The organism is Arthrobacter sedimenti (assembly GCF_042652025.1).
GTDB lineage: Bacteria > Actinomycetota > Actinomycetes > Actinomycetales > Micrococcaceae > Arthrobacter > Arthrobacter sedimenti.
On sequence record NZ_JBHSDQ010000006.1, the window covers coordinates 1 to 54,184 of the forward strand.

At 66.3% G+C, this 54,184-nt stretch carries 60 protein-coding genes and 1 tRNA gene (1 of these 61 cut by a window edge); 20 read left to right on the forward strand and 41 right to left on the reverse strand.

Annotated features, from left to right (window positions below; translation table 11 throughout):
- The 7 genes from ACFO0G_RS14040 to ACFO0G_RS14070 all read right to left on the reverse strand — a co-directional run.
- Window positions 1-577, reverse strand: a 577-nt coding sequence (locus tag ACFO0G_RS14040) for an enolase-like domain-containing protein (protein WP_465251111.1), incomplete at its 3' end; no start/stop codon positions are given.
- A 55-nt stretch (window positions 578-632) separates the two neighbouring features.
- Complete coding sequence (locus ACFO0G_RS14045; RefSeq protein WP_376978339.1) at window positions 633-1,655, reverse strand: sugar kinase; 1,023 nt, start codon at window positions 1,653-1,655, stop codon at window positions 633-635.
- Entirely contained in the window at window positions 1,652-2,329 is a 678-nt protein-coding gene (locus ACFO0G_RS14050) for a bifunctional 4-hydroxy-2-oxoglutarate aldolase/2-dehydro-3-deoxy-phosphogluconate aldolase (protein ID WP_376978341.1), read from the reverse strand. The genes ACFO0G_RS14045 and ACFO0G_RS14050 overlap by 4 nt, the downstream gene beginning before the upstream one ends.
- A 5-nt stretch (window positions 2,330-2,334) precedes the next feature.
- Window positions 2,335-3,483 carry a galactonate dehydratase gene (gene dgoD / locus ACFO0G_RS14055; RefSeq protein ID WP_286401092.1) on the reverse strand — a complete coding sequence of 383 codons (1,149 nt, stop codon included), beginning with the start codon at window positions 3,481-3,483 and terminating at the stop codon, window positions 2,335-2,337.
- A 9-nt stretch (window positions 3,484-3,492) separates the two neighbouring features.
- Window positions 3,493-4,371 (reverse strand): carbohydrate ABC transporter permease, encoded by an 879-nt coding sequence (locus ACFO0G_RS14060; protein WP_286401090.1) that lies wholly within the window; start codon window positions 4,369-4,371, stop codon window positions 3,493-3,495.
- Window positions 4,368-5,321, reverse strand: a complete 954-nt coding sequence (locus ACFO0G_RS14065; protein ID WP_235009338.1) for a carbohydrate ABC transporter permease — start codon at window positions 5,319-5,321, stop codon at window positions 4,368-4,370. The genes ACFO0G_RS14060 and ACFO0G_RS14065 overlap by 4 nt, the downstream gene beginning before the upstream one ends.
- A gap of 96 nt (window positions 5,322-5,417) precedes the next feature.
- Entirely contained in the window at window positions 5,418-6,716 is a 1,299-nt protein-coding gene (locus ACFO0G_RS14070) for an ABC transporter substrate-binding protein (RefSeq protein WP_286401085.1), read from the reverse strand.
- A gap of 138 nt (window positions 6,717-6,854) precedes the next feature.
- On the opposite strand from ACFO0G_RS14070, the gene ACFO0G_RS14075 reads away from it, so the two are divergent.
- Both ACFO0G_RS14075 and ACFO0G_RS14080 read left to right on the forward strand, forming a co-directional pair.
- A complete protein-coding gene (locus ACFO0G_RS14075; protein ID WP_286401083.1) occupies window positions 6,855-7,583 on the forward strand; it encodes a FadR/GntR family transcriptional regulator in 729 nt (242 codons plus the stop codon).
- Window positions 7,584-7,763: 180 nt separating this feature from the next.
- Window positions 7,764-8,522 (forward strand): SDR family NAD(P)-dependent oxidoreductase, encoded by a 759-nt coding sequence (locus tag ACFO0G_RS14080; protein ID WP_376978344.1) that lies wholly within the window; start codon window positions 7,764-7,766, stop codon window positions 8,520-8,522.
- A 62-nt stretch (window positions 8,523-8,584) separates the two neighbouring features.
- Here ACFO0G_RS14080 and ACFO0G_RS14085 read toward each other — a convergent pair whose 3' ends face one another.
- The 3 genes from ACFO0G_RS14085 to ACFO0G_RS14095 all read right to left on the reverse strand — a co-directional run bounded on the left by ACFO0G_RS14085 (window position 8,585) and on the right by ACFO0G_RS14095 (window position 10,185).
- Window positions 8,585-9,022, reverse strand: coding sequence for a universal stress protein (locus ACFO0G_RS14085; protein WP_376978346.1), 438 nt, complete (start codon window positions 9,020-9,022; stop codon window positions 8,585-8,587).
- Window positions 9,023-9,058: 36 nt separating this feature from the next.
- Window positions 9,059-9,343, reverse strand: coding sequence for a hypothetical protein (locus ACFO0G_RS14090; RefSeq protein ID WP_286401078.1), 285 nt, complete (start codon window positions 9,341-9,343; stop codon window positions 9,059-9,061).
- Between the two features lie 119 nt (window positions 9,344-9,462).
- On the reverse strand, window positions 9,463-10,185 hold the full coding sequence (locus ACFO0G_RS14095; protein WP_286401077.1) for an AAA family ATPase: 723 nt from the start codon (window positions 10,183-10,185) through the stop codon (window positions 9,463-9,465).
- Window positions 10,186-10,287: 102 nt separating this feature from the next.
- Here ACFO0G_RS14095 and ACFO0G_RS14100 point away from each other — a divergent pair, with 102 nt between their 5' ends.
- Complete coding sequence (locus ACFO0G_RS14100; protein ID WP_286401076.1) at window positions 10,288-10,608, forward strand: hypothetical protein; 321 nt, start codon at window positions 10,288-10,290, stop codon at window positions 10,606-10,608.
- Here ACFO0G_RS14100 and ACFO0G_RS14105 read toward each other — a convergent pair.
- Entirely contained in the window at window positions 10,593-11,393 is an 801-nt protein-coding gene (locus ACFO0G_RS14105; RefSeq protein ID WP_286401074.1) for a GAF and ANTAR domain-containing protein, read from the reverse strand. The two genes, ACFO0G_RS14100 and ACFO0G_RS14105, sit on opposite strands and share 16 nt — an antisense overlap.
- Before the next feature lie 51 nt (window positions 11,394-11,444).
- Here ACFO0G_RS14105 and ACFO0G_RS14110 point away from each other — a divergent pair, with 51 nt between their 5' ends.
- Window positions 11,445-13,016 carry a carboxylesterase/lipase family protein gene (locus tag ACFO0G_RS14110; RefSeq protein ID WP_286401072.1) on the forward strand — a complete coding sequence of 524 codons (1,572 nt, stop codon included), beginning with the start codon at window positions 11,445-11,447 and terminating at the stop codon, window positions 13,014-13,016.
- On the opposite strand, the gene ACFO0G_RS14115 is transcribed toward ACFO0G_RS14110, so the two are convergent.
- From ACFO0G_RS14115 to ACFO0G_RS14140, 6 genes are all read right to left on the reverse strand, one after another.
- The gene (locus ACFO0G_RS14115; protein WP_286401070.1) at window positions 13,000-13,440 is read right to left on the reverse strand and encodes an SRPBCC family protein; all 441 of its coding nucleotides are present in this window, start codon (window positions 13,438-13,440) and stop codon (window positions 13,000-13,002) included. The genes ACFO0G_RS14110 and ACFO0G_RS14115 overlap by 17 nt on opposite strands.
- Window positions 13,437-13,709, reverse strand: coding sequence for a hypothetical protein (locus ACFO0G_RS14120; protein ID WP_376978350.1), 273 nt, complete (start codon window positions 13,707-13,709; stop codon window positions 13,437-13,439). Before ACFO0G_RS14120 ends, ACFO0G_RS14115 begins: the two co-directional genes overlap by 4 nt.
- A 23-nt stretch (window positions 13,710-13,732) precedes the next feature.
- Entirely contained in the window at window positions 13,733-14,224 is a 492-nt protein-coding gene (locus tag ACFO0G_RS14125) for an RpiB/LacA/LacB family sugar-phosphate isomerase (protein WP_376978352.1), read from the reverse strand.
- Entirely contained in the window at window positions 14,224-15,972 is a 1,749-nt protein-coding gene (locus tag ACFO0G_RS14130; RefSeq protein WP_376978354.1) for a dihydroxyacetone kinase family protein, read from the reverse strand. The genes ACFO0G_RS14125 and ACFO0G_RS14130 overlap by 1 nt, the downstream gene beginning before the upstream one ends.
- A gap of 37 nt (window positions 15,973-16,009) precedes the next feature.
- Complete coding sequence (locus tag ACFO0G_RS14135) at window positions 16,010-16,783, reverse strand: SDR family NAD(P)-dependent oxidoreductase (RefSeq protein WP_376978356.1); 774 nt, start codon at window positions 16,781-16,783, stop codon at window positions 16,010-16,012.
- Between the two features lie 98 nt (window positions 16,784-16,881).
- Entirely contained in the window at window positions 16,882-17,706 is an 825-nt protein-coding gene (locus tag ACFO0G_RS14140; protein WP_376978358.1) for a sugar phosphate isomerase/epimerase family protein, read from the reverse strand.
- 186 nt (window positions 17,707-17,892) lie between these two features.
- Here ACFO0G_RS14140 and ACFO0G_RS14145 point away from each other — a divergent pair, with 186 nt between their 5' ends.
- The 5 genes from ACFO0G_RS14145 to ACFO0G_RS14165 all read left to right on the forward strand — a co-directional run bounded on the left by ACFO0G_RS14145 (window position 17,893) and on the right by ACFO0G_RS14165 (window position 22,527).
- Window positions 17,893-19,230, forward strand: coding sequence for an MFS transporter (locus ACFO0G_RS14145; protein WP_376978360.1), 1,338 nt, complete (start codon window positions 17,893-17,895; stop codon window positions 19,228-19,230).
- A 36-nt stretch (window positions 19,231-19,266) separates the two neighbouring features.
- Window positions 19,267-20,178, forward strand: a complete 912-nt coding sequence (locus ACFO0G_RS14150) for a transketolase (protein WP_376978362.1) — start codon at window positions 19,267-19,269, stop codon at window positions 20,176-20,178.
- Entirely contained in the window at window positions 20,175-21,206 is a 1,032-nt protein-coding gene (locus ACFO0G_RS14155) for a transketolase family protein (protein ID WP_376978364.1), read from the forward strand. The genes ACFO0G_RS14150 and ACFO0G_RS14155 overlap by 4 nt, the downstream gene beginning before the upstream one ends.
- 118 nt (window positions 21,207-21,324) lie before the next feature.
- On the forward strand, window positions 21,325-21,984 hold the full coding sequence (locus ACFO0G_RS14160; RefSeq protein WP_376978694.1) for a GntR family transcriptional regulator: 660 nt from the start codon (window positions 21,325-21,327) through the stop codon (window positions 21,982-21,984).
- A gap of 93 nt (window positions 21,985-22,077) precedes the next feature.
- Window positions 22,078-22,527: a transferase gene (locus tag ACFO0G_RS14165; protein WP_286401068.1), complete on the forward strand. Its 450-nt coding sequence runs from the start codon at window positions 22,078-22,080 to the stop codon at window positions 22,525-22,527.
- A 3-nt stretch (window positions 22,528-22,530) separates the two neighbouring features.
- Here the strand turns inward: ACFO0G_RS14165 and ACFO0G_RS14170 are convergent, their stop codons facing one another.
- Entirely contained in the window at window positions 22,531-23,580 is a 1,050-nt protein-coding gene (locus ACFO0G_RS14170; protein ID WP_376978367.1) for a LacI family DNA-binding transcriptional regulator, read from the reverse strand.
- A 165-nt stretch (window positions 23,581-23,745) separates the two neighbouring features.
- Here ACFO0G_RS14170 and ACFO0G_RS14175 point away from each other — a divergent pair, with 165 nt between their 5' ends.
- Window positions 23,746-25,677 (forward strand): adenylyl cyclase, encoded by a 1,932-nt coding sequence (locus ACFO0G_RS14175; protein ID WP_376978369.1) that lies wholly within the window; start codon window positions 23,746-23,748, stop codon window positions 25,675-25,677.
- A gap of 55 nt (window positions 25,678-25,732) precedes the next feature.
- Here the strand turns inward: ACFO0G_RS14175 and ACFO0G_RS14180 are convergent, their stop codons facing one another.
- The 12 genes from ACFO0G_RS14180 to arfA all read right to left on the reverse strand — a co-directional run bounded on the left by ACFO0G_RS14180 (window position 25,733) and on the right by arfA (window position 36,041).
- Window positions 25,733-26,785 carry a HoxN/HupN/NixA family nickel/cobalt transporter gene (locus tag ACFO0G_RS14180; RefSeq protein ID WP_376978371.1) on the reverse strand — a complete coding sequence of 351 codons (1,053 nt, stop codon included), beginning with the start codon at window positions 26,783-26,785 and terminating at the stop codon, window positions 25,733-25,735.
- Complete coding sequence (locus tag ACFO0G_RS14185; protein ID WP_286401062.1) at window positions 26,785-27,615, reverse strand: urease accessory protein UreD; 831 nt, start codon at window positions 27,613-27,615, stop codon at window positions 26,785-26,787. The genes ACFO0G_RS14180 and ACFO0G_RS14185 overlap by 1 nt, the downstream gene beginning before the upstream one ends.
- Window positions 27,616-27,746: 131 nt before the next feature.
- Window positions 27,747-28,361 carry an urease accessory protein UreG gene (gene ureG, locus ACFO0G_RS14190; RefSeq protein WP_286401060.1) on the reverse strand — a complete coding sequence of 205 codons (615 nt, stop codon included), beginning with the start codon at window positions 28,359-28,361 and terminating at the stop codon, window positions 27,747-27,749.
- 30 nt (window positions 28,362-28,391) lie between these two features.
- The gene (locus ACFO0G_RS14195) at window positions 28,392-29,060 is read right to left on the reverse strand and encodes an urease accessory protein UreF (RefSeq protein WP_286401058.1); all 669 of its coding nucleotides are present in this window, start codon (window positions 29,058-29,060) and stop codon (window positions 28,392-28,394) included.
- A 150-nt stretch (window positions 29,061-29,210) separates the two neighbouring features.
- A complete protein-coding gene (ureE, locus tag ACFO0G_RS14200; RefSeq protein ID WP_376978374.1) occupies window positions 29,211-29,696 on the reverse strand; it encodes an urease accessory protein UreE in 486 nt (161 codons plus the stop codon).
- Between the two features lie 21 nt (window positions 29,697-29,717).
- Complete coding sequence (gene ureC, locus ACFO0G_RS14205) at window positions 29,718-31,448, reverse strand: urease subunit alpha (RefSeq protein WP_376978376.1); 1,731 nt, start codon at window positions 31,446-31,448, stop codon at window positions 29,718-29,720.
- The gene (locus ACFO0G_RS14210) at window positions 31,445-31,798 is read right to left on the reverse strand and encodes an urease subunit beta (RefSeq protein WP_286401054.1); all 354 of its coding nucleotides are present in this window, start codon (window positions 31,796-31,798) and stop codon (window positions 31,445-31,447) included. The genes ureC and ACFO0G_RS14210 overlap by 4 nt, the downstream gene beginning before the upstream one ends.
- 10 nt (window positions 31,799-31,808) lie before the next feature.
- Window positions 31,809-32,111, reverse strand: coding sequence for an urease subunit gamma (locus ACFO0G_RS14215; protein WP_142131519.1), 303 nt, complete (start codon window positions 32,109-32,111; stop codon window positions 31,809-31,811).
- Between the two features lie 94 nt (window positions 32,112-32,205).
- Window positions 32,206-32,763 (reverse strand): cysteine hydrolase family protein, encoded by a 558-nt coding sequence (locus ACFO0G_RS14220; protein ID WP_376978379.1) that lies wholly within the window; start codon window positions 32,761-32,763, stop codon window positions 32,206-32,208.
- Between the two features lie 100 nt (window positions 32,764-32,863).
- A complete protein-coding gene (locus tag ACFO0G_RS14225; RefSeq protein WP_376978381.1) occupies window positions 32,864-33,868 on the reverse strand; it encodes a LacI family DNA-binding transcriptional regulator in 1,005 nt (334 codons plus the stop codon).
- Window positions 33,868-34,455: an HhH-GPD-type base excision DNA repair protein gene (locus ACFO0G_RS14230; protein ID WP_376978383.1), complete on the reverse strand. Its 588-nt coding sequence runs from the start codon at window positions 34,453-34,455 to the stop codon at window positions 33,868-33,870. Before ACFO0G_RS14230 ends, ACFO0G_RS14225 begins: the two co-directional genes overlap by 1 nt.
- A gap of 59 nt (window positions 34,456-34,514) precedes the next feature.
- Complete coding sequence (gene arfA, locus ACFO0G_RS14235; protein WP_376978385.1) at window positions 34,515-36,041, reverse strand: arabinosylfuranosidase ArfA; 1,527 nt, start codon at window positions 36,039-36,041, stop codon at window positions 34,515-34,517.
- Between the two features lie 492 nt (window positions 36,042-36,533).
- Between arfA and ACFO0G_RS14240 the strand changes: the two genes are divergently transcribed.
- Window positions 36,534-37,298: an ANTAR domain-containing response regulator gene (locus ACFO0G_RS14240; protein ID WP_376978387.1), complete on the forward strand. Its 765-nt coding sequence runs from the start codon at window positions 36,534-36,536 to the stop codon at window positions 37,296-37,298.
- 106 nt (window positions 37,299-37,404) lie between these two features.
- Window positions 37,405-37,881: a hypothetical protein gene (locus ACFO0G_RS14245; RefSeq protein WP_376978389.1), complete on the forward strand. Its 477-nt coding sequence runs from the start codon at window positions 37,405-37,407 to the stop codon at window positions 37,879-37,881.
- Here ACFO0G_RS14245 and ACFO0G_RS14250 read toward each other — a convergent pair.
- The 5 genes from ACFO0G_RS14250 to ACFO0G_RS14270 form a co-directional block, all read right to left on the reverse strand.
- Window positions 37,871-38,665: an anti-sigma factor domain-containing protein gene (locus tag ACFO0G_RS14250; protein ID WP_376978391.1), complete on the reverse strand. Its 795-nt coding sequence runs from the start codon at window positions 38,663-38,665 to the stop codon at window positions 37,871-37,873. The genes ACFO0G_RS14245 and ACFO0G_RS14250 overlap by 11 nt on opposite strands.
- The gene (locus ACFO0G_RS14255) at window positions 38,652-39,230 is read right to left on the reverse strand and encodes an RNA polymerase sigma factor (RefSeq protein WP_286401040.1); all 579 of its coding nucleotides are present in this window, start codon (window positions 39,228-39,230) and stop codon (window positions 38,652-38,654) included. Before ACFO0G_RS14255 ends, ACFO0G_RS14250 begins: the two co-directional genes overlap by 14 nt.
- Window positions 39,231-39,295: 65 nt before the next feature.
- Window positions 39,296-40,036, reverse strand: a complete 741-nt coding sequence (locus ACFO0G_RS14260) for a class F sortase (protein WP_376978393.1) — start codon at window positions 40,034-40,036, stop codon at window positions 39,296-39,298.
- A 112-nt stretch (window positions 40,037-40,148) separates the two neighbouring features.
- Window positions 40,149-40,985 carry a DUF4397 domain-containing protein gene (locus tag ACFO0G_RS14265; protein WP_286401036.1) on the reverse strand — a complete coding sequence of 279 codons (837 nt, stop codon included), beginning with the start codon at window positions 40,983-40,985 and terminating at the stop codon, window positions 40,149-40,151.
- Window positions 40,986-41,095: 110 nt separating this feature from the next.
- Window positions 41,096-42,115, reverse strand: coding sequence for a LacI family DNA-binding transcriptional regulator (locus tag ACFO0G_RS14270; protein WP_286401034.1), 1,020 nt, complete (start codon window positions 42,113-42,115; stop codon window positions 41,096-41,098).
- Between the two features lie 148 nt (window positions 42,116-42,263).
- Between ACFO0G_RS14270 and ACFO0G_RS14275 the strand changes: the two genes are divergently transcribed.
- Window positions 42,264-42,605, forward strand: coding sequence for a YciI family protein (locus tag ACFO0G_RS14275; RefSeq protein ID WP_286401032.1), 342 nt, complete (start codon window positions 42,264-42,266; stop codon window positions 42,603-42,605).
- 34 nt (window positions 42,606-42,639) lie between these two features.
- Entirely contained in the window at window positions 42,640-43,239 is a 600-nt protein-coding gene (locus tag ACFO0G_RS14280) for a M23 family metallopeptidase (protein WP_376978396.1), read from the forward strand.
- An 84-nt stretch (window positions 43,240-43,323) separates the two neighbouring features.
- Here the strand turns inward: ACFO0G_RS14280 and ACFO0G_RS14285 are convergent.
- A tRNA-Lys gene (locus tag ACFO0G_RS14285) sits at window positions 43,324-43,399 on the reverse strand.
- A gap of 210 nt (window positions 43,400-43,609) precedes the next feature.
- On the opposite strand from ACFO0G_RS14285, the gene ACFO0G_RS14290 reads away from it, so the two are divergent.
- The 4 genes from ACFO0G_RS14290 to ACFO0G_RS14305 all read left to right on the forward strand — a co-directional run bounded on the left by ACFO0G_RS14290 (window position 43,610) and on the right by ACFO0G_RS14305 (window position 46,811).
- Window positions 43,610-44,269: a hypothetical protein gene (locus tag ACFO0G_RS14290; RefSeq protein WP_142131545.1), complete on the forward strand. Its 660-nt coding sequence runs from the start codon at window positions 43,610-43,612 to the stop codon at window positions 44,267-44,269.
- 324 nt (window positions 44,270-44,593) lie between these two features.
- Window positions 44,594-45,211, forward strand: a complete 618-nt coding sequence (locus ACFO0G_RS14295; RefSeq protein ID WP_142131547.1) for a DUF47 domain-containing protein — start codon at window positions 44,594-44,596, stop codon at window positions 45,209-45,211.
- A gap of 1 nt (window position 45,212) precedes the next feature.
- Window positions 45,213-46,223, forward strand: a complete 1,011-nt coding sequence (locus ACFO0G_RS14300; protein WP_376978399.1) for an inorganic phosphate transporter — start codon at window positions 45,213-45,215, stop codon at window positions 46,221-46,223.
- A gap of 180 nt (window positions 46,224-46,403) precedes the next feature.
- A complete protein-coding gene (locus tag ACFO0G_RS14305) occupies window positions 46,404-46,811 on the forward strand; it encodes a hypothetical protein (RefSeq protein ID WP_286401025.1) in 408 nt (135 codons plus the stop codon).
- A gap of 119 nt (window positions 46,812-46,930) precedes the next feature.
- On the opposite strand, the gene ACFO0G_RS14310 is transcribed toward ACFO0G_RS14305, so the two are convergent.
- The 5 genes from ACFO0G_RS14310 to pstS form a co-directional block, all read right to left on the reverse strand.
- Window positions 46,931-47,362 (reverse strand): hypothetical protein, encoded by a 432-nt coding sequence (locus ACFO0G_RS14310; protein WP_286401023.1) that lies wholly within the window; start codon window positions 47,360-47,362, stop codon window positions 46,931-46,933.
- Between the two features lie 91 nt (window positions 47,363-47,453).
- A complete protein-coding gene (gene pstB / locus ACFO0G_RS14315; protein WP_018763202.1) occupies window positions 47,454-48,233 on the reverse strand; it encodes a phosphate ABC transporter ATP-binding protein PstB in 780 nt (259 codons plus the stop codon).
- Between the two features lie 76 nt (window positions 48,234-48,309).
- Complete coding sequence (pstA, locus tag ACFO0G_RS14320; protein WP_376978402.1) at window positions 48,310-49,422, reverse strand: phosphate ABC transporter permease PstA; 1,113 nt, start codon at window positions 49,420-49,422, stop codon at window positions 48,310-48,312.
- Window positions 49,423-50,355 carry a phosphate ABC transporter permease subunit PstC gene (pstC, locus tag ACFO0G_RS14325; protein WP_286401020.1) on the reverse strand — a complete coding sequence of 311 codons (933 nt, stop codon included), beginning with the start codon at window positions 50,353-50,355 and terminating at the stop codon, window positions 49,423-49,425.
- A 103-nt stretch (window positions 50,356-50,458) separates the two neighbouring features.
- A complete protein-coding gene (gene pstS, locus ACFO0G_RS14330) occupies window positions 50,459-51,580 on the reverse strand; it encodes a phosphate ABC transporter substrate-binding protein PstS (RefSeq protein WP_376978404.1) in 1,122 nt (373 codons plus the stop codon).
- Window positions 51,581-51,828: 248 nt separating this feature from the next.
- On the opposite strand from pstS, the gene ACFO0G_RS14335 reads away from it, so the two are divergent.
- Together ACFO0G_RS14335 and radA are read left to right on the forward strand one after the other, a co-directional pair.
- On the forward strand, window positions 51,829-52,956 hold the full coding sequence (locus tag ACFO0G_RS14335; protein WP_286401016.1) for an FUSC family protein: 1,128 nt from the start codon (window positions 51,829-51,831) through the stop codon (window positions 52,954-52,956).
- Between the two features lie 29 nt (window positions 52,957-52,985).
- A protein-coding gene (radA, locus tag ACFO0G_RS14340; protein ID WP_376978407.1) for a DNA repair protein RadA crosses the window boundary here: on the forward strand, window positions 52,986-54,184 show its 5' portion. The gene runs 175 nt beyond the window's last position; 1,199 of the gene's 1,374 nt are visible here — the first part of the coding sequence; it begins with the start codon at window positions 52,986-52,988; the stop codon falls past the right edge of the window.

A 54,184-nucleotide genomic window follows, 5' to 3' on the forward strand; every position in this document is an offset into this window, starting at 1 on the left:
ACGCCCGGGTGTCCCAGTCCTCCTCCACCGGGAACGCACCACGACCCGCAGGCTCATAGTCATACCGCTCCCCCGACGCCTGCGCCTGCGCCGCCACCCCATACAGGGCCTTGATCCCCGGCACCGCGGTCTGGATCCGGATCGACTTGTACCCCAGCTCCAGATGCTCCCGCACCGAATCAAACAACGACTCGATATCCGCACCCGAGGCATGCCCGTACGCCCGCAACCCGTTCCGCGACGCCCCACCGAGGAGCTGGTACACCGGCAAACCGGCCACCTTGCCCTTGATATCCCACAACGCCATATCCACCGCCGCGATCGCCGCCATCGTCACCGGACCCCGCCGCCAATACGAAGACCGGTACAGGAACTGCCACGTATCCTCAATCCGGTGCGCATCCTTGCCGATCAACAACTGCGCCACATGCTCCTTCAAATACGCCGCAACAGCCAGTTCACGCCCGTTCAGCGTGGCGTCACCAATCCCGGTCACACCATCCTCGGTAGTGATCCGGAGGGTGACAAAGTTCCGTGAGGGACTGGTCACAAACACATCGGCGGCAATGATTTTCATGGCTGGCTTTCGGGTTGGAGTTGGCAGGACCTGGGAAATATGTGCCTGGCGGGGGTCAGCGCTGGGTGCTGCCCCTGGCGGCATCGAGCAGGGCAAGTTCTTCGGGACGGGGCAGCCCTTCCCAGTCGCCGCGGGTGCTGACTGCGAAGGCGCCGGCAAGGATGCCGCGGTGCAGGCGTTCGGGAACTTTTGCACCGCCGAGCAGAGCCGAAAGGTAGCCGGCGGTGAATGCGTCGCCGGCCCCGACGGTGTCCAGGCAGGTCACGGCGAGGGCGGGCGCTTCGAGAAGGCCTTCGGCTGTATAGACGGCGGCGCCGGCGGCGCCCCGCTTTACCACCACTTCCCGGACCCCGGCCTCCAGCAGCCGCCTGGCTGCACAAGCCTCGACGTCGGCAGTGGCTTCGTCGCTGGCGCCGGTATTGCCCGGACGCCCTGCCGCCCCGCTCCCCGCCTGGGGTGGGGCAATCAGGTCCAGTTCGTCGTCGGACGCTATGACGATGGTGGCGTGCCGCGCCAGGAGGCCGAGCACGGCCCTCGCCTGGTCCCGGGACCACAGCTTGCTGCGGTAGTTCACGTCGAAGGAAACGACAATGCCTTCGCCGGCAGCCCGCTCGGCGGCATACTCCACCGCGTCACGAGCCTCGGCGCTGAGTGCCGGCGTGATGCCGGTGAGGTGCAGAATCCGGGCACCTCCGTCCAGCGCGGCAGCGACATGGTCCCGTGAGATGGTGGCGCCCGCAGAACCTGCGCGGTAGTAGAAGGCCCTGCTGAGGTCTGCGGTGCGCTGTTCCAGGAACATCACGCCCGTGCTGCGGTCCGGATGCACGCTGTGGTGCAGGTGGACGCCCTCGCCCCGGAGCTGCGTCACGATGAACTCGCCATGCGGGTCCGCCCCCACGGCCCCTGCCCAGGCGGACGTGTGGCCCAGGCGTGCCACGCCGATGGCAACGTTGGATTCGGCCCCAGCCACCTGCATGTTCAGCGTTCCGCCGTTCGCCAGGGGGCCGGTGGACCGGAGCGAAACCATGGACTCGCCGAAAGTCAGCAGGCCCACCGGGTCCAGTGCCGGAGCAGTCATGAAGACGTCCCGGTCCGCGCGGCGAATTCGGCGGCGAGGCCCAGGAAGCTGCGGGCGCGGTCCCGCATCTCCGTCAGATCACCGCCTGACGCCGCCTTGCCGAAGAGCGGACCACCCAGGCCGACGGCGATGGCCCCGGCCTCCCAGTACCCGGTGGCTTCATCCAGGCCCACACCGCCGACGGCGATGAACGGGATGTCAGGGAAGGGATCCCGGACGGCCTTCAGGTAGCCGGGGCCGCCGATGGACGCCGGGAACAGCTTGATGGCGGTGGCGCCGCGTTCCATCGCCTCGTAGGCCTCGCTGGGAGTCAGCGCACCGGCCAGGACGGGGATGCCGGCACTGGCAGCCTCGCTGATGGAGGGGGCCAGGGACGGGGTGACAATGAACTGGCCACCGGCTGCCAGGACACGTCCGACGTCGGCCTGGCTGAGGACGGTGCCGGCGCCCACCAGGCAGCCGGCCGGGGCAGCCGCACGGACTTCCCGGATGGCCTCCAGCGCGTTGGGCGTGGTGAGGGCGATCTCCACGTACTGGAAACCCTCCTCCATGGCCGCCAGCGCAGCCTTGGCGGCAGCACCGCCGTCGTTCCCGCGGACAATGCCAATAAGGCGCGTCTGGCGGATACCCGCCAGGAGGCTGGCGGGGGTAACAGCTTCATTGTGGGATGTCATGTGGTTCACCATTCTGCGAAGGATCCGTCGGGATGGCGCCACACGGGGCCGCGCCAGGCATGGCCGCGCTTGTCCGCCGCCCGCACCACGGCCTCATCAATCTCGACGCCGAGTCCGGGCCCGGTGAGCCGCTCGATGTGGCCGTTCACGAACTTGAACGGTGTCTTGTCCACCACATAGTCAAGGACTTCCGCGCCCTGGTTGTAGTGGATGCCGATGCTTTGTTCCTGGATGAGGAAGTTGGGCGTGGCGAAGCCAACCTGCAAACAGGCCGCGAGCGCCAGGGGTCCCAGCGGGCAGTGCGGCGCCAGCTGGACTTCGTACACCTCGGCCAGCGCGGCGATCTTGCGGACCTCCGTGATGCCGCCCGCGTGCGACAGGTCCGGCTGCGCCACGGCGATGCCTGCCTGCAGCGCGGGCAGGAATTCCTGCCGGCTGTAGAGCCGCTCCCCCGTGGAAACCGGGGTGGTGGTGGATGAGGTGAATTCGCGCAGCAGGTGGGTGTTCTCCGGAACCACCGGCTCTTCGAGGAAGAAAGGCCGGAACGGCTCCAGCAGCGGCGCCACCCGTTTCGCGTTCGCCAGGCTGAAGCGGCCGTGAAAGTCGACGGCCACATCCCGGTGGTCGCCCAGGACCTGGCGCGCCGCGGCGACACGGCGGATGACGCCGTCGATCTCCGCGACGGACGCCACCGGGCTCATCCGGCCGCTGGCGTTCATCTTCACGGCGGTCAGCCCCACTTCAAGCTGGGCGCTGATCTGGTCCGCCACCTCGTTGGGTTCGTCGCCGCCCACCCACCCGTACATCCGGATCCGGTCGCGGACATGGCCGCCCAGGAGCTGGTGCACGGGGGTGTTGAAGTGCTTGCCGGCGATGTCCCACAGGGCCTGGTCCAGGCCGGAGACGGCGCTGGCCAGGATGGGGCCGCCGCGGTAGAAGGACCCCTTGGTCATCACCTGCCAGTGGTCTTCGATCCGGAGGGCGTCCCTGCCGATGAGCAGTTCCGAGAGTTGTTCGACGGCGGCGCGCACCGTTTCGCTGCGGCCCTCGCAGGTGGCCTCGCCCCACCCCACGATTCCGCTGTCGGTCTCGATCCGGACAAAGAGCCAGCGGGGCGGGACGAGGAATGTTTCGATCCGGCTGATGACGGTCACAGGGCGGTCCTAACCCTTGGTGGCGCCGGCGGTCAGGCCGGAGACGATGTACTTCTGCGTGAAGAGCGCAATGATCATGATGGGGATGGTCACCACCGTGGCCGCTGCCATCAGCCCGCCCCAATCGATGCTGGCGTAGGAGACGAAGTCGAAGATCGCCACCGGCAGCGTCTTGGTCTTGGCACCGGAGAGCACCAGCGCGAACATGAAGTTGTTCCACGAGAAGATGAAGGACAGGATGCCCGCGGTGGCGATGCCGGACACCGCCAGCGGAAGCGTGATCAGCCGGAACGCCCCGATCGGCGTGAGCCCGTCCACCTCGGCAGACTCCTCCAGTTCCAGCGGCAGGGAGTCGAAGTAGCTCATCATGATGTACACGATCAGCGGCAGGGCCACGAACATGTGGCTGAGGATCAGTACCTCGAACTTGCCCACCATGCGCAGGTTGGAGAAAACGTAGTACCAGGGCACCAGGAGTGAGACGCCCGGGATGACGCGCGCCATAAGGACCACCAGCGCGGAGCGGTGCATGGTGAACCGGCTCATCGCGTAGGCAGCGGGGACGCCCAGGACGATGGACAGCGCGGTGGAGACAAACGCCACCCAGAAGCTGTTGACGACGAACACGAAGTAGTTGTTGCGCTGCAGCACGTTGGCGTAGTTCTCGAAGGTGGGCGAGAAGATGAAGGCCTTGGCGGTGTCGTAGATGTCCACGTTGGTCTTCAGCGACGCCAGGAGCATCCAGAACAGCGGCGCGAGCAGGAACAGCACCACCACGATCAGTGCCACCACACGGAACACTTTGTACGCGCGGGTGCCCAGGGGCTTGCGGCGGCGCCGGGGCGTGTTGTCCGCGGACGGGGCGGCGGAGTCTGTCATGACGGTCATTTGCTTACCGCTTTCTTGCGCATGGTGAGCAGCCACATGGAACCGATGATGATCATGAAGAACAGGATCAGCACCGCCGAGGAGAGCCCGTACTGGTTGTAGTCGAAGCTCAGTCCGTAGGCGTAGACGTTCAGCGTCTCCACTTCATGGAACGAGCCGCCGCCCTTGCCCTTGGTGGCGTAGAGGATGTCGAAGGTCTTCAAGGCGTCGATGCCGCGCAGCAGGATGGCCACGATCACGGTGGGCATCATAAGGGGCAGGGTAATGAAGAAGAACCGCTGGAAGGCGTTGGCGCCGTCCACGCGGGCGGCCTCGTCCGGTTCGTCGGACAGCGAGGTCAGGCCGGCCAGCAGGATGAGGACCACCATGGGGGTCCACTGCCAGACGTCCATGAAGATGGTGGTGCCCAGGGCGGTGTCCTGGCCGGACAGCCACGGCTGGGGCGGGATGCCCACCATGCCCAGGAGCTGGTTGACGAAGCCGATGTTGGGATCGAAGATCAGCCGCCACATCATGCCGACGGCCACGGGGGTTGCCACCAGCGGCAGCAGGATGGCCACGCGGACCCACTTTTCCCCGCGGAACGGCCGCCACAGGAGCAGCGCGATGCCCATTCCCAGCACTACTTCGAAGGCCAGCGCGACGCCGGTGAAGGCAAGGGTGCGGCCTACTGCGGGCCAGAAGCGCTCGGTGTCACTGAGGACCGTGAGGTAGTTCTGGAGCCCGATGAACTCCGTGGCGGCCCGGACGGAGCCCTGGGAGTCGGTGAGGCTGAGGTACAGGGTCCAGGCAAGTGGGAAGACGATCAGGACACCGACGAAGATCATGGCCGGTGCCGCGAACAACCACTTGCGGTGCCGGTTGGCCCAGGCGGAAAAGCTCCCCCTGGCTCCGGAGGGGCCGCCGGCCCGGCGGGTGCGGGCACTGCGGGGAGGGTTCAATACAGACATGGTTCACCTAAGGAGTTCGGGGGTGAAGCGGGCCGCGCCGGGACGGCCCTGGGGCCGTCCCGGCGGGATGGGTTGGCGCGGTACGCGCCTGACGTCCTACTTCTTTTCGCTGTCCAGGAAGGTCTGGAAGGCAGTCTGGGCGTCGTTGGCCGCGGCGGCGGAGTCAGCGCCGGTGATGGTGGCAACGATCGGAGCGCCCACGATTTCGCGGGCCTTGCCCACGGTGACTACCTCGGGACGGTCATGGCCCACGCCGCTCTTGGCGCTGGCGGCAATCGCGTCGGCGAGGTCCTTGGGGTAGGTGGAGGTTCCGTCAGGGTTGGCCCAGACGGAGGTGCGGGGTCCGGGGACGCCGGCCTTCTGGGCTTCCAGCGTGCGCTCCTTGCTGGTGGCCCACTGGATGAACTTCCAGGCGTTCTCCTGGTTGCTGGAGTTCTGGTTCACACCAAGGGCCCAGGAGGGGATGTTGTAGGGCTTGGAGCCGGCGGGGCCAGCCGGCAGCGGGGCGAAGCCAACCTTGTCCGCAACCTTGGACTTGGCGGGGTCGGTGGCGTTCTTGTAGAGCGAATCAGCTTCGGTGTAGAAGGCAGCGCCGCCCTGGGTGAAGATGGCCATCGCCTCAGGCCAGCTCATGTCCGTGCTGACGTTGGCGGGGCCGTAGTTCTTGATCAGGCCACCGTAGAAGGAGTAGGCCTTCTTGGCGGCATCGGTGTTGACGGAGGCCTTGCCGCTGGAGTCGACGAAGTCGCCGCCGAAGCTGTACAGGAAGCTGGAGAACTGGGTGACGGCGGCGGACTTGCCGGTGCGGGCTACGAAGCCAGCGGTGTTCGGGGAGGATGCCTTGATGGCCTTGGCCGCGGCTTCCAGTTCATCCATGGTCTTGGGCACCTGGAGCCCGGCAGCCTGCAGCAGGTCCTTGCGGTAGTACAGGACTTCACGCTCGGTGATGATCGGGACACCAACCACCTTGCCGTCAACGGTGGTGGCCTTGACCGGGCCTTCCTGGTAGTCCTTCCAGTCCCAGTTCGAGTCGGAGGAGACGTTCTTGGTCAGGTCGGCCAGGTAGCCGTTCTTGGCGAATGCCTTGCCTTCCTGGAGCGGGCGGTACATCATGACGTCGATCTCGTCGCTGCCTGCGTTGAGCTTGACGTTGTACTGGTCAGAGAGCTGGTCTTCGCCCAACTGGGTGAGCTCGACCTTGAGTCCGCTGGACTTCTCGAACTCGGGAATGGCTGCCTTGATGCCATCGGTCCAGACGTGGTTGGCGAGGGTGACGCGGACCGTTCCGGACTGCTTGGCCTGGTCGCTGCCGCCTCCACCGCCGCTGCAGGCTGTCAGCCCCAGCGACATCACTGCGGCAACTGCCGCGTACTTCACAATTGAACGCCGCTTCATTACGACTTCCTTTGCCTTCAGGGCCCGCAGCTCCGCGGACCGGTTACAAACGCCTCTTTACGTCTGCTGTGTTCAGCGAGCATAAACAAATAAGGCAGACATATACAAGAGCTTGCTGTGTCCCCATATGATTTATTCATGACCATCCCAAAGGCGGCGTTGTCCCCCGACCTGCATTCATCGCTGGTCGAGAACCTGGGGCTCGCCATCGCTGAGGGAACGCTGGCGCCGAACTCGATCCTGCGGCTGGATGAGTTGGAGGCGCAGCACAAGGTGTCCCGCTCCGTGATTCGGGAGGCTACCCGCGTCCTGTCCTCCATGGGAATGCTTGAGTCCCGGCGTCGGCTGGGGACGGTGGTCCAGCCGGAGGCAAGCTGGAACCTCTACGACCCTCAAGTGATCCGGTGGCGGCTGGCATCGGCCAAGCGGCTTGAACAGCTGCAGGCGTTGAACGAACTGCGCGGTGCCATCGAGCCGCAGGCTGCCCGCCTGGCTGCCGAGCGGGCCTCCCTTGATGCGGCCAGCGATCTGGTTTCCATGGCGGCGCGGCTGTGGGCCGCCGGGCAACGGGGCGACCAGGACGAATTCCTGCGCCTGGACATCGAATTCCACGCCGCGGTCCTCAACGCTTCCGGCAACCTGATGTTTTCGCAGCTTCACAAGCTCGTGGCTGAAGTGCTGTCAGGGCGCACCCAGCACGGCCTGATGCCCCATCTTCCGGATCATGAGGCGCTGCAGATGCACGTGGACGTAGCCAGCGCCATCCAACACCGCGACGCCGGTGCCGCACACGCCGCCATGAGCAGGATTGTGGAGCAGTCCACGGAAGAGATGGGCGATATCTGGTCCAGCAGCCACCCGGGCTGAGAACCTGCCGGGAAGAAGTGAGCCGCTCTTCGGCGCGGCCCTGCCCCGGCCTGCCCTCCCGTTAGGCATGCCTCCGGCGCGGGTACGTGGAGAGCGACCCCTCAGGGAATTTTGAAGGGGCCAGTTGGCAGGCACTAGCGAGTCCGGCCGAACCGCCGGACCAGGATCGAGGATGCAGGCATGGCACAGTTCACGGACAGGGTCGCACTGGTTACCGGCGGCGGGTCGGGGATCGGTGAGGCCACCTCAAAGGAGTTGGCGGCCAAGGGCGCAAAAGTCGTTGTGCTGGACCTCGATCTGCACGCCGCGCAGCGGGTGGCCGATGAGATCACCCAGGGCGGCGGGACCGCCAGTGCCCTGCAGGGCAACACCGCAGCCAAGGAAGACAACGAAAAGGCGGTCCAGTTCGCCATAGAGACCTACGGCAAATTGAATTACGCGGTGAACAACGCGGGAATCGGCGGCAAGCAGGCACCGGCCGGGGAGCTGGACCTGGATGATTGGGACAAGGTCATCGGCATCAACCTCAACGGTGTGCTGTACGGCATGCGGTACCAGATTCCGGCAATGCTCGACGCCGGCGCAAAGGAAAGTGCCATCGTCAACATGGCCTCCATCCACGGTTCAGTGGCAGCGCCGATGAGCAGCGCATACACCGCAGCGAAGCACGGCGTGGTGGGCGTGACCAAGAACGCCGCCGCCGAATACGGTGCCCAGGGCCTGCGCATCAACTCCGTCGGCCCCGGCTACATCGCCACCCCGCTGCTGGACAAGAACCTGAACGAGGAAGCCCGAAAAGCCCTGACCGCCAAGCATCCGCTGGGCCGCCTGGGTACCGCGGAGGAAGTCGCCCACATGGTGTGCTTCCTGCTTTCGGATGAGGCATCGTTCGCCACTGGCGGTTATTACCTTGTGGACGGCGGCTACACCAGCGTCTGAGAGTCGGTTCCCTGCCTGCCCACCGGACTTCCCGGCGTCCTGGACACCACAGGTGCAGGGGTCTACTCAGGTGATGGTTCCCGGATCACCAGCACCGGACAGTGTGCGTGGTGGATGGTCTGGTGGGACACGGAGCCAAGGAGCATTCCGGTGAACCCGCCGTGGCCGCGCGAACCGACGGCAATGAGATCAGCGTCGCGGGAGGCATCGATGAGCGCCGACGCCGGGTTCCCTTCCATGAGCCGCCCGGAAACCGTCACACCCCGGTCCTTGACGCGTTCGAGTTCCGCTTCAAGAATGGCCTGCGCGTCCTTCTCGAAGATGTCGTAGTCCCAGGCCGTGCCCATGGCGTCGCTGACGTAAGGAAAGCTCCAGGCCGTCAACGCCTGGACCTCACCCTTGCGCAGCCTGGACTCCTCAATTGCCCAGTCCATCGCCGCCTTGGACTGCTCGGAGCCGTCAACCCCCACTACGATCCTGAAACTTCCGTTGCCGGCCACGACTCCCCTTTTCCTGTTGTACTGGCGCCGGCGGGACTAACCCTGGTCCGCCGTCGCGCCCTGTGCCGGGACAGCCACCGTGGAGTGCTCCGTCTTGGCGGCCTGGTGTGGATTTCCTGCTTCCCTGGCGCAGTGGAGGCAGCAATAAATGCCGGCTTCGCTTTCAACGGGATGGCCCAAAATCCGGCAGCCGCAGTGCTCGCAGGCCGGCGCCATCATATGGATGGCGCATTCGAAGCTGTCGAACGTGCCGGTTTGGTTTCCCATGCTGACGGTGAACATCCGGCCCTCGCTGCTGCCGCAGACATCACATGCGCCCATGGTCCATGCCTCCTGTTGTAGTCACCTGCTCCAGACACTCAAGTTGACTGCTTTCCCGGGTGCCTGCCTAGGGGCAAAAGTCCTTGCACAGGGACGTGATGCACCCGGGGCGAAGGCCGCTAAATGTGCCTGAGGTAGCGCTCGGGCGAGCCCAGGAAGTTCCGCCAGTTGGCCACGAGCTCCAGCTCCTCCCAGCGCCGCCGCCGCAGGCCCCAGGGTCCCACTTCGAGGATGGTGGCGCCGGTAAAAGCCGCCAGCAGAGGGGAGTGGGTGGACATCACCACTTGGGATTTACCGTCGGCCATCAATTCCTTCAGGACTGACAACAGGCTGAGGCAACCGGAAAAGGACAGGGCGGATTCCGGCTCGTCCAGGAGCCACAGGCCCGGGCCATGGAACCTGTCAGCGGCCAACTGCAGGAAGGACTCGCCATGCGACATGTCATGGAACGGGATGTCAGGAAGGAAAGTGCTGGGGTTCTTTTCCAGGTAGGTGTAGAACCCATGCATGGTTTCCGCGCGGAGGAAGTAGCCGCGGCGCGTCGCACCGGCGTTGCGGACCAGCTGGAGGTGGTTCCCCAGGACTGATTCGGTGGGCCGGGTAACATGCCGGGCACCAGTTGAGCCGCCTTCAGGAGACAAACCGTAGGCGAGCGCTATGGCCTCCACCAGCGTGGATTTACCCGAACCGTTTTCGCCCACCAGGACGGTGGCAGGTCCCAGGTCCAGCCCCTGTTCAAGGACCTGGGCCACCGGCGGCAGGTCGGCCGGCCAGCGTGAGCGGTCAAGGACGTTTCCAGGATCCTCTGCCAGCCGCCGGATCGGGTAGGTGCGCAGAGGCATGGAGCCATTCTTGCAGCAAATTCTTTCTGAACCTTCCCCATCCGCCGGCCGGGCCGTTCCGAATTCCGAGCGTAGTAGTGCAAGCAAAGCTAGGACGGGACGATGGATGCCGTGGACCAGCAGGCCCTGACCGGTGCCGTTATCAAGGAGCACCAGTTGGATTTGGCGCAACTGTGGCTGGAATTCGTTGGATTGGGCGGGGATGCCTCCGAACAGCTCATCCGGGATTACTGCGCCGGCGAAGCCACCCTTTCACCGAAGGAGCGCGACGCTCTGGCGCAGGCAGTCAACGAGCATTGTTCTGCCGAGGGCCTGCCGCTGCGGGCTCCCTTGAGCATCTCACCGCTTTCCCTTCCTCAGCCGGACCGGAGGGACCCGGAGCGGCATGACCCGGATCGGAAAGACCCCTACTCGTCGAAGTAGGTGAAGGTGTCCGCCACCCCGGCCACCGACGCGACCACAGCGGCCGCAACCTCGCGGAGCTTCATGTTCCGGGTGTTGGATGCATCCTTCAGCAGCTTGAAGGCAGCGGCCTGGCTGCACCTGTTCTGCGCCATGATGGCGCCCGTGGCCAGGTCGATGACCGTGCGGGTCTGCATGGCGGCGCTCATGCCGTCCCTGGTTTCCTCCAGCTTCAGCATACGCAGGGCGAGTGTGAGCCCCTTGGACGCCTGCCGCACAAAGGTCTCGGCAACGTGGATTTCGTCCGTTATGTCAACAGGCGCTGTGCAGTAGAACGTCATCATGCCCCGGGCATCCCCTTCCAGCGCTGCGGGGATACTTAGCACCGAAAGGAAACCGTGCCTCCGCACTGCCCGGACGTACTCCGGCCAACGCTGCTCCCGCCGCAGGTCCGCCACCAGAACGGTACTGCCGGTCCGCATCGCCAGCAGGCCCGGGCCGTCACCATGGTCGGACTCCAACGGGCTCAGCAGCGCTCCATCGGCCCTGCTTCCGGCAGTTGCTGCGGGTTTCTTGGGCCGCAGCACCGTAATTTCACAGCAGCATTCATGGTTCAGCGGAGCCAGCCTGGACGCGGCGTACTCGGCCAGGTCCCGAAGGAATGCCTCAACCTCAGGGTTCTGCAGGAACGACTCCTGAAGATGCAGGGCAACGTCTGCGAAGTCCTCGCCTTCAGGGACGCCGGCCTTGAGCACGGGGCATACCTCCGGGACAGTAGTTAAAAGCCACACGATGTGGGCGCCCACTGCCGAACGGTGATGACAGCCTACCCGTGGTGAGGCCGTAATCTGGCATCCATGACGCGTCTTTCCACCCCGAGCGGATCCGTCCGCGGCAGCCGCCTGGAGACTGACGGGACCACCGTGCAGCGGTTCCTGGGCATCCCGTACGCAGCGCCGCCGTCGGGCGCCAACCGCTTCCGGCCGCCGGTCCCGGTGGTGCCGTGGAAGGAAGTGCTGGACCGCACCGTTCCTGGCCCCGCCGCGCCCCAGAACCCTGAACTGCCTGCGCCCCCGGGCGCCACGCCGCGCAGCTGGAGCGAGGACGGGTGCCTCAACCTGAACATCTGGACGCCGGGGACTGACGGTCCGGCCAGGCCGGTGATGGTTTGGATCCATGGCGGCGCGTACCTTTCGGGCGCCAACAGTGACGGGATGTACGACGGCGGCAGGCTCGCCGCTGCGTCGGGCGCGGTGCTGGTGTCCATCAACTACCGCCTGGGTGCCCTGGGCTTCCTGCACCTGGCGGAGCTGCTGGGTCCCGGCTACGAGGACTCCTCCAACCTGGCCCTGCTGGACCAACTGGAGGCCCTGCGCTGGATCCGCCGCAACATCAGCGCCTTCGGGGGCAACCCTGACAACGTCACCATCTTCGGCGAGTCCGCAGGCGCTGCAGCGATCGGCACCTTGCTGGGCATGCCGGCGTCCGAAGGACTGTTCCGCCGGGCCATCATGCAAAGCGGGACTGCGGAACGGTACCGGCAGCCGGAGGAATCGGCGCACATCAGTGCCGCATTCCTTGAACTCTGCGGCCTGGACCGCGGCTCAGCCATGGAGTTGCTGAGCCTCCCGGTGGAGCGGCTTCTCGAGGCCCAGGCCGCCCTGGAACGGCGCATTGCCGCGGAGTCCTATGCCGTTCCGCTGCCGTTCCAGCCCACTGTGGGCACACCGTCGCTGCCGGCCCCGCCACTTGAAAGCGTGCGCAGCGGGGTCAACGCCGAGGTAGACCTGCTGATCGGGACCAACCTCAACGAGGGCTCCTTCGCGGTGGAGATGCGTCCGCCTTCCGCCGGTGACCCGGCCTACCCCGAGCGCGCGGCCGCAGTGCTCGCAGGGGAAGGGATCCCCGCCATCGAAGCACCCGGCTACGCCTGTGCGCTTGCAGAGGTGCTCAACCGGGAGCCGTCCGGAAAGGAACTGCTCGAGGCCGCCATCGGGGATTCCATGTACCGCCAGCCCAGCAACCGGCTGCTTGACGCGAGGCTGCTGGGTGTCGCCCACTCGGCCGCCGCCGCGACCTCCGCCAATACCGGGAAGAACTTCGCCTACCTGTTCACGTGGCGGAGTCCCGCCATGGGCGGGAAACTCGGCGCCTGCCACGCCCTGGACGTCCCCTTCGTCTTCCGGCACCTGGACATCCCCGAGGCCGCCTTCCTTACCCGCCGTAAGGCGCCGCAGTCCCTCAGCGACGCCATGAGCGGCGCCTGGGCTGCCTTCGCGCGCCACGGCGCGCCGGAGATGGCCGAACGTGAGTGGCCGGAGTACGGGCAGGAGCGCAGCACCATGGTGCTCGACGCCGAGCCCCGCCTGGAAGCCGACCCCCGGCGGGAGATCAGGAAATTTTTCGAAACGGTCACTCCGCTGCCATAGCGTTGAGGGTGTCCCGGATCCCGTTGAGCGCGGGGTCCCGCAGGGAATTGAAGGCAGGCCTCAGGAGCGGCTGGATGATCTTGGCCGGGCCGTTGATGCTGAACTCGGCCGTGTACGTCACCACGGAGCCGGTGCCGCTGGGGCCGACGTCCACCGAGTCGAAGGCCGTGACGGTCTTATTCTCGCCGCGCAGCTTGATGTGGTTTTCCGTCAGCTCAATGACCTCGTAAACCAGGGTCTGGCGCTTTCCCCTGAACTCGGATTCGGCATGGTACTTGTGCCCCACAGCCACTGGCCCGGGGGTGAGCTTGTCCATGACAGGGGTGTTGGGGTCCCACTTGCTGGTGTTCTCGAACTCACTCATGAAGGCAAAGGCCTTCTCCGCGGACAGGTTGGTTTCCACACTTCCGGTGACTGTGATCATCGTCCAAGTGTAGGAGCACCATGCAACTGGTCGGCAGTCATCTTGTAGCAGAGCTTCCCGCCCAGCGCCTGTGGCCTGATCCATGCCTCATAGCCTTCGGCGGCGGTGAACAGGGCCCGGCCACCGGACGCGTCGGCGGCGAGCCATAAGGCGGCCGGGACCGGCATGGCATCTTCCACCACGCCGGTCCGGACCACCTCGGAGTCCTTCCGGATCTCCACGGGGAGGCCGACCAGCCGGTTCCAGGCGTGATGGGGGTAGGGCTTCATGGCGGTTCCCCTGGCGCTTCCGGCTAGCAGGACTCGAAGTCGGTGAGGACCTTGACCTTGCCCGCGGAGGCCGAGGCCGGGTCGAATGTGTACCCGATCCATTCCTTGGCCAGGCGGCGGGCGAGTTCGATGCCCACCACGCGCTGTCCCATGGTGAGGACCTGGCAGTCGTTGGACAAAATGGACCGCTCCACGGAGAACGAGTCGTGCGCCGCGGTGGCGCGGATGCCCTCCACCTTGTTCGCGGCGATGGCCACCCCGATTCCCGTCCCGCAGAACAGGATGGCGCGGTCCGCTTTGCCGTCCCGGATCATTTCGCCGGCAGCAATGCCGACGTAGGGGTAGGGCCTGGTGAAGTCATCCGGCGCATCGGTGCGGTTGACCCCGATGTCGGTGACCTCGGAGACGCAGGGATCGTTGCGCAGGTCGGCCAGGACTTTGTCCTTGTAATCAACGCCGGCTTCATCCGCGCCGACAATGAGCCGCAGCCCCATGGTGGTTCCTTCCGTCGTCATTACTTCGCTCCCACCGGCGCTGCGCCGGCTGTGGTGGTGGTGAAGTGCGGGCCCATCACGGCGAACACCATGGCCAGGGAGGTGGCACCCGGGTCCGGCGTGCCCAGGCTCTTTTCAGCCAGGGGGCGGGCGCGGCCCTTGAGTGGAAGGAGGTCCGCGGTGGCTTCCGCCGCAGCGGCAGCTTTGCGTGCGGCCTCCTGCCAGGCTGGGCCGGTGTCCGCACCCCCAGCCACAGCGCGGCCGAACGTGGACGCGAAGGGCAGCAGGGCGTCCACCATGGTCTTGTCGCCGATTTCGGCCTTGCCCAACTGGATGATGCGGTCCGCGAACGCGGTGACTGCGGCCGCAAGGACGGCAGCTTCGGGCGCGGCGGAGTTTCCTACCGTCTCGCCGAAGGCGCGCAGCCCAGCGCCCCACAGCACCCCGGAGGTGCCGCCGGCCTTGTCCGCCCAGGCATCACCGGCGGCTGCGAGGACATCACCCGCGCCTGCACCCAGATGGAGTGCGTTGGAGGCGGCTGCCGCTGCGGCATCCACGCCGCGGACCATGCCGCGTCCGTGGTCGCCGTCGCCGGCGATGGCATCCATCCGGCCCAGCCGCTCCTCGGCGTCGTGGAGCGAGGCTCCGGCGGCCGCAATAGCCTCAACGCAGGCGGCTGCGTACTCCCGGGAGGCATCCGTGGCGACAAACGCGGCAGTGGCGGCACCGCCGTCGTGCTCTTCTTCCCCGACGGAAGCCCGTGCCTGGGCTGATACGGCGCCTCGGCGGTAGGCGGGAGTTTCTGCCGGAGCGGTCCACAGCGGTTCCAAGTCCTCATCCAGCCAGGTGACGGTCAGCGAGACGCCTGCCATGTCCAGGCTGGTGACCAGTTCGCCCACCTCGGGCATCACCAAGGTGTAGCCGGAGGCGCGCAGCAGGGGGGCCACCGTTCCCCAGAGCACGAAGAGCTCCTCGTGCTTGGTGGAGCCGAGCCCGTTGAGGATGACCGCGATCCGCTTGCCGGCGCCGGCGGGGGTCTCGGAGAGCACCCGGCCCACGAGTTCCTGGCCCAGTTCCTTGGCGGAGGGCAGGTCCGTGTCGTGCAGGCCCGGTTCACCGTGGATGCCAAGGCCCAGCCCCATCTGCCCTTCGGGGAGGGTGAACAGCGGGGCTTCGGCGCCCGGGAAGGTGCAGCCGGCGAACGCGCTGCCGATGGTGCGGGTCAGGTTATTGGCCTTGCGGCCCAGGCGGACCACCTCGGCCAGGTCCGCTCCGTTCTCCGCGGCGGCACCCATCACCTTGAAGACCGTGAAGTCACCGGCAATGCCGCGGCGCTTGGCGGATTCCGACGGCGGGGCGCTGGCGATGTCGTCAGTCACCAGGACGTTCTCCACGGCGATGCCCTCGGCGGCCAGGCGCTCGCTGGCCATGCCGAAGTTCATCACGTCGCCGGCGTAGTTGCCGTAGGTGAACACGACGCCGGCGCCGGACTCTGCGGCTTTGGCCACCGAGTAGGCCTGCTGGGCGGACGGCGAGGTGAAGATGTTGCCCACCACGGCGCCGTCAGCGAAGCCGGTGCCGATCACGCCGGCGAACGCCGGGTAGTGCCCGGATCCACCGCCGGCCAGGACGGCAACCTTGGGCTGCGCGGGCCGGTAGCGGCGGACGGCGCCGCCGGGGACCTGGCGGACCAGGTCCGAGTGAACGTCGCAGAAGCCTGCCAGGGCCTCCTCGGCGAACTCTGAGGGGTCGTTGAAGATTTTGGTCATGGTGGGTTCTCCGGCGTCCGGGTGCTGTCAGTGGGTGCTAGTGGATGTGGCTGCCGCCGTTGATGTCGATGGTGGTGCCGGTGAGGTAGGCGGAGTCCTCGGAGGACAGGAAAGTGATCACGGAGGCCACTTCTTCCGTGGTGGCGTTGCGGCCCAGCGGGATGCCGGCGTTGATGGCCGCCTCCTGCTCTTCGGTGCTGCCCACGCGGATGTTGGTGTCAACGGCGCCGGGGGTGATGGCGTTGACGGTGACGCCGGTGGTGCCGAGCTCGCGGGCCAGGGCCTTGGTGAAGCCCAGGATGGCTGCCTTTGCGGCGGAGTAGGGGACCTTGCCGAAGACGCCGCCGCCGCGCTGGGCGGACACGGAGGACATGTTGACGATCCTGCCCCAGCCGTTCTCGATCATGTCCGGCAGGAACGCCTTGGTCACCAGGTAGGTGCCGGTGGCGTTGACGTCCATGACCTTGTGCCACAGTTCGAGGGTGGTTTCCAGGAACGGGACGGGCGAGGTGATGCCGGCGATGTTGGCCAGGGCACCGACGGGCGGGAGGTTGCCAGCGGCCACTTCAGCGGCGACGGCTGCCTGGGCGGCGGTGACGGAGGCTTCGTTGGCAACGTCGATCTCGTGGCCGAAGGCGGGGACGTTGAATTCGTTGCCCATTTCAGCTGCGACCTTGGCGGATTTCTCGCCGTCGAGGTCCAGGATGACGATGCCCCAGCCGTCACGGGCGTAGCGACGGGCGGTGGTGATGCCGATGCCCCGGTCCGAGGTGGCTCCGGTGAGTACGGCGGTGCGCTGGATGGTGGTCATGGTGGTGCTCCTTGAATTGTTTTATTGGATCGACTGCTCCGTAAGTGTCGTTTTGGACGTTCAAAACGACAGCTACTCAGCAGTCGATGGAGTTGGGTTCAGATGAGGTCGGTGATGAAGCTTGCTGCCTTGGCGGCGGCGGCCGGGCGTTCGTCGTGGGTGATGTCCCGGGTTTCGAGTTCGAGCGAGAAGTGGCCGGTGTAACCATCCGCGGCGAGCCGTTTCAGGCCGCCGGCGAAGTCGGCGTCCCCATTGCCGATGCTGAGGTTGATGTTCCCCGGCACGGCGTCCCGCAGGTGGACGTGGCTGATGCGGCCGTGGTGCCGGTCCAGGTAGGCCTCGATGTCCTCGCCGGACGCCACGATGTGGCTGAAGTCCATGACGATTCCGACGCCGGAACCGGCGAGGCGGTCGGCCAGCAGGCCCGCACGCTCGAGGTTCCAGCAGAACCGCAGGAAGTGCAGGGACTCGGTCCAAAGTTCGACGCCGAACTCCGCCGCCCGTTGTCCGGCACCAATGAGCTGCGCGGCAACGAGGTCCAGATCTTCTTCGACGCTGCGGACGGGGGTGTGGTCCAGGGCGCCGCACGGCAGTACCAATGCCTTGGCGCCGATGTTGGCCGTCAGGGTAAGCAGGGCATCGAGGTGGCGCTCCCGCGCAGCCCGGCCGTCGGCGTCGAGCACTTTGTTAAGGTCCCCCACGTCGCCGTTCACGGAGCGGACCCGCAGGCCGGACGCGTTGACCTCGGCCGACACGGCTTCAACCGCGGCCGCATCGAGTTCATAAGGAACGTGGTCGCAAACGCCGGGCAGGGCGCCCAGATCGATCTCTTCGAAGCCCAGGCCCTTCATGGTGCGCAGGGCAGTGCCCAGGTCCTGGTGCCGGAAGCTGATGGACGAGCACCCAAGTCTGGAATGGAACATCATTGATCCTTTTGTTCGTACCGGGCTGTAGTGATGGAGACCACAATACATTCGTTAACTGTCAACAGTCAACTATGAAAGTCGACTGTTGACAGTCATAATGATGTGGGTCACACTGGTGTCCATCAATTGTTAACAGTCGACAGCGGCGGACCTCCTCCAGCCGCTTTTCGAAAGGGAACCACCATGAGCAAAGATGCTCTGACCATGCGCGGGCCGGTCCACGGCACCAAGGACGCCCGGCGAGTTGCCATCGGATCCGGCGTGGGGGCCGTCATCGAGACGTATGACTTCATCGGCTTCGGCACCGCTGCCGCACTGTACTTCGGCACTGCATTCTTCCCCGGCAACGATCCCGTCACCGGCACCCTCGCATCCTTCGCCACCCTGGGCGTCGGCTTCGCAGCCCGCCCCCTCGGCGGCATCATCGGCGGCCACCTCGGCGACAAAGTGGGCCGCAAGCCGGTCCTGGTTGCCTCCCTCATCCTGATGGGCCTGGCCACCTTCGCGATTGGCCTGCTCCCCACCTACGCGGCGGTCGGACTGCTCGCCCCTGCGCTGCTGGTCTTCGTCCGCATCGTCCAGGGCCTGGCCTTCGGCGCTGAATGGGGCGGTGCCATCCTGATGAGCTACGAGCACGCGCCATGGAAGGCCAAGGGCAAGTTCACGGGCATCGTCCAGGCCGGCTTCCCGGTGGGCCTGCTGCTGGCCAACCTGACGTTCCTGTTCAGCGTCCAGCTGGGCGGCGAACTCGCCTGGCGCATCCCCTTCCTGGCCAGCATCGTGCTTGTCGTTGTGGGCCTGATCATCCGCTCCAAGGTCCCTGAGTCCCCCGTCTTTGACGAGGTCAAGGACAGCGGCACCATCGTCAAGGCCCCCATCGTGGAGGTCATCAAGACCGACTGGCGCAACATCGTCAAGGGCATTGGCCTGCGAATCGCCGAAACCGCCGGCTACGCCGTGTCCATCACCTACATGATTTCCTACATCAACAGCCAGCACCTGGCGGACAAGACCCAGACCCTGATCGCGCTCTGCATCGCCTCGGCCATCGGCATCTTCGCCACCCAGGCCTGGGCAGCACTGACGGACCGCATCGGCCGCCGCCCCCTGTACGTCTGGTCCACCGCGTTCGCGGCCTTGTTCGCGATCCCCATGTTCCTGCTGGTCAACACCGGCCTGTTCATCGCCATCATCCTCACCATCGTGATCTCCTACGCGGTCTGCCAGAACTCCCTGGCCGGCGCCCAGGGCGCCTGGTTCCCCGAGCTCTTCCAGGCCAAGACCCGCGCTTCCGGCGCCAGCCTGGCTTACCAGATCTCCGCTATGGTGTCCGGCTTCACCCCCTTCATCACCACCCTGCTGTTCGTCAGCTTCGGCTGGATGGGCCCGGCACTGCTCTTCGGCGCCTACGCGCTGATCGGCCTCTGGGCCGCCGTCGCCACCCGGGAAACCTGGGGCAAGCGGGAGCGGGAACTGGCTGACGAAGCCACCAAAAGCACCCCCAACACTGTCAACGCCTGAATGACCATCACGCACGCTACGACCACGGAGCAAGCAATGCCTACAGAGACCGTCCAGGACCACGCCCCGCAGGGCCAAACACTGCTGACCGCAGTGAGCCCGGAACGGGTGGACAAGATCAGCGCCGCCGCGTATCGGATCCGGCACCACGCCCTGAACATGGGCGAGGTCCAGGGACAGGGCTATGTCGGCCAGGCCCTGGGTGCAGCCGACCTGCTCGCCACGGTGTACGGGGACCAGCTGCGGTTCCGTCCCGAGGACCCGCACTGGGAAGCCCGCGACCGGTTCCTGCTCTCCACCGGGCACTATGCCATCGGCCACTACGCCGCCCTCGCCGAGGCCGGCGTAGTACCGGTGGAGGAACTCGAAACCTACGGCTCGGACGACTCGCGGCTGCCAATGTCCGGCATGTCCACCTACACCCCCGGCATGGAAATTTCCGGCGGTTCCCTGGGCCACGGCCTGACCATCGCCGTCGGCATGGCTTTGGGCCTTCGGTACCAGGGCTCGGATGCCCGGGTGTTCAACTTCCTCTCCGACGGCGAACTCGATGAAGGCTCCACGTGGGAGGCGGCCATGGGCGCGCACCACCACCAGCTGGGCAACCTCACCGCCATGGTGGACATCAACGCCCTGCAGGCTGACGGCAAGACGGACACGGTGCTGCGCACCGAGCCGGTGACCGAAAAGTGGGAATCGTTCGGCTGGTACACCCAGCGGGTGGACGGGAACGACGTCGGCGCGCTGCTGGCAGCGTTCGACAACGCAGCCGCCCAGGCCGCCGCCGTCGGACGCCCCTCAGTGATCCTGTGCGACACCAAGGTGGGCCGCGGCGTCCCGCTGCTGGAAAACCGCGAAAAGGCGCACTTCATGCGCATCGAAGAGAACGAATGGCAGATCTGCCGCGAGCAGCTCACCGCCGGCTACGAAGGAAAGGCTTCAGCATGAGCACCACCACCGAGGCCCCGGACACCGCAGCAGCCGCTGCAGCACCGGCCAAGCCGAAACTGAAAACCTCGGCGATGATCGCATCGTTCGCCGACCCCGGCCAGAAGACCTCCAATGCGCCGTTCGGGCACGCCCTGGTCAAGGCTGCGCAGGAAAACGACAAGATCGTGGGCCTGACCGCGGACCTGGGCAAGTACACGGACATGCACATCTTCGCCAAAGCCTTCCCGGAACGGTTCTTCCAGATGGGCATGGCCGAGCAACTGCTCTTCGGCGCAGCAGCCGGGCTCGCCGAGTCCGGGCTGGTGCCATTCGCGTCCACCTACTCGGTGTTCGCTGCCCGCCGCGCCTACGACTTCCTCTGCCTGGACGCGGCCGAGCCGAACCTGAACGTCAACATCGTGGGCGGTCTGCCCGGCCTGACCACCGGGTACGGCCCCAGCCACCAGGCCACCGAGGACATGGCGATCTTCCGCGGCATGCCCAACCTGACCATCGTTGACCCCTGCGACTCGGTAGACATCGAGCAGGCCGTTCCGCAGCTCGCAGCCTCCGAAGGCCCCACCTACCTGCGGCTGCTGCGCGGCAACGTGCCCACCGTCCTGGACGAGTACGACTATACGTTCGAGCTCGGCAAGGCCAAGGTGCTGCGCGGCGGCAACGACGTCGTGTTCATCTCCTCCGGCCTGATGACCATGCGCGCCCTCCAGGCAGCCAAGGCACTCGAGGCACACAACGTGGACGTCGCCGTCGTGCACACCCCCACCATCAAGCCGTTCGACGCCGAGACTGTCCTTAAGGAGGTCAACACCGACCGCTTGGCCGTCACCCTGGAAAACCACACGGTGGTGGGCGGCCTGTTCGAAACCGTCGCCTCCGCCGTCGTCACCGCCGGTGTGGGCAAGCGGGTGGTGCCCGTGGCACTGCCGGACCAGTTCCTCGACGCCGGCGCCCTCCCCACCCTGCACGACCGCTACGGCCTCGCCACTGACCGCATCGTGGCCAAGGTCCTCGCGGAACTCGGCTAAGGCAGCACCAACGTAGAAAGCACGGCGCCGGTCCTAATCCGGTGTCGTGCTTTCTGCCGTAATATCGAATTCACTATCGACTGTAAACAGTCGACTTATGACATTGAGGACAGAAGCCATGGCCGGACTGACCGCCCCGCTGCTGGGACTGGAAAAGAAAAGCCTGCGCGAGCAGGCACTCTCGGCGCTGCGCACCGCCATCACCAGCGGCGAGCTGGAACCCGGCCGGCACCTGGTGGAGACCGAACTGTCCGAGATGCTGCAAATCAGCCGCGGCACCCTCCGCGAAGCGCTGCGGCAGTTGGAGCAGGAGGGGCTGCTGTCCGCCGGGCCCCGGGGCCGGCTGTCCGTCCGGCACCTGGACGAAAAGGAAATTCGGGACATCTACGCTGTTCGGGCCGCCCTGGAATCGCTGGCCGCGCGCACGCTGTGTGAACTCCCGGACCGCCAGCACGTCACTGAGTCGCTGCACAAAGCGGTCGACGCCATGTCCGATGCCACCAGCGGAAGCCTGGAGGAACGGATCGAATCCGATCTCGAGTTCCACCGCACCCTCTGCCGGCTTACCGGCAACGAAACCCTCCTCCACTCCTGGGAATCACTGGAGGGCTCCATTCGCATGTCCATCATGTTTGCCGGCCTGGAAAAGGGTGTCAGCAACATGAGCGTGGACCGGCACAAGGACATCGTGGCCGCCATCGACACCGGCGACGCCACCCTCGCCCGCAAGACCATCCTGGAACACATGGACACCGCCGCTGCCAATCTGGTGGCCTAGCCCCTTCCCACCTGCCCTTTTGGGAATCCCAGCGCCCTCCCACCCGTTAACTTACTGAGCGGTAAATAGCCGCAGCGTTTAACGAGGGATGGTATGACCGCAAAGTTTGTGTCAGTCGAGGACGATACGGGGAAGGTCACCCGGTATGCCCGCCATGACAACGGCGGTGGGTTGATCGCCCCGGGCGCCCGGGTGGCGGACAGCGCCCGCATCGGCCCCATGACCTACATTGAACACGGTGCCCAGGTGGGCTCAGGCTGCCGGATTGGACACGGCAGCTGGATCGACCGCGATGCCACCATCGGCGACCGGACCGTGATCGGCGACGGCGTGCGGATCGGCCGGGGTACGGTCATCGGCAACCGCGTGCATATTGGCAGCCACTCGAGGATCGGCTCCAGCGTGCTCATCGAGCACGGGGTCCACCTAGATTCCGACAGCGCAGTGCCGGACGGCAGCGAGGTGCTTACCGGCGCCCACACACGCGTGGCCCGGGCAAGGCACCAGCAGCACCGGAAGGCGAAGGGCGGGCTGGCCGCCTAGGCCCTACATAACACTGCTTCCGCGGACCACGAGTTCCGCCGGATAGATGACCGGCTCCAGCTGCTCCCCGGTGTTCTCAATGGCGCGGATCAAGAGCTGCCCTGCATTTTTGGCTATCTCCACCATTGGATGGGCCACCGTAGTGAGGTCCATGCCGTTCGGCGCCTGGATGGAGTGATTGTCGAAGCCCACAACGGCCACGTCCTCCGGCACGCCCTTGCCCGCACCGCGGACGGCCTCGACCACGCCCAGCGCCATGAGGTCCGACGCGGCGAAGACGCCGTCCAGCGCAGGTGCCTGGCCGAAAAGTTTGCGTGCTGCCTCGGCGCCGCCCGCCGTCGTGAAATCCCCGTGGACAATCGGTCCCGGCTTCAGTCCTGCTTCCTTGAGTCCCTGCAGCCAACCGTCCAGGCGGTCGACGGCGGCCGTCATGTCCTTGGGGCCGGCAACAGTTCCGAGGTGGGTACGGCCGGTGCCGGCAAGGTGCCGCGCCGCCAGCCGGCCGCCCTCGAAGTTGTCCAGATCCACAAACGGAAGTTCCGACTTCCTGTCCCACGGCCTGCCGATGAAGACGGTAGGCAGCCCGGTGGAACCCAGGGTTTCCACCCAGCCGTCTGCGCGGTGGTGGGACACCACGATGGCGCCGTCCACATGGCCTCCGCGCAGGTAGCGAAGTGTCCGTGAAGAATCGTCCCCTGCCCGCGACATCAACAGCACCAGCTGTATGTCGGTATCACGGAGGGATTGGTTGACGCCGGTGACCACGGCGGCAAAGTAGGGATCCATCACCCTGGCATCCGGTTCCGGGATGACCAGCGCCACCGATCCGGCCCGCCGGGTGACCAGGCTTCGTGCCGCACGGTTGGGTATGTACCCCAATTCCGCGATCGCAGCGTCGACGGCGGCCTGGGCCGCCGGGCTTACCCTGGACCCACCGTTGATGGCCCGGGAGGCAGTGGACCGGGAAACTCCAGCGGCCCTGGCCAGGTCCTCGAGCGTCGGGAGCGGCCGCCCCTCCCTGGCCGGCGCGGCTGGAGTGGTCTTTGGGTTCACTCAACAGACATTACGACACTGGCGGCATGGGAGCGCTTCCGTCAACCCTTGCTGGGGCAGGAGGGCGATGCTACTCTTCCCCCGTGGGAGCGCTCCCACCACTGACCCAAGTTGCCAACTGCAGCTCACGGGGGTCGTCCAGCACACCGAATGACAGGACCAGCAATGCCGCTAGCCCCTTGCCCTGATCCATCCCGTCCCTCCCCGGCAGGCCGTCGGCACAGCGGCGGTCTCGTCGCCGCGGGTGCCGCCCTTCTCATTGGGCTATTCGCCGCAGGCGGGACCGCTCCGGCCCAAGCGTCGCCGCCAGCGCCGTCTGCAGCGCCCGCGCAGCAGGCTCCCGCCTCCCCGCAAGCTCCACCCCAACCCGCGCAGAACCCGTTCGGGTCCAATGTCTACGTCTTCGACCCCGGCATGCCGGTGGCGCAGATCCAGGCCACGGTGGATTCCATTGCCGCCCAGCAGGTGGACGACGAAATGGGGACCAAGCGGTACTCCCTGCTGTTCAAGCCCGGCACCTATGGCACACCGGAGGAGCCGCTGATCGTCCAGGTGGGCTACTCCACTGAGGTGGCGGGTCTGGGCGCTTCACCCACGGATGTCACCATCAACGGGCACGTGGACGTCTACAACCGCTGCCTCACCGCGGAGAACTGCATCGCGCTGAACAACTTCTGGCGGTCCCTGTCCAACCTCACCATCAATGTCACGGGCCTGGAAGGCTGCCGCAGCTCGGCGAATTTCTGGGCGGCGTCACAGGCCTCCCCCATGCGGCGGGTCAACATCACCGGCGGCAACCTCTCCCTCATGGACTACTGCACGGCCGGCCCGCAGTACGCCAGTGGCGGTTTCATCGCGGATTCGAAGACGGGGGCCATCATCAACGGCTCCCAACAGCAGTACCTGGTGCGCGACAGCAGCATTGGAAGCTGGTCCAACGGAGTCTGGAACCAAGTGTTCTCCGGCGTAAACGGCGCACCCGGCGATTCCTTCCCTAACCCGCCGTACACCACGCTGGCCAACACCCCCATCAGCCGCGAAAAGCCGTACCTGACGCTGGATGCGGGCGGGCAGTACAGTGTCTTTGTTCCGGCCGTCCGCCAGAACTCCGCGGCGACCACGTGGGAGAACGGTCCTACAGCAGGCCGCAGCATCCCCTTGGACGACTTCTACATCGCAAAGCCCGGCGATTCAGTCCAAACCATCAACTCGCAGCTTGCCAGGGGGAAGAACCTGCTCCTTACCCCTGGGGTTTACGACGTGGACCGCAGCATCGAGGTCAAGCGGGCCAACACCGTGGTGCTTGGGCTGGGCATGGCAACACTGACCGCCGTCAACGGGTCCGTCCCGCTTACGGTGGCGGAGGTCCCCGGAGTTGATATCGCCGCAGTCACGGTGGATGCCGGCGAGGTGAATTCCCCTGCCCTGATGCGCCTCGGCAAAGCACTTCCGGGAGCAGGCAGTGGACCTGCCAACTCTGCCGTCCACAGCGATCCGGCCAACCCCACCACGCTCCACGACGTCTTCTTCCGCGTCGGTGGCCCGCACGTGGGCAAGGCCTCGGTGAGCCTGGAGGTCAACAGCGACAACGTGCTCCTGGACCACATCTGGGCGTGGCGCGCCGACCACGGCAACGGGGTGGGCTGGACAACCAATACGGGCCGGAACGGCGTGATTGTCAACGGCAACAACGTCACCGCCACGGGCCTCTTTGTGGAGCATTACCAGGAGTACAACGTCATTTGGAACGGGGAGAACGGCAAGACCGTCTTCTTCCAAAACGAACTGCCCTACGACGCGCCCAACCAGGCAGCATGGCAGCACGACGGGATCCTGGGCTGGGCGGGTTACAAGGTCGCCGACTCCGTGAAGACCCACGAACTGTGGGGCGGCGGCAGCTACGTGTACAACAACGTGGACCCCACCATCCACGCCACCCGCGGCTTCGAGGTCCCGGTTGCTCCCGGCGTGAAGCTGCACAGCCTGCTGACCGTCAATCTTGGAGCGGGCACCCTGGACCACGTTGTCAACGACACGGGGGCGCCTGTCTCGACCGATGCCGTTGGCGTTCCCAGCTACGTCGCCGATTTCGGCTAGGAGCCAGGCCCCCACAGGGCGCGGCGCCGGCAGTGGATGCGGACTCCGCGCCCTGTCAGTTCCGCTGTCGCGAGGTGTTCCGGGGCTGCCTCGATGCCAGCGCAGCTCCTCCCCACACGGCCAGCAGCAGCGCCACCAGCAGCAGGCCGGCGTCGCCGAGCTCGACCGATCCAAGCCATGCCGTAACGGGATCGTCCAGCGCAAAGGCGGCGTGGACGAATCCACCCAAGGTGATCACGGCAATGAACAATGCCGAGACCGCGGAAATCCCCGTAACAAGCGCGTTGAAGCCCAACTTCCGCTGCGGATCATCAAGTGCCGAGCGGTACATCCGCATCATGGCCAGACCGTTCAGGGAATCACACAGCGTCATCGCGGCTGCGAAGGCCAACGGCAGCGCGAGCAGGGTAAAGGGCGGCACCCCTGCCAGCGAGGCCGCCGTCGTCATCATCAGCAGTCCGATGGTGGTGGCGGTGTCAAAGCCCAGGCCGAAGAGGAAGCCGATCACGTAGATGTTCCGCGGTCGCCGCACCCTGGCCAGCGGCCGGGCGAGGAGCCGCGCCACCAGCCCCTGCGGTTCCAGGTCCCGGGGATCGACGGCGGCGCCGTTCCGCACACGGCGGTAGGCCCGGGCGGACTGGGCGAACGCGGAGCCGTTGAATAGGCCCATGGCCAGCAGGAACAGCCCGGACATCCCGCTGCCGACCAGCCCGAGTGCGAGGTTCCCGGCAGTGCCGTCCTCCATCAGCCCGCCAACCATCGAGGCACCCGCGATCACCAACGCCCCAGCCAGGGTCACCACCGAACTGTGCCCCAGGCTGAAGGCGAAGCCCACGCTGACCGGGTCCTGCTTCTGCGCCACGAACTTCCGCGTCGAGTTGTCGATCGCGGCGAGGTGGTCACAGTCGTAGCTGTGCTTGACCCCGGCCAGGTAGGCGGTAGCGACCAGGCCCAGGGTCAGCACCTGGCCGCCCCCGTTGAGGGTACCGGCAAGCAAAAGTACGACGGCGGCAGCATGCAGCGCGGTCACCGCACCGAAAGTGAAGACCAGGCGCGTCCGCAGTGGCAGGGCGTCCCGGTCCCGGTAAAGCGCCGCGATGCTGGTCATCAGTGCTTCCTCAGGTCCAACGGTTCCTGCCCAAACCAGCGTCGGCGCAGCAGGTCCGTGCAGGATCGAAGAAGGCGGTTCAGGTCGTCGGTGCTGTTGGACAGGCTGCGCAGCACCAGCCCGGTGGTTCCCCCAACCGTGCGGGTCAACGAGAGGCCAGTCAGGGCCTGGTGTTCAGCAGTCAGCAGATGCAGTTCATCCGCCAGCCCTTGGTCCACCCGCGGATCCACCACCACCAGCGACCCCAGATGGCTGAAACCCTCCATGAATCCAAGCCCGGTGACATCGGTCAGCGGCGGCCGGATTAGCAGGTTGTCCAGCGCCAGCAGTTCGGTGCCGGCTTCAGTTTCGACGCGGATCTCGTTCCGCAGCCGGACTTCCTCGTACCGGAATGCGGCCCCGTCCGGGGACCAGCCGGGCGTCACCACTTCGGCCATGACCAGCGACGACGTCGGCTGCAGGGTCACGGAGGTCCGCTGCCGGTAGCTGGCCTCCCGATAGGCAATGAGCTGGTCCGGCATCAACTCCAGCCGGGCCCCCTCCCCCAAACGCACGGCCATCCGCTGCTCGGCAAACGACCCAGGAGTCCGATAAACCTTCGTGGCGGACTGCGTGGTCAGCAGCAGGTCAGCCCCATCCTGGACTTCAATATCCAGCAGGAACAGATCCACCCCAAGATAAGCCCCGCCAGGATTCACAACGACATAACAAACCTGCCCCGAGTCATCGAGATAGTGAGGCCGCATAACTCGAAGAGCACCCCGGTGGTACTGATGCGAAGCAACCGAGCGCTGACCACGCAAGGCGACCACAAACTCAAGCTCGCCCATCGGGGGCCGATCAGCGGACGCGGGTGGAAGGGGCCGCGGCGTGGCGGGCACCGCGGAGCGGGCACGGCCCCTTCCACCCGCGGGCGCAGGCCCCGGTGACGGACGTGCGGAACTTGCTGCCGCCGTCGTACTCATGCCAGGTCGAGCATCAGGACGTCGCGCCTTATCCATTCGATGACTTTGTCCAGCCCTTCGTCGGTTTTGAGGTTGGTGAAACAGAAGGGTTTGTTGCCGCGGAATTCCTTTGAGTCCCGTTCCATGACGGCGAGATCGGCGCCGACGTGCGGAGCCAGGTCGGTTTTGTTGATGATGAAGAGGTCGGATTTGATCATGCCTTGGCCGGCTTTCCGGGGGATCTTTTCGCCCTGGGCCACGTCGATGATGTAGATGGAGAAGTCGACCAATTCGGGGCTGAAGGTGGCGGAGAGGTTGTCGCCGCCGGATTCGACGAAGATGACCTGCAGGTCGGGGTGCCGGGCTTTGAGTTCCTCGATGGCGGCCGTGTTCATGGAGGTGTCTTCGCGGATCGCGGTGTGCGGGCAGCCGCCGGTTTCGACGCCGATGATCCGGTCCACGGGCAGGATGCCGTTGGCGGCGAGGATTTTGGCGTCCTCGATGGTGTAGATGTCGTTGGTGATGGCGGCCATGGAGATGTCGCCGCTCATGTGCCGGGTGAGCCGTTCCACGAGCTGGGTTTTACCGGCGCCGACCGGCCCGCCGATGCCGATCATGATGGGTTCAGTCATGGTGTTCCTCCTGTGAAGCGGTAAGCACGGTTAGCTCATGAACATCCGGGCACGTTGGCGTTCGTGCCGCATTTGTGAAATTTCCAGTCCGGGGCTGACGGCGCCGAGGTCGTCCGGCGTGAGGTCCGCGATCGCGTCGAGGGCGGCAGCGACGTCGTCGTGCGCTTTCCGCAGCACCCGCTGCCCGGCGTTCTGGCCGAGCGGGATGGCGCGGACGGCGTTCTGCGTGAGGGACGTGACGGTGGCGAAGAGGTAGGCGGCAAGTGCTTCCTGCAGCGGCACCCCGAGGGAGCGGGCGACGACGGCGAACGCCAGCGGCTGGTGCCCGGAGGCCCGGCCGGTGGCTACCAGGTCCCGGTACAGCCCCAGCGCGGGCGAAGGAAACACCTCAGCCCCAATCTCGAGCAGCCGCGAGCCCATCTTGAGGGAGGCCTCCCGAACCTGCCGGGGCAAAAGGGAAGCAGACAAAAGAGAATCGAGCTCCCCCAGCTCACCGCCCTCATAAAAAAGTCGAATAGCAAGCCCATCCGAATAGGTCAGCGACTGAGAGATGAACGCGGACAACCACACTCCAAAACCAGCCTCATCAGCAACCACACCGGCGTCAACGTAGGTCTCAAACCCCAAAGAGTGGGCAAAAGCCCCAGTAGGAAGCGCAGAGTCAACCAACTGCTGCAAAGCCAACTGATACCCGCTCACGAAAAGCGCACCCAAGGCGACGAACCCAAGCGACGCCCGGGGATGGGGGCCGCGGCGTGGCGGGCACCGCGAAGCGGGCACGGCCCCCATCCCGGGGCGGCGCAGCCAACCCGGACACCTCGAGGAGCGCCCAGCGTGGCGACGGGCCTATTAGTGACTGTGTTCAGCATGGCGGAAAGGCACAGGGAGGACGCGTTGCTGGCGGGTGTAGGGCACGGATTGGTGGCGGAGGTAGTCCTCGACGGTGTGGTCGTAGGCGCACACCATGACTTCGGCTTCATATTCCGAGGACGCATCGAAGAACTGTGCCTGGAGGTGCCGGTTGCCGAGGGAGTGTGCGGTGACCCCCATTTCAGTGATGGTCCTGGGTGCGATGACCAGGACGTCGGTGGGCAGGACGGAGACGACGATCATGTTGGTATCGGCGACGTGGAGGATGTCGCCGTCGCGGAGGTCGCCGGAGCCTGCGGGGAGCCGGATGCCGATCTCCTTGCCGTGGTCCGTCGTCGCCCGTTGAATGCGTTTGACCAGGGAAGCGCTGGGCAGGACAACCTTCTCGCGGTGCAGCCCGGCATAGGCCGCGAGGTCGGTGTCCGGCAGGTCGTGGAGGTTGCCGAGGACTCGTTCGATGATCACGTGGTTGCTTTCTGGGTGTGATTAGAAGAGGAAGTACCGCTGCGCCATGGGCAGGACGTCGGACGGCTCGCAGGTGACGTCCTCGCCGTCGACGGTCACTTGGTAGGTTTCCGGGTCCACCTGGATGTCCGGGGTGGCGTCGTTGTACTTGAGGTCGGCCTTGGTGAGTTGCCGGATGCCGGAGACGGCCCGGATGACCTTTTGAAGCCCCAGCTCTTCGGGGACACCGGAGTCGATCGCTGCCTTGGACAGGAAGGTGATGGACGACCGGTGCACGGCCTTGCCGAAGGTGGCGAACATGGGCCGCATGGTCCGTGGCTGCGGCGTGGGTATGGACCCGTTGGAGTCGCCCATCAGGGCGTAGGCGATCTGGCCGCCCTTGAGCACCACTTCCGGTTTGACGCCGAAGAAGGCCGGGTCCCAGAGCACCAGGTCGGCGAATTTGCCCACTTCCACCGACCCCACGGAGTCGGCGATGCCCTGTGCCAGGGCAGGGTTGATCGTGTACTTGGCCACGTAGCGCTTGAGCCGGAAGTTGTCACCGTCCGCGCTGCCGTGCGTGCCGCCGTCGTTGTCTTCCAAAACCCCGCGCTGCTTCTTCATCTTGTCCGCCACCTGCCAGGTGCGGGTGATGACCTCGCCCACCCGGCCCATGGCTTGCGAGTCGGAGGAGGTGATGGAGAAGATGCCCAGGTCCTGCAGGACGTCCTCGGCGGCGATGGTTTCGGCGCGGATGCGGGAATCGGCGAAGGCCACGTCCTCGGGGATGTCCGGATTGAGATGGTGGCACACCATCAGCATGTCCAGGTGCTCTTCGATGGTGTTGCGCGTGTACGGGAGCGTGGGGTTGGTGGACGCGGGCAGCACGTTGGGCATGCCCGCGATCTTGATGATGTCCGGGGCGTGTCCACCGCCCGCGCCTTCGGTATGGAAGGTGTGGATGACGCGGCCGTCGATGGCGCGGATGGTGTCCTCCACGAAGCCGCACTCGTTGAGGGTGTCGGTGTGGATGGCAACCTGGATGTCGTACTCGTCAGCCACCTTGAGCGAAGTATCGATCGAGGAGGTGGTGGCGCCCCAGTCCTCGTGGACCTTCAGCCCGATGGCGCCGGCGCGGATCTGCTCGGTCAAGGGTTCGACGGCGGACGCGTGGCCTTTGCCGAACAGGCCGATGTTCATGGGGAATGCCTCGGCGGCCTGCAGCATCCGCTGGATGTGCCACTTCCCCGGGGTCACGGTGGTGGCTTTGGTGCCTTCAGCGGGGCCGGTGCCGCCGCCGATCATGGTGGTGACGCCGCAGGCCAGGGCCGTGGGGATCTGGTCCGGGGAAATGAAGTGGATGTGGGTGTCGATGCCGCCGGCGGTGAGGATTTTCCGTTCCCCGGCGATGATCTCGGTGCTGGCGCCGATCACGATGTCCACGCCGTCGGTGATCTGCGGGTTTCCGGCCTTGCCGATCCGGAAGACGTGCCCGTCCTTCAGGGCGATGTCCGCCTTGTAGATGCCGGTGTAGTCCAGGATGACGGCGTTGGTGATCACGGTGTCCGGAATGTCCTCATCCCGGATGGCCTGCCCGTTCTGGCCCATGCCGTCACGGATCACCTTCCCGCCACCGAACACCACTTCCTCGCCGTAGACGGTGAGGTCCTTTTCGATCTCGAGGAAGAGCTCGGTGTCGGCCAGGCGTATTTTGTCCCCGGTGGTCGGTCCATAAAGGTCGGCGTATTGCCGGCGCGGGATCTCGAAGCTCACTTGCCGTCCCCTTCCGTGACAGTCCCTCCGGGGCGGGCGCCGCCGTCGAGCTTTCCGTTGACTCCGTTGCTGAGGCCGTAGACCTCGCGGGAGCCTGCCAGCTCAATGAGCCGAACGGTCCGTGAGTCCCCCGGCTCGAACCGGGCAGCCGTCCCCGCCGGGATGTCCAGGCGCCGGCCGTGGGCAGCTTCACGGTCAAAGTTTAGGGCCGCGTTGGCCTCGGCAAAATGGTAGTGGGAACCCACCTGCACGGGCCGGTCTCCGGTGTTCGTCACGGCAACCTCGATGGCCTCCCTTCCCGCATTCGCTGTGATGGGCTCCGGCCGGAGGACGTACTCGCCTGGAATCATTGCCGCGCTCCTAACGGATGGGGTTGTGGACGGTGACCAGCTTGGTGCCGTCGGGGAACGTGGCTTCGATCTGGACGTCGTGGATCATCTCCGGCACGCCTTCCATCACGTCTTCCCGGGTGAGCAGCGTGGTGCCGTAACTCATGAGTTCGGCCACGCTGCGGCCGTCGCGGGCACCCTCGATCAGTTCATAGCTGATGATGGCCACGGCCTCGGGGTAGTTGAGCTTGAGGCCGCGGGACTGCCTGCGTCGCGCAAGGTCGGCGGCCACCACGATCAGGAGCTTTTCCTGCTCACGCGGCATCAGATGCATGGGGTTCCCTTCGACGGCCTGGGGCGTGCTGCCAGCGTAAGCCCGGCACGTTTCCGCCAGGTTTCAGGAGTATCAGTAAAGGCTGTGGGTCCGCCTACTTGGCGTCGCTGAGCCGGCCGAGGATCTCATCGCTTGACTGGATGGGCTGGCGGTAGGTGGTGGAAAGGATGCGGAGCATGTCGGCGGCGTCCTGATCGGCTTCGGAGGCCATGGCGTCCTTGGCGTAAGTGACCCGGATGTTGTGGGCGAACGCGTCCGCGGCGGTCTGGGCGATGCAGTTGTGCGTGGAGACGCCGGCGAGCACCACTTCCTCGGCGCCCCAGTTCCGCAGCCGCGCCAGCAGGTTGGTGCCCACGAACCCGCTGTCCCTTGTCTTGTTCAATTGGGGCAGGTCCTCCTTCAGGAGCCCCGGCACCGACTGGGCCTGCTCGGTGCCGCGGAAGATAAACCCTTGGTCGTCGTCAAGCATGCTCAGGGTCCAGGTGGACTTGTCCCGTTCGTGTTCGGTGCCCACCAGGAGCGCGTTGTATCCGGCTGCCTTGAACCCTTCAATCAGCCGGTTGCACTCACTGACCACCCGCTCCTGCTGGGCTGCCAGTTCGGGTGTTTCGAAGAATGCGTTCTGCATGTCGATGACCAGGAGGGCAATCATGTGGGCACCTTTCCTCGTTGAGCGGGTTTACGGAAAGGTACCCGCCAGCGGTGCACGCGAAACCCCTGGCTGGAGGTGGTGGGCCAGGTGCCGGGGGGAGTTAGGGGGCGGACTCCCGGACCTTCAACTCGAACCCGGCCTCCACGTGCACACCCTGTTCCGATGTCTCGCGGCCTGCGATCCGGTCCAGCAGCAGGCCGATGGAGCGCTCGGCGATCTCGTCCATGCCCGGCGAGACGGTAGTCAGGGACGGGGACGCGAACCGCGCCTCGTCAATGTCGTCAAAACCGGCCACCGCTACGTCCTGCGGCACCTTGACGCCGCGGATCAGCAGCTCGTGCATGGCACCGAGCGCCAGTACGTCGTTAAGTCCGAAGACTGCGTCGAACTCCACGCCGGACTCCAGCAGGCCGGCCACCGCCGCGGCGCCGGTATCGCGCCGCCACTCGGCAGGGGCGATCAGCGCGGCGTCGAACGGAACGCCTGCCTCCTCCAACGCCTTCCGGTAGCCGTTCAGGCGCAGGCCGGCCGTCCCGGCAGACTCCCCGGTGTTGGCCCCAACAACGGCGATACGACGGCGGCCGCCGGCCAGCAGGTGCCTGGTCAGCGCCGCCGCGGCTTCCTCGTTCTTCATGGTCACCAGGTCGAAGCGGGGATCCAGGATGTGCTCGCCGAGCATCACCATGGGCTTGTTGCCCGCCCGCGCGGCAATGGCATCCGCGTCCACCACCAGTGGAGTGAACAGCAGCCCGTCAGTGAGCTGGCGGAAGGTCCCCTGGAGGGCGCCAAGTTCAACGGAGGCTTCGGCGTCGGACTGCTCCACCATCACCCGGTAGCCGTGGCGGGCGGCAGCCTTCATCAGCTTGGACGCCAGCTCGGCGTAGTAGGGGGCGGAGAGATCGGACAGGACCAGGCCCAGCATGGACGTCTTGCCGGACCGCAGGCTGCGGGCGGTGAGATTGGCTTCGTAGCCCAGCTCCGCGATGGCATCCTGCACGCGCTGCTTGGTGGCAGGCCGAATGAATTCGTAGTCGTTCAGGACGTTGGAAACCGTCTTGAGGGAAACTCCTGCCGCCCTCGCAACGTCGTTCATGGTGACTGCCATTAACGTTCTTTTCCTGCCTTCGCCGCGGCCTTGGCAGCCTGCTTGCTGGCGCGGACCTTCGCCAGGGATTCCGGGTCCACGATGTCCGCCACGGAAAGGTAGGAGCCGTCCTCGCCGTAGTGGCCCGCTGCTTCCCGCCACCCTGGCGCCTCGAGGCCGCGCTGTTTGCCCAGCAGGGCAAGGAAGATCTTGGCCTTCTGCTCCCCGAATCCGGGCAGGGCCTTGAGCCTGCGCAGCACCTCGGCACCGTCGGGTGACCCCTTGGTCCAGATGGCTGCGGCATCGCCGTCCCACTCGCTGTGGACTGCTTCGGCGAGCGCCTGCACCCGCGCGGCCATGGAACCGGGGAAACGGTGGACGGCCGGCCGCTCCTTGAACATCTCCACGAACGCGGCGGGATCGTGGGCGGCGACGGCCCCGGGTTCCAGCGACCCGAGCCGGGTCCGGATCTTCTCCGGCCCCGCAAAGGCGGATTCCATGGTGACCTGCTGGTCCAGCAGCATGCCGGTCAGCAGGGCGAAGGCGTCCTCACTCAACAACTTGTCCGCGGCGGGATCCCCCGTGATGTGCAGTTCCATGCCGTCCATCCTCCCACCTGCGGCCCGCCGTCGTCATAAGGACGCCCCCGCCTGCCCAGCCAGCCGGGTCAGGCGCTGACGGCCAGCCGGATCATGGACCAGGACACGGCCGGAAGCTCGGCGGTGAGCCGGCCGCCGTCCACCTTCACTGTTCCGTTTTCGGACGGCAGGACGGACGTTGAATCGTCGGCGCTGGCCTGCCAGTACGGGTCCTTGTTGGCGTAGGTCAGCGCCTCCACCACGCGCACGTTGCCCAGCGACGCCACGGCGGCATCCAGGTTCAGTGCGTGGCCGGCCGAGCGGTTGACCGCGAACACCACGGCCTCGCCCTTGTCCGCGTCATAGGTGGCAACGGCGGACAGGGCCGCGATGTCTGCGGTCTTGCCGCCGCTGACCAGCGGGGATTCGACGGCGAGCTGCAGTACGGTGCCGGAAGCGTGGCGGGAGGTCAGGGCGAAGGGGTGGAAGGTGGTCTGCTTCCAGGACCGGCCGCCCGGCTCGGTCATGATGGGCGCGATGACGTTCACCAGCTGTGCCAGGCTTGCCGAGTGGACGCGGTCCGTGTTCCGGAGCAGCGTGACCAGCAGGTCCCCCACCACCACGGCGTCGGCCACGGTGTAGGTGTCCTCGAGCAGGACAGGAGCCACCGGCCAGTCCTTGCCCGTGGGGACCTTGGACGCGTCCCTGCTCATGTGCCAGACGTTCCACTCGTCGAAGGAGATGTTCACCTGCTTGGTGGACTTCTTCACCGACTTCACATGGTCGATGTGGCTCACGAGGTCCCGGATGAAAGCGTCCATCTTGTGTCCGGCGGCGAGGTGTTCCTGCAGGTCGCCGAAGTCCTCGAAGTACTGGTGGGCGGAAATCAGGTCAACCAGTTCGTACGTTTCGGACAGCACCACGCGCTCCCACTCGCCAAAGGTGGGCATGGTGGGCCCGGAACTGCCACACGCCACCAGCTCAACATCGGGCTCCATCATGCGCATCCCGCGGGCAGTGTCGGCGGCGAGCCTGCCGTACTCCAGGGCGTTCTTGTGGCCGATCTGCCACGGGCCGTCCATCTCGTTTCCCAGGCACCACATTTTGATGCCGTAGCCGTCCGCGGCTCCGTTGGCCCGGCGCTGGCCGGAAAGTGCGGTCCCGCCGTCGATATTGCAGTATTCCAGGAGGTCCAGCGCCTCCTGGGTGCCGCGCGTGCCCAGGTTGACGGCCATCATGGGTTCCACCCCGGCCTTGGCGGACCACTTGGCGAACTCGTCCACGCCCACGGTGTTGGGGTCGGTGGAGTGCCAGGCGAGGTCCAGCCGCACGGGGCGCTGGTCCACGGGGCCAACACCGTCCTCCCAGCGGTAGCCGGAGACAAAGTTGCCGCCCGGGTAACGGACAGTGGACACGCCCAGTTCGCGGGTCAGCGCCAGGACGTCCTTGCGGAAGCCGTCCTCGTCGGCGTCCGGGTGGTCCGGCTCGAAGATGCCGGTGTACACACACCGGCCAAGGTGTTCCACGAAGGCACCGAAGGTACGACGGCGGACGGGTCCCACAGTGAAGGAGGGGTCAAGGGTGATTTTTGCTGCAGCGGGTTCTGGCTGGGTCACGAAGGTATCCTCGGCTTGGTTTTTTACAACGTTATAGAAGACATTGTTGGGGTTGCCGCTTCATGCGTCAAGGGGTGTGCGAACCCATTCCGGTTTCAGGTTTCCGTCGCGTGTCAGGATTGGAGGGCGGACTGACCTGCAGCAAGACCCCGGACGCCGTCCCGGCCCCCGACTTCCAAGTACTACCTAATCGAAAAGACAGGTACCAGCTACGCATTCACGGGGGGCCGGAGGGCAATTAAGTTTCTTTACCAGAGACAAGACCTGTTCTGGTTCTCGGTACTTGGCTCACTAGGGGGTGTGAGACTGCCAATGCATGCACGACACGTAGGCCCAGGCTTCCCGGTCCACAGGACGCGGGTCATAGGCGGGGCCGGCGACGAGGAGTCCTTTGAGACCAAGGACTCTCCCCCAGCCGTCGCCGGCCCTCTTGCCCCTTCGGGCACCCGAAGGGGCCGCACACCCCTGTTGACGGCCGGCCATGACCAGGGCATGCCCTCGAACCCCGGCCTCCTGCTGGACCTGGTCAACGGCGCACGGACCCTGACCGATTCCCTGGATCTGCTGGTGGCAGCCTCTGCCGGGCATGTGGCCAGGACGGCCGACCTGGACGTTGGCTGCGGCCTGGTGCTGCGCCAGCCAAAGCGCAGCCCCGCCATCACCGGGACTTCGGGGGAAGTGGTACGCCTGCTGGACTGGGAACGGGAGATGGCCGAGGGGCCGGTGACCGATGTGATGTCCGGCGGCCACCCCGTAGCGGTCCTCCAGAGGAACGGCGACTTCCGGTGGCGGCAATATTCCACCCAACTTCAGTCAGCCGGATTCGGCAGCGCCCTTGCCGTGCGGCTCCGCCTTGATGCGGACGTTCCGGCTGACGACGGGATCCCCGGCAACGCTGAACTCGGCCAGTCCAGCGCCGCGCTGGCCTTCTTCGCGCAGGACGCGAAGGCCTTCCCGCTCCAGGCCATCGCGGAAGCACGCTCCTTCGCCGCCATGGCAACCAAGAGCCTGCAGATGGCCATCAACCTGCATAGCGCCCGTTCACTGGCCACCGATCTCCGGTCAGCCCTGGACAGCCGTACTTCCATCAATGTGGCCTGCGGAGTGATCATGGCCCAGAACAGGTGCTCCTACCAGGAGGCGTTTTCCATCCTGGCCAAGGCATCGAGCCACCGGAACATCAAGGTGCGCAAGGTGGCCGAGGATATCCTTGAACGCCTGCCGGAAGGCACACCGACCTCACACTTCGGCCGCTAACCACCCCCGCTGAGCACCGCCGCCGGCCACCCCCGGCTGCCTCTTTGGTTCGCTCCCACCGGAATGGGTAGGGAACAATGAGGTCCAGCAGCGGAAGGGCAGACGGATGGAGAGCACACAGTCAGCCGTTCCGCGCACCCGTGGGAGCGCCCTTACCTCGCTGGCAGGCCCCCTGGCCACCGCGCTGGGACTGGCCGCGCATGTCGCGGGCGGAGGCGCGGCACTTGCCGTCGTCATCATCGTTGCGCTGGCGGCGCTGCTGGGCCTGGGCGCAGTGCTCCTTGAACGGCTGGCACCCCCGCAGCTGCCGGGCTGGGCTGTCCTGGCGGCATCGGCCGTCGCCCAGCAACTGCTGCACCTTGCCTTCTCAGCTTTCTCCACCGCCAGCGCAGTCCCCCTGCCGGGCCACGACCACGGCGCCGGAAGCGCTCCGGACGTGCCGTCGTCGGCGGCGGCTGCTCCGGCCGCGCACTCACTGCACCTGATGCTGTACCTGCACGCGGCGGCTGCGTTGGGAGCCGCCGCCGTTGTTGCGCAGTGGAGCAGGGTCTCCGCGTGGGTCCGGGCACGCATCAGGACGTGAGGGTGCCCCTGGCGATGCTCACGGTGGAGTGGGCGGGATTGCCGTCCATGGGCTCGTCGGACACATCCACCACCGGGTACTGCGACAGGTCAAGGCCGGCGGGCACCTGGAACGTTCCCGACGTGGAGTTCATGACGCCGAGGCTGACCAGCTTGGAGAGGTCCGGGGCGATCAGCCACACCTCCTGGTAGCCCTTGGCTTCATCCTTGTCCAGGCTGACCTCCAGGCTGCGTGAACCGTCGGCGGCGGACACCACCTTGGCTGATCCGGCGGCGGAGTGCTGGGCCAACGGGGTCAGTTGGGCCTCGGCAAGTTCCCGGGGCTGGGGCGGGCGGTTCAAGGCCCAGAGGGCGCCCGCAACCACCAGGACAGCAGCGGCCGCTGTCGCCATCCACGCGCCGGGGCGCTGCCACCAGGCGCCCTTCCTTCGGGCACCCTTCGGCCGGGCAGCCATGGGAACAACGTTGGACGGCGCCGCGTCCCCGTGTGCCGCCGTGACGGCAGGGGTTGCCCCGTCTTCCCTAGGTGGTTCCGCAGCCAGCGGGTCCTCCCGGACGGACTCCCCCAAGCCGAGTTCGCGGTGGATTCCCGCCCAGACCTGGGGCCCGGGAACGGACAGGCGGCTGGTGTCGGGCGTCGTCTTCACTGCCTCCACCGTGCGGCGCAGGGCGGCGTAGTCGGCGGCGCACCCAGGGCATTCCAGGAGGTGTTCGCGGCCTGCCGGGTCCTCCCAGTCGTCGTAGAGTGCCAGGAGGCTCAACTGTTCCGGATCAAGATGCGGCATGGTCTACCTCCAATCTGCTTCTCAGGTGCGTCAGGCTGCGCCGGATGTGGCTCTTGACGGTACCAAGGGGCAGGTCCAGTTTCCGCGAGATCTGTTCGTGCGTCAGGTCCTCATAGAAGGCAAGCTTCATGATGGAGCCCTGGGGCTCGCCGAGCCTCTCCAGTTCGCCGTCCAGGAGCAGCCGGTCCGCCAGGGTTTCCGCGGCCTCGGTTCCCGCCCCGGGGTCCGCAGCCAAACCAGCCCCGGCAGCAGCATGCGCCTTGCGTGCTTCGCGGGCCGATGACTGCTGCGCATCGGTGATTGCGTTCCGCGTGATCCCCACGATCCATGCGGGAAGCCGCGCCACCTGCGGGTTGAAGGTGCTCCGCGAGCGCCACACCCGGATGAAGACCTCCTGCGTCACGTCGTCCGCCGCGGCCCGGTCGGCGAGCGACCGCAGGGCCAGGGTATGCACCAGGGGCGCGAACTCACGATAGGCAGCTGCCAGGGCATGCTCATCGCCGGACAGGAAGGAGGCGGTCAGCCCGTCGTCCCATCCTTGGGCGGCACGGCCGGGGAGCGTCACAGGCTGCTCCCTCCCGGCTTCGGCGACGAGATAAATTGCGGGCCACCGCTTATCCAGGAAGTGGTTCATCCGGAAACTGGTTCAGGGACTGCGGTGACAATGACATTGTCGCTGTAGTCCATCCGCCCGTCCAGCCATTTGCCGCCGCAGGTGACCAGCTTGAGCTCATGCGGTCCGGAGCGGCGGAACAGGGCGCCGCCGTCGAACTTGTCCTTCGCCATCAGCTCCACACCCACCACCCGATAGGTAAGGGCCGGGGCGCCTTCCCGTCCCACGCTGATGACGGTTCCCTCCTTGAGCGACTTCAGCGCGGAGAACGGCGCGCGGTCCGAGGTGGTGTCGATGTGCCCGGCGATGACGGCGGTGCCTTCGGCAGCCCCGGGGGCCGGGCCGTACTTGTACCAGGCGGCACGGTCGAACACGTCTGGAATTTCCATCGCTCCCCCGGCCGACACTCCCCCAGGCACCACGGGCATGCCGATGGCCGTGCCGGCCACAGTAAGCGAAGTGGGCGGCGGGGCGGCAGCGGCGGCCGGCGGAGTGGCCGGCCGGACCGGGATGGCCTTTGGCGGCGCTGCAGCAGGGGTGGACGGGGCAGCTTCAACGGCGGTTGCGGGCGGCAGCGGGGTGTTGGGTGGAGCCGGCGCGCTGGTGGCCACCGCAGGAGTTGGCGCCTGCCCGGAAGTGGCGGGGCCCGCGGAGCCGCAGCCGGAAAGAACCAGGGCAGCAGCCACCAGCGCTGCTGCCCCGGCACCCAAGGAATGCCGACGGCGCTGGGCACCTGCCGTCGTCGTACTTGCCTTCATGCCTGCCGCCTCCTGGAAACGCGGAAACCGAACAACTGGAAGGACCGGGGCAGGGGCCCGTCCGCGGGGTGCGGCCGGGCCCCTGCGCTTGCCGGTCCTGCGCAGGAACTGGTTAGAGTTCCGCGCGCCGGGCGCGGACCACGCGGTCTACGCCCACCGCACCGGCCAGCAGGGCCACGGCTGCCAGGCCGAATCCGGCCGTGGTGGCAGCGGAGCCCGCGCCGGCGGAATCAGCGGAACCATTGAGGGCGCCAGGCACGGAGGCCGGAGCCGAGTGCAGGCCCTCGATGGTCTGCACGGCGAGCTTCAGGTTCTGGTCCGCCAGGCTGCCCCAGGCGTAGACGATGGTGTGCGTCCCTTCCGCCACAACCACGTCCGCCGGACCGATCACGGGAGCGGTGGTTCCGGCGGCGGCAACTGCGGCCGGAACAGTGCCGGGATCGAGGGTCAGGGTTTGCTCGTTCGGGTTGGCCAGGTTGGTGACGACGGCGGTGCCGCCCGCCAGGACATCGACGGCGGGCGCGGCGGCGGCGTGCCGGACGGTCAGCTTGCCCTTGCCGGCCGGGATCTGGGACGTGTCGTTGGTGAAGAGGCTGGCGGTGGGCTTGCCATCGGCGCCCAGGTGGGCAGCAGCGGTGTAGTTTCCGTTGGCCGCCAGGTTGACGCTGACCGGGCCAATGGCAGGTGCGGATGCGTCGGCGGCGTCGGCTGCCGTGATGGCGATGTCGTAGGTACCGGCCGGAAGCGCCAGTGGCCCGGCAAGGGTTCCCGGGGCGAAATCATCAAGCGTGCGCTCGCCGTTGACCCAGACGTCCACGGTCAGTCCGGGGACCCCGTGCAGGACGGAAAGCTGGGCGTCTCCGTCTGCTGCGTTGGCGGGACCTGCCAGAGCGATTGCCGCTGCAATGGCTGCTGCACCGGCACCTGCGGTGAAGATTGTGTTGCGCATGTCCATCTCCTTGAACGGCCCGGCTGCCGGGCGTTTTTTGCTGACACCCCTACTACCGGCGGAGGCCCGGATTTGGATGCAGATTCATGGAGATTTTTTTGGGGGAGCTCCTAGGGGGATGCCGGAGCGGCGGTGCTGGCACGGAGGACCAGTTCCGGCGGGACCACGGTGGAGCTCACGGGGGCGCCGGACTCAATTTCCTTGAGCATGATGTCCATGCACCGGCGGCCCAGCTCCTCGAAGTCCTGGCGGACGGTGGTCAGCGGGGGCGTGAAGTACCCCGCCTCCGGCTGGTCATCGAAGCCCACCACGGAGACGTCGTCGGGCACCTTGACCCCCGCCTCGGTGAAGGCGCGCAGCAGGCCCAGTGCCATCTGGTCATTCCCCACGAAAATGGCCGTCGCCGTGCGTTCCGACGCCAGCTCGCGGCCAATCGAATAGCCGCTTCCGGCGCTCCAGTCGCCTTCCACCAGCAGGGACTCATCCAGCCCTGCCTCCCGGAGCGCGGCTCGCCAGCCCTCGGCACGCTCGGCGCCGTCTGTCCAGTCCGGCGGCCCCGCGATGTGCCCGATCTGCCGGTGGCCTTCCTTGATGAGATGCTCGACGGCGAGCCTTGCGCCCGCGCGCTGGTCCACCATGGCACCGCTCACCGAAGCACTGCCTGCCGAGCCCACAGCCACCACGGGCACGGGGAGGTTCATCTGTTCCAGTACGGCCAGGGTTTCCGAGTGCGGCACCAGCACACCGATGCCGTCCACGGCCTGGTCCATGAAGTGGCCAACAGCGTCCGAGATGGCGTCCCTGCTGACTTCCCGCAGGGCGGCGATGCTGACAAAGTAGCCGGCGTTCCGGGCGGCATTCTCAACGCCCACCAAAGTGTTGGCCGGGCCGTACTGCGAGAGCTCGCTGGCCAGCACGCCGATGGTCTGCGAGCGCCGCGTGACAAGGCTCCGGGCCGCGGTATTGCGCCGGTATCCCAGTTCCGCGATGGCCGCTTCCACCTTTTCCCGGGTCGCCTTGCTGACGTTGGGATGGTTGTTCACCACGCGGGACACGGTCTGGTGGGAGACCCCGGCGATCTTTGCCACGTCTTCCAGGCGCGGCATCCGGCCCTTGCTGGTTTTTGCCATGTGCCTATTGTGCCTGCTGCGGCCCCTGCGGCTGCCTGTATTGCGGGTGCAAATAGTGCAGAGCCCTGATTGCGTATGAATGCTTGCGTTGCCCCAGGGGGATGGGAAGGATGAGGTCATCCGCGTCTGCAACAAAGGAGCCGGCCCAATGACCAAGTACCTAATCTCGTTTCCCAGCGGCGTGATGGACATTCCCGACGGCGGCCTGCAGGAGGTTGCCGACGCCGCCCATGCAGTGGTCCAGGAGGCAAAGGACGCGGGCGTCTGGGTGTTCGGCGGCGGCATCGACGAGAGCGTCCCGCCGGTCATGGTCGACGGCGGCGGAACCGTCACGGAGGGCACCTACCCACAGACAGCGCAGATTGAAGGCGGCTATACAGTACTGGAGCTGCCCAGCTACGACGCTGCGCTGCACTGGGCCGCGAAGATTGCCGGCGCCTGCCGCTGCGCCCAGGAAGTGCGGGCGTTCCAGTACGACCCCGCCAGCTGAACACCGGACCCGGCCGCCTGGAGCTGGAGTGATTGTGGAACTGCAGTATCCGTTCACGGGCTCCTGGCTGGTGCAAAACTCCCCCGCGGACAGGGTCCCCAGCCACGGGACGCGGCTTTTGGGCACGAGTTACGCCATCGACTTCACGCCGGTGGACGGAAACGGGCGGTCTGCGCGGTTCACGCCGGCGTCGTTGTTCCGGCCCGAGCCGCCGGAGCACTTCGCCGGTTTCGGCAGGGCAGTCCGGGCACCGCTGTCCGGGCTGGTGTGTGCCGCCCATGACGGCGAGACCGACCACGCCGCCTTCCGCGGCTTCCCTTCAATCGGCTATGCCGCCACCCAGGGCAGGCGTGTCCGGTCTGGATGGCTGGGGCTGGCCGGCAACTACGTGATGATCGAGAGCGCGGGCATGTTCGTCGCCCTGTGCCACCTCAAGCGGCAAAGCCTCAGTGTCCGTCCGGGGCAACGGGTTGAGTCGGGTGAAGTGGTGGGAGCGTGCGGCAACTCCGGCAACAGCACGGAACCGCATCTGCACGTGCAGGCCATGGACGGCCCGGATCCGGAACAGGCTTCCGCCGTTCCCATCACGTTCCCGGGCGGGCTGCCGCGGAACGGGATTGTCCTGTCAGTTTGATGGCTGCCCAGACGCGGGTGCTCGCTGGTTCAGGGTCCTGAAACACCGCTAGGCCAGCGGCTGCGTGCCGCTGGCCTGCGTGAATGGTGGGCCCTGTGGGGCTCGAACCCACGACCCACGGATTAAAAGTCCGATGCTCTACCAACTGAGCTAAAGGCCCCTGCCGGCCAGTCAAACACGCTGTGTCCGCCCGTCCGGCCCAATCCATTTCTGGACGTTAATACTCTAACCCATGGTTCCGGCGTCTTTCGCACCTGCTCCGGAGCCGCCGTCGTGCGTCCAACCCGACTGGTGAGGGCCCTTTTTGCCCGGAGCGGGAGGAACGCAAACGTGCTCGATTTCCATTGCGGCACAGGAGTAGCGTGGGGGCATGAGCGAGCAAGCAGGAACCAGTCCGTACGGCGGCAGCAACCGGCACCACAAACCCAAGCCTTTTGCGCCGATGGACTTCGAGCCCTTCGCCGGCGGCGCTGATCCTGCACGCGTGTCCGAGGCCGCCCACCTCGCCGCCCAGGCCTTGGTCCGCCACGGCCGTGATAGCGACGACCCCCAGATCACTGAACGCCTGGTAAGGCTCGCCGACGAACAGGGCCTGGACGCCATTGCCGAAATGTGGGCCGAAAGCCCCGCCCGTTCCCTTCCCGGTGCGCTCTGGCGCCTCTACGCCCTCCGCGCCGCCACTGTCCAGGACCCCGAGCGCATCTCCGTCTACTTCCGGGCCGGCAGGGACACCGCCCAGGTCTCCAATGTGGTGGCCGGCGCCGCAGAACCGCCGGGCGCTGATGAGATGCGCACCATGGCGGACGCCATCCTCTCCGGCGCCTTCGACGGCGATTTCGACGTCGCGCTGGAGCGGTCCGCCGCGTTCTGCCGCGTGGTGGCGCTCGGCCAGGCCACCCTCGCCGATGGCGCCGAGCACGCCAACGAGGCACATGCCAGCAAGCTGACGCGGAACTCGCACCAGCTGGTGAAGACCGCCGAGGACCTGGAACATGCTGCCAACGCGTGGCGCCTGGGCGAGCTGGACTGAGTCCTCTTTCCCGGCGGCTTCCCCCAAAGAACCTGATTTTCCGGGACGGAACGGGCCCCGCTGTCAAGATTGACTTGGGCCGGGTGAAGTAGAAGACTGAAACCGGTGCCGAGCCGCGAAACCCCCGGGCTTCAACAATTAGCCGCCTAGAGCGGCCTACCGCCGAGAGGCGTATCCGGTTCGGCACCATTTTTCTGCCCTCATCCAGGTGGCCGATTCAGAGGGTGCTGTTACGGGCCGGTAGAGTAGGCGACAGTTGCCCGCCGGCGTCAAGTCACACCGCAGCAACCCCGCCTTGATAAGTCCCCGGAGACCGGTAAATACGTGAAGCTGCGCCTTTTTCCCCAGGAGCCCGCAGGGCTGAAGCTGCTCTCGCAGATGGCACAACAGATCGTGCTGGCCAGTGCCACCCTGGCCGAGATCCTTGGCGTACCCGCGGACGAGCACGCCAAGCTCGTGGAGGACATGCACAACATCGAGGCTAAGTCCGCCGAACTGCACTTCGCCCTGCTGACCCACATGCGCAGCAGCTTTGTGAACCCCCTCCCCCGCGAAGACATGTATGCGCTGTCCCGGTACCTCAACGAGGCCATGGAGAAGATGGATGCCGCCGCGGAGCTGGTGGCCTTGTACAAGCTGGACCGCCTTCCCAAGCGGGCGGCCGACCAGCTGGAGATCATCAGCCGTCAGGCCGAGCTGACCGTCGACGCGATGCGCAGGCTCAACGACCTCGATGACCTCGAGGACTACTGGATCGAAATCCTGCGCCTCGCCAAACGGGCGGAGCGGACCCACCGCGTCTGGGTGGCGGACATGATCGCGGACATGAAGTGGGCCCAATACTCCCGCAACCGGGACATCGCCAACCAGTTGGTGGAGGTCACCAAGGACATGCGGCGGGTGGCCACCCAGGTAGGCAGCATCATCGTCAAGGAATCCTGAGGTGGCGGCGGTCATCTTCGGCGCGGTGGTCCTGTTGGCCGCAGTGTTCGCCTTCCTGAACGGCTTCCGCGACGCGTCCACCTCCGTTGCCCTGGCGGTGCGCAACCGGGCACTGACACCCAGCGTTGCCGTGCTCCTTGCCGCGTTCTTCAACTTTGTCGGCGCCCTCCTCAGCGCCCTGCTCGCCGTCGCCGCCAGCCAGACCTGGATCAACCTTCCCAGCGGTGCTCACGGCCTCACCATCCTGGTGGCCGGGCTGGCCAGCGCCTGCGCCTGGGGGCTGCTGATGTGGTGGCGCGGCATTCCGGCCTCCTCCACCCATGCCTTGGTGGGCGGCCTGGCAGGCGCAGGCCTTGCCAGCCTGGCGATCGGCGGCCCAGGGGTGGCCGGCGTAGACCAGTCCCTGCTGTTCCAGGTGGTCCTGCCGCTGGTGCTGTCACCGCTGGTGGCCTACAGTGGCTCCTTCCTCCTGGTGTATCCGGCCACCTGGGTGGCCCGCTACACCCAGCCCAACGTGGTGAACCAGCGCTTCCGCCGGGGCCAGGCTGTTGCCGCCGGCGCGGTTGCGTTCGGTCACGGCCTGCAGGACGGCCAACGCGTCAGCGCCGTGCTGCTGCTGGCCCTCCTGGCGGCAGGCTATTCCGACGGCGGGATCCCCACCTGGGTGGCGGCGCTCTCCGCCGTCATGATGACGGCCGGGACACTTTTTGGTGGCTGGCGGATCTCGCAAACCATCGGCTACAAGATCACCAGGATTGATCCCCTCCGCGGGTCAGTAGCCCAGACCTTCAGCGCGCTGATGCTTTTTGTGGGCGCCATCGGGCTGCACTGGCCGCTGTCCACCACCCACACCGTCACCGCCGGGGCCCTGGGCGCCGGCGAAAACCAGCACTTCTCCGTGACCAACCGGAAGCTGGTCATCCGGATCCTGTGGCTCTGGGCCCTGACTCCCCTGGCTACCTGCGCCCTGGCCTTCGTGCTGGCCCTGGCACTCTCCCCCATCTCCGTCTAGGCGGGGTTCCCCGGGGACGCGGCTACCCTGTACAGGGAATCCGCCGTGACGTACATTCGAAAGTGCGCCCCCGGTCAATGGTGCCGGGGAGCGGCGTCCGCGCCGTGTGCAGGGCTGCGGATGAGCGCCGCTGCAGCCACACGGCGGCTTGGATGCACCACGCGGAAATGAGCACGCGTCATGTCTTTCCAGTATTCCCGGCGCCCCCTGCCACAGCCCCGGCAGCCGCAGTGCGAGGCCTGTGGAACCGAGCACCAGCTGACCATCCACGCCATCACGGCCATCGGCGCGGCGGGCGGGGACCTGGTGACGGTCTCCTACACCTGCAACGACTGCAACCTGTTCCAGGAACACACGGCCTACGCCACCGACGTCGCGGCTGCGCTGAACCAGGTCCGGTGGATGGCCAAGGTCATCATCTTCGGGGACGACTACATCCACTGCGGTTTTCCCATGGAGGAGGCCGAGTTCGAAGTTGAGCGGCTCTGCTACCGAAGCAGCAGGACCGGCCGCAGCCTCAACGCGGTGTCCCTGCCTACCCGGGTGCTGCGCTGCCACTGCGGGTTCCAGCTGGAAGTTCCGGAATGAGCGTATCCGCAGGGGCTCCCCTGTACCGGGCTGCGCAGTGACGGTGCGGCTCAGTGCGCAGGGGCAGTCCCTGCGCATCGAGGCCAGCCGTCAATGCGCACGGCGAACCACGGGGTTTGTTAGAGATCCAGGGTTACGGGAGCTGCGGCCATCAGCACGGTGGTGAGTTCGTCCTGCGTTAGGTTCGCGGCTGAGCACAGCTCATCCTGCGCAATTCCAGCTGTGGAAGCTGCGCGGACTGCTTGCCGCAGGGCTTCCTGGGCGTTATCCAGTTCCCATTGCATGCTTTCCACGTGGGAACTGGCCCGCCAGACCACGGACAGCACATCGACTTCTTCCTCGATGCCGGCCGCCGCGGCGAGACCGAGGCCCGGATCAAGTTCCGGGGCCAGTGGGCCTCCGGCGAGCGGACCCGCCACAAGGGGCCCCGCCAGGCCGGCGGCCTCGGCGAAACCCTGCACCGGCACCACGTCATCCTGCCCAGGTGCGCCCACCGCAGGTACGGAAACAGTAAGCTGGGGGCCTAATGGGCTGCTGGCCGTCTGCGTCATGGCAAAACTCCTAAGCTTGCTTACTACTAGTTTCAAAAGTATCTAGTTCAGCGTACTAAACGAATTGGTAGAGCGCCAACAGGAGCGGGGTTTACCCGAAGCGTCCGGACACGTAGTCTTCGGTGGCCTTCTGGACGGGGTTGCTGAAGATGGTGTGGGTGTCGCCGTACTCGATCAGCTTGCCCGGCTTGCCCGTGCCCGCGATGTTGAAGAATGCGGTCTTGTCAGAGACGCGCGCGGCCTGCTGCATGTTGTGGGTAACGATCACCACCGTGTACTGGTCCTTGAGCTCATTGATGAGGTCCTCGATGGCCAGGGTGGAGATGGGGTCCAGGGCAGAGCAGGGCTCGTCCATGAGGATCACCTGCGGCTCCACAGCAATGGCGCGGGCAATGCAGAGGCGCTGCTGCTGGCCGCCCGAGAGGCCGGAGCCGGGCTTTTCCAGCCGGTCCTTGACCTCGTTCCAGAGGTTGGCGCCCTTGAGTGAGCGTTCCACCAGGACATCAGCCTCGCCCTTGGAGATCTTCTTGTTGTTCAGCTTCACGCCGGCCAGCACGTTGTCCCGGATGGACATCGTGGGGAACGGGTTAGGGCGCTGGAAGACCATGCCGATCTGCGAGCGCACGGTGACAGGGTCCACGCCGGGGCCGTACAGGTTGTCGCCGTCCAGCAGGACCTCGCCCTCGACGCGTGCGCCGGGGATGACCTCGTGCATGCGGTTCAGGGTGCGGAGGAAGGTGGACTTTCCGCAGCCGGACGGGCCGATGAACGCGGTGACGGACTTGGCCTCGATGTTGATGCTGACGTCCTCAACGGCGAGGAAGTCGCCGTAGTACACGTTCAGGTCCTTGACGTCGATGCGCTTAGACATGGTGTTCCTTCACTTACTGGGTATGGATTGAAGTCTAGGATCCGCCGCGGTACGGCGGAAGATGCGGCAGGTCTGCTTACCGGCCGGTTTTGGGGGCGAAGATCCTGGCGATCAGGCGCGCCACCAGGTTCAGGACCATCACCAGGATGATCAGGACCAGGGCCGCACCCCAGGCCCGCTGCGAGGACGGGTCCGGGTTGGACGGCGAAGTCGGGTTGAGGATCTGGGTGTAGATAAACGTGGGCAGCGAGGCCATCCAGCCGCCGAACACGTTGGAGTTGATGCTGGTGGCAAAGCCGGCGGTGACCAGGATGGGCGCCGTCTCACCGATGACCCGGGCGATCGCCAGGGTAACGCCGGACGCGATGCCGGAGATCGCCGTCGGAATCACCACCTTGAGGATGGTCCGCCACTTGCGCACGCCCAGCGCGTAGGCGGCCTCACGGAGTTCATTCGGGACGATCTTAAGCATTTCCTCGCTGGAACGGACCACCACGGGGATCATCAGCACGGAAAGCGCGACGGCGGCCACCGCACCGGTCTTGGTCCCGGGGCCCACCACCGCGAAGAAGAATGCGGCGGCGAACAGGCCGGCCACGATGGAAGGGATACCGGTCATGACATCCACGAAGAACGTGATGGCCCTGGCCAGCCGTCCGTTCTGGCCGTACTCCACCAGATAGATGGCGGTGAGCAGCCCCACGGGGACAGAGATCAACGTGGCCAGCAGCGTGATCTGCACGGTGCCCAGGATGGCGTGGTAAATGCCGCCCATCACGGGGGCGCCGCTCTCCACGGACTTGTTGTCGAAAGCACCCGTCACACCGTTCATGGAGGTGGTGAGGAATCCGGGATCGAGGAGCCCTGGGATGCCGTTGACCAGCACGGTCCAGATGACCGAAACCAGCGGCAGCAGCGCCACCAGGAACGAACCCACCACCAGGCAGGTGGCCAGCTTGTCGTTTGCCTTGCGGGAGCCTTCCACAGCCGCGCTCCAGGACACCAGGCCGATCGCGAACAGGATCGCGGAAACCACGCCCCAGCCAAACGGGTTGAAGCCGATCAGGGCCATGATGGCAGCGCCGGCGATCAGGGCCGCACCGAGCACGGCGTACGGCGCGTACTTGGGCAGCTGGCCCTTGGTGAGTGCCGACCGCTTGCTGCGGACGGGGGTAAGCGTGGAGGTCATTTAGTTGGCTCCCGAGAATTCTTTGTGCCGGGTGATGACCCAGCGGGCGATCATGTTCACGGCCAGGGTGATGATAAACAGCACCAGGCCGGCGGCGATCAGGGTGCTGACCTTGATGCCGCTGGCTTCGGGGAAGTTCAGGGCGATCTCGGCGGCGATGGTCTGGTTTCCGGACTGGATCAGGCTGGCGGTCAGCGCACCGGAGGAGAGCACCAGGGCGACGGCCATGGTCTCGCCCAGCGCGCGGCCCAGGCCCAGCATGACCGCGCTGATGATCCCGGGGCGGGCGAAGGGCAGCACTGCCATCTTGATCATTTCCCAGCGGGTGGCGCCCAGCGCCAGCGCCGCTTCCTCATGCAGCTTGGGGGTCTGCAGGAAGATCTCGCGCGACAGCGAGGTAATGATCGGCAGGACCATGACGGCCAGGACAATGCCGGCCGTGAGGATGGTCTTGCCGGTGGTGGAGGCCGGGCCCTGGAAAATGGGCAGCCAGCCCATGTTGGCTGCGAGCCAGCCATACGCCGGCGAAATTTCCTTGGCAAGGAAGGCCGCACCCCAGGCACCGTAGACCACGGAGGGGATGGCGGCCAGCAGGTCCACCACATAGCCAAGCCCGGAGGCCAGGCCCCGGGGTGCGAAGTGGGAGATGAACAGCGCCACGCCGATGGCGATGGGGGTGGCGATCACCAGCGCGATGGCGGCGGCGATGAGCGTGCCGATCACGATGGGCCAGATGTAGGCGAAGAAGCCCTGGCCGCCCTGGATCTTGTCCGCGGGAGCGGTCAGCGCGGGAATTGCCTGGACTACCAGGAAGAGTGCGACGCCGAAGAGGACGGCGAGGATCAGGCACCCGGCGGCGAGCGTGGCACCGGAGAAGACTTTGTCCCCGGCGCGCCCGGCGCCCTGGGTACTGGTCAGGGAGGTGGCGGTCATTCGACGGCCCTTCGATTCGTTGCTGGATTAAGGAAGCTGGGTGCAAAGCCAAGTTCCCCGCACTGCCGTCCGGCAGGCGGGGAACCCGGTTTTGCAGCGTTGGCTAGGACTTGACCTTGATCGAGTCGATGGCCTTGCCGGCCTTTGCTGCTAGGTCGGAGGACAGCGGGGCGGACTTGGCCGACTCGGCTGCGGCCTTCTGGCCCTCTTCGGAAACTACGTAGTGCTCGAAGGCCTTGACCAGGTCAACGGTCTCCTGCTTGTCGTAGGTGGTGCACAGGACGTGGAAGGACACCAGGACGATCGGGTAAGCGCCGGCGATGGTGGTCTTGCGGTCCAACTTGATGGAGAGGTCGTTGGCGGCGCGGCCTTCAACCGGCTTGCCGGCGTCAACGGCCTTGGCAGCAGCCTCGGCGGAGATCTTGGTGAAGGAGTCGCCCACCTTGATCTGGGCCACGCCGAGCTTGCCGCTCACTGCGGAGTCGTCAGCGTAGGTCACGGCACCGGGGGTGTCGGTGACGGTCTTGACCACGCCGGAAGTGCCCTTGGCGTTCTCGCCCTGGAGGCTGGCGGGCCAGACACCGGCGGCCTTGTCGGTCCAGACGTCAGGAGCGGCAGCAGACAGGTAGTCCGTGAAGTTCTGGGTGGTGCCCGAGTCGTCGGAGCGGTTCACCGGGGTGACCTTCAGGTCGGGCAGCGAAACGCCGGCGTTCAGGGCGGCAATCGCGGGATCATTCCACTTGGCGATCTGGCCGCGGAAGATCTTGGCCACGGTGGCGGCATCCAGCTTCAGGTCCGTGACGCCGGGAACGTTGAAGGCCACGGCGATCGGGGAGATGTAGACCGGGACGTTGATGGCGCCGTCGGGGCCGCAAACGGACTTGGAGGACGCGTATTCGTCATCCTTCAGGTAGGCGTCGGAGCCGGCGAACTGTGCCGAGCCGTCCAGGATGGCCTTGCGGCCTGCGCCGGAACCGTCCGGGGAGTACTGCACGCTGGCGCCGGAGTTGGCGGAAGCGAAGTTGGTCTTCCAGGCGTCCATGGCAGCGCCCTGGGCGGAAGAGCCGATGCCGGTCAGGGTGCCGGTGACCTTGGTGCCGCCGGCGGACTGGCTGCCGGCGGGAGCGGTGCCAGTGGCGTTGTCTGAACCGCAGGCGCTGAGCGCGAGTGCGCCGGCTGCGATAACAGCGATAGCCGCGTGGCGGCCGAAGCGGAGTGCCTTCACTAGATACCCCTTCCAGGGTTATTCAGGTGCGGGACAGGGACGGAGAACCCTGCTGCGCGATGCGTACGTTGTGTACCTTCAAGAAAGTTATGGGCCGCAGGTAACGGGATGGGCTGTCCAAAGTGAACGGAGGATTAACGACGGCGGGATATTGGCTGACAAATGCCGGGTCACCATTGCGCGGATCACATGTCCGGCCGTAGTGGCGGCACGAAGTGAAGCACCGTGCAGCAAATAGACTGAACGGCATGGCTCCAGCAGCAGGACTTTCAGCAGGCAAACGGTTCCTGCACGGCCGCATCCGCACCGGGCTGATCCGCAGCCGGAATTCCCTTGTTCCGGCACTCCAGATGACCGTCTGCGCAGTGGCGGCCTACGCCTTCGCCGAGTACGTTCTGGGGCACACGGGACCGCTTTTCGCGGCCACGTCGTCCCTGATTGCCCTTGGTTTTTCCCGCGAGCCGCGGCTGCGGCGGGTAGTGGAGGTGGGCCTGGGCTGCACCATCGGGATTGCCGTGGGTGATCTTCTCCTGCACTGGCTGGGCAGCGGAATCTGGCAGGCCGCCGTCGTCCTTCTTTTCTCAATCCTGCTGGCCCGCTTCCTGGACAGCGGCGTCATCTTTACCACCCAACTGGCCCTGCAGTCGGTGCTTGTGGTGTTGCTGCCGGCGCCGGCGGGCGGCCCGTTCACCCGGAGCATCGACGCCGTGGTAGGTGGAGTTTGCGCGCTGCTGGTGACCATCCTGATGCCCAAGGATCCACGCCGGGAGCCGCGCAGGGACGTCCAGAAGCTGCTCCATGAGCTGGCGGAGGTGCTCCGGGAATGCGCCGATGCCATGGTCAACAGTGATTCCAGCCAGGCGTGGCATGCCCTCATCCGGGGCCGCAACTGCCAGCCGTTGGTCGATGCAATGCGCCAGTCGCTCCGCGCCTCGGGGGAGGTTGCCACCCTGGCGCCCGCCTACCGTCGGCACCGGGATGAGCTGGACCGGCTCAAACAGTCCTTGGATTTCATCGACCTGGCGCTGCGGAACAGCCGGGTTTTTGCGCGCCGGCTGACCAGTGCCATCAACAATGCGGCCCTCTCTGATGAGGCGACGGACAGCATCGCCGGGGTGCTGCAGGAGACCGCTGCCGCGATTGATGAGCTGTCGCTGGGCCTGGCGGAGTCGCACGACGGCGTCCGCCGCGCCCACCTGCGCACCGCCCGGCGGGACCTGAGCGAAATCGCACTCCGCCTCCATCCCAAGCTGCTGGAGGTGCAGCGGCTTGAGGGTGAAACGGTGGTCATGCTGTTCCGGCCGCTGATGGTGGACCTGCTGGAGGCCACCGGAATGGACGCTGACGAGGCCAGGGACGTGCTGCCCGCACTGTAGTGTCAGTGCCCGCCACTAGGGTTTAACGCATGGCAACAAAGACTTCCCGGGCGTCCAAGGCGCCTGCGTACAAATGCGCCGAATGCGGCTGGACCACAGTCAAGTGGGTGGGCCGCTGCGGCGAGTGCCAGGCCTGGGGCACCGTTGAGGAAACAGGCACCGCGGTGGCCCGGACGACGGCGGCCACAACAGTCGTGGAACCGGCACGGAAGATCGCGGACGTGGATGCCACCACGGCGGCGTTCCTTCCCACCGGTGTGGACGAACTGGACCGGGTGCTGGGCGGCGGGCTGGTTCCGGGTGCCGTCATCCTGCTGGCCGGTGAGCCGGGCGTGGGCAAATCCACGCTCCTGCTCGACGTCGCGGCCAAATTCGCGCGGACTGCCCAGGACGTCCTCTACGTGACCGGTGAAGAATCGGCCGCCCAGGTGAAGCTGCGCGCGGAGCGGATCGATGCCGTGGCCGAATCCCTGTACCTGTCCGCAGAGACCGATCTTGGCCAGGCGCTGGGGCAGGTGGAGAAGATCGAGCCGCGGCTGCTGATCGTGGACTCGGTACAGACCCTGAGCAGCGCGGACGTGGATGGCAGTGCCGGGGGCGTGTCCCAGGTGCGGGAAGTGGCGGCTTCCATCATCGCCGCGGCCAAGCGGCGGAACATGACCACCCTGCTGGTGGGGCACGTCACCAAGGACGGGTCCATCGCGGGGCCGCGGCTGCTGGAACACCTGGTGGACGTGGTGTGCCAGTTCGAGGGCGAGCGGCATTCGAGGCTGCGGCTGCTCCGGGCGGTTAAGAACCGGTACGGGCCCACCGACGACGTAGGCTGCTTCGACCTGAACGAGAACGGCATTGAGGGCCTGGCCGATCCCAGCGGCCTGTTCGTCAGCCGCACCAAGGACCCGGTTTCGGGGACCTGTATCACCGTCACCATGGAGGGGCGGCGTCCCCTGCTGGCGGAGGTGCAGTCGCTGCTGGCCGAAAGCCCTAATTCGCAGCCCCGGCGGGCAACCAGCGGCCTGGACAGTTCACGGGTGTCCATGCTCCTGGCCGTGCTGCAGCAACGGGCAGGAACGCTGCTGCACAAGGACGATTCATACGTTGCCACCGTTGGCGGGGTGAAACTCAGCGAGCCCGCAACGGACCTTGCAGTTGCTCTTGCCGTGGCTTCGGCCAAGGCCCGCAAGCCGCTGCCCATCCGGCTTATCGCCTTCGGCGAAGTGGGGCTGGC

Excerpts from the sequence above, each read along its gene's own strand:
- ACFO0G_RS14160 (WP_376978694.1), top strand. The coding sequence starts at position 21,325 with ATGGCCGGACTGACCGCCCCGCTGCTGGGACTGGAAAAGAAAAGCCTG.
- ureG (WP_286401060.1), bottom strand. The coding sequence starts at position 28,361 with ATGACTGAACCCATCATGATCGGCATCGGCGGGCCGGTCGGCGCCGGT.
- ACFO0G_RS14145 (WP_376978360.1), top strand. The coding sequence starts at position 17,893 with ATGAGCAAAGATGCTCTGACCATGCGCGGGCCGGTCCACGGCACCAAG.
- ACFO0G_RS14120 (WP_376978350.1), bottom strand. The coding sequence starts at position 13,709 with ATGAAGCCCTACCCCCATCACGCCTGGAACCGGCTGGTCGGCCTCCCC.
- ACFO0G_RS14125 (WP_376978352.1), bottom strand. The coding sequence starts at position 14,224 with ATGACGACGGAAGGAACCACCATGGGGCTGCGGCTCATTGTCGGCGCG.
- ACFO0G_RS14175 (WP_376978369.1), top strand. The coding sequence starts at position 23,746 with ATGCCGCTAGCCCCTTGCCCTGATCCATCCCGTCCCTCCCCGGCAGGC.
- pstB (WP_018763202.1), bottom strand. The coding sequence starts at position 48,233 with ATGTCTAAGCGCATCGACGTCAAGGACCTGAACGTGTACTACGGCGAC.
- ACFO0G_RS14215 (WP_142131519.1), bottom strand. The coding sequence starts at position 32,111 with ATGCATCTGATGCCGCGTGAGCAGGAAAAGCTCCTGATCGTGGTGGCC.
- ACFO0G_RS14260 (WP_376978393.1), bottom strand. The coding sequence starts at position 40,036 with ATGAAGGCAAGTACGACGACGGCAGGTGCCCAGCGCCGTCGGCATTCC.
- pstA (WP_376978402.1), bottom strand. The coding sequence starts at position 49,422 with ATGACCTCCACGCTTACCCCCGTCCGCAGCAAGCGGTCGGCACTCACC.
- ACFO0G_RS14150 (WP_376978362.1), top strand. The coding sequence starts at position 19,267 with ATGCCTACAGAGACCGTCCAGGACCACGCCCCGCAGGGCCAAACACTG.
- ACFO0G_RS14045 (WP_376978339.1), bottom strand. The coding sequence starts at position 1,655 with ATGACTGCTCCGGCACTGGACCCGGTGGGCCTGCTGACTTTCGGCGAG.
- ACFO0G_RS14110 (WP_286401072.1), top strand. The coding sequence starts at position 11,445 with ATGACGCGTCTTTCCACCCCGAGCGGATCCGTCCGCGGCAGCCGCCTG.
- ACFO0G_RS14115 (WP_286401070.1), bottom strand. The coding sequence starts at position 13,440 with ATGATCACAGTCACCGGAAGTGTGGAAACCAACCTGTCCGCGGAGAAG.
- ACFO0G_RS14290 (WP_142131545.1), top strand. The coding sequence starts at position 43,610 with ATGAGCGAGCAAGCAGGAACCAGTCCGTACGGCGGCAGCAACCGGCAC.
- ACFO0G_RS14230 (WP_376978383.1), bottom strand. The coding sequence starts at position 34,455 with ATGGACGGCATGGAACTGCACATCACGGGGGATCCCGCCGCGGACAAG.
- ACFO0G_RS14180 (WP_376978371.1), bottom strand. The coding sequence starts at position 26,785 with ATGACCAGCATCGCGGCGCTTTACCGGGACCGGGACGCCCTGCCACTG.
- ACFO0G_RS14270 (WP_286401034.1), bottom strand. The coding sequence starts at position 42,115 with ATGGCAAAAACCAGCAAGGGCCGGATGCCGCGCCTGGAAGACGTGGCA.
- ACFO0G_RS14060 (WP_286401090.1), bottom strand. The coding sequence starts at position 4,371 with ATGACCGTCATGACAGACTCCGCCGCCCCGTCCGCGGACAACACGCCC.
- ACFO0G_RS14070 (WP_286401085.1), bottom strand. The coding sequence starts at position 6,716 with ATGAAGCGGCGTTCAATTGTGAAGTACGCGGCAGTTGCCGCAGTGATG.
- ACFO0G_RS14335 (WP_286401016.1), top strand. The coding sequence starts at position 51,829 with ATGGCTCCAGCAGCAGGACTTTCAGCAGGCAAACGGTTCCTGCACGGC.
- ACFO0G_RS14220 (WP_376978379.1), bottom strand. The coding sequence starts at position 32,763 with ATGATTGCCCTCCTGGTCATCGACATGCAGAACGCATTCTTCGAAACA.
- ACFO0G_RS14165 (WP_286401068.1), top strand. The coding sequence starts at position 22,078 with ATGACCGCAAAGTTTGTGTCAGTCGAGGACGATACGGGGAAGGTCACC.
- ACFO0G_RS14080 (WP_376978344.1), top strand. The coding sequence starts at position 7,764 with ATGGCACAGTTCACGGACAGGGTCGCACTGGTTACCGGCGGCGGGTCG.
- ACFO0G_RS14065 (WP_235009338.1), bottom strand. The coding sequence starts at position 5,321 with ATGTCTGTATTGAACCCTCCCCGCAGTGCCCGCACCCGCCGGGCCGGC.
- ACFO0G_RS14090 (WP_286401078.1), bottom strand. The coding sequence starts at position 9,343 with ATGGGCGCATGTGATGTCTGCGGCAGCAGCGAGGGCCGGATGTTCACC.
- ACFO0G_RS14225 (WP_376978381.1), bottom strand. The coding sequence starts at position 33,868 with ATGGCAGTCACCATGAACGACGTTGCGAGGGCGGCAGGAGTTTCCCTC.
- ACFO0G_RS14250 (WP_376978391.1), bottom strand. The coding sequence starts at position 38,665 with ATGCCGCATCTTGATCCGGAACAGTTGAGCCTCCTGGCACTCTACGAC.
- pstC (WP_286401020.1), bottom strand. The coding sequence starts at position 50,355 with ATGACCGCCACCTCCCTGACCAGTACCCAGGGCGCCGGGCGCGCCGGG.
- ACFO0G_RS14095 (WP_286401077.1), bottom strand. The coding sequence starts at position 10,185 with ATGCCTCTGCGCACCTACCCGATCCGGCGGCTGGCAGAGGATCCTGGA.
- ACFO0G_RS14275 (WP_286401032.1), top strand. The coding sequence starts at position 42,264 with ATGACCAAGTACCTAATCTCGTTTCCCAGCGGCGTGATGGACATTCCC.
- ACFO0G_RS14130 (WP_376978354.1), bottom strand. The coding sequence starts at position 15,972 with ATGACCAAAATCTTCAACGACCCCTCAGAGTTCGCCGAGGAGGCCCTG.
- ACFO0G_RS14100 (WP_286401076.1), top strand. The coding sequence starts at position 10,288 with ATGGATGCCGTGGACCAGCAGGCCCTGACCGGTGCCGTTATCAAGGAG.
- ACFO0G_RS14140 (WP_376978358.1), bottom strand. The coding sequence starts at position 17,706 with ATGTTCCATTCCAGACTTGGGTGCTCGTCCATCAGCTTCCGGCACCAG.
- ACFO0G_RS14185 (WP_286401062.1), bottom strand. The coding sequence starts at position 27,615 with ATGGGCGAGCTTGAGTTTGTGGTCGCCTTGCGTGGTCAGCGCTCGGTT.
- ACFO0G_RS14135 (WP_376978356.1), bottom strand. The coding sequence starts at position 16,783 with ATGACCACCATCCAGCGCACCGCCGTACTCACCGGAGCCACCTCGGAC.
- ACFO0G_RS14305 (WP_286401025.1), top strand. The coding sequence starts at position 46,404 with ATGTCTTTCCAGTATTCCCGGCGCCCCCTGCCACAGCCCCGGCAGCCG.
- ACFO0G_RS14265 (WP_286401036.1), bottom strand. The coding sequence starts at position 40,985 with ATGCGCAACACAATCTTCACCGCAGGTGCCGGTGCAGCAGCCATTGCA.
- ACFO0G_RS14210 (WP_286401054.1), bottom strand. The coding sequence starts at position 31,798 with ATGATTCCAGGCGAGTACGTCCTCCGGCCGGAGCCCATCACAGCGAAT.
- ACFO0G_RS14155 (WP_376978364.1), top strand. The coding sequence starts at position 20,175 with ATGAGCACCACCACCGAGGCCCCGGACACCGCAGCAGCCGCTGCAGCA.
- ACFO0G_RS14245 (WP_376978389.1), top strand. The coding sequence starts at position 37,405 with ATGGAGAGCACACAGTCAGCCGTTCCGCGCACCCGTGGGAGCGCCCTT.
- ACFO0G_RS14075 (WP_286401083.1), top strand. The coding sequence starts at position 6,855 with ATGACCATCCCAAAGGCGGCGTTGTCCCCCGACCTGCATTCATCGCTG.
- ACFO0G_RS14050 (WP_376978341.1), bottom strand. The coding sequence starts at position 2,329 with ATGACATCCCACAATGAAGCTGTTACCCCCGCCAGCCTCCTGGCGGGT.
- ACFO0G_RS14310 (WP_286401023.1), bottom strand. The coding sequence starts at position 47,362 with ATGACGCAGACGGCCAGCAGCCCATTAGGCCCCCAGCTTACTGTTTCC.
- ACFO0G_RS14240 (WP_376978387.1), top strand. The coding sequence starts at position 36,534 with ATGCCCTCGAACCCCGGCCTCCTGCTGGACCTGGTCAACGGCGCACGG.